The sequence below is a fragment of the Mycobacterium sp. E3247 genome, from assembly GCF_001667785.1.
GTDB lineage: Bacteria > Actinomycetota > Actinomycetes > Mycobacteriales > Mycobacteriaceae > Mycobacterium.
In genome coordinates this window covers 1-57,671 of sequence record NZ_LZJG01000348.1, presented here as the reverse complement: position 1 = coordinate 57,671, position 57,671 = coordinate 1, and the positions used below count along the sequence as shown (strand labels likewise).

The window sequence follows — 57,671 nt, the reverse complement described above, 5'->3', positions numbered from 1 at the left end:
ACTTTTGTCGTGCTGACGCTCATATTTCCTTCACGCTGGCTTAGGTAGCCAGAACCCTTTTCGTATCAACGAATCGTCACTCCCGCATCGACCTTCAACTGAGTGCCGGTGACGAAGCGGGCTTCGTCGGAGAGCAGATAGAGCACGGCGTTACTGACATCGACGGCATCGATGTAGAACGTCGGCATCGCGTTCTGGAAGATCGGCCCCAGATCTTGGCGCTCGCCGCTCAACATTTCCATCAACCTCGGTGCCTCGATACCGGTTTCGACACCGGTGGGATGGACGGTGTTCACGCGAATCGCGTGATTGGCGAGTTCGTTGGCCAACGCCATGCTCAACCCGACCACCCCGTGCTTGCTTGCGGTGTAAGGCAGATGCAATGGAGTTCCCTTGATGCCCGCCGCCGAGCTGATGTTCACCAGGCTGCCGCCACGTTCCAGCATGTGCGGGATCGACGCCAGGCAGGTGTTCCAGGTACCAATCAAGTTGACGTCCAGAACAGTTCGCCAATCCTTGTCGGTCGTTGACTCCCATGTTCCACAAGTCAAGACACCAGCGTTGGACACAGCGCCGTCGAGATGTCCGAGTCGCTCAACACCCGTTCCGACGACGTCCTGCATCAGCTGTCGATCTCGGACGTCGACGCGAGCGGCGTGAACCCGCCGGCCCAAGGCCTCCACTTCCTTCACCGTGCTCGCCAGGTCTTCGGCCGAGCTCATCGCATAGCCGATTCCATCGATCGAGCTGCAAATGTCGACGAGGATGAGGTCGGCTCCCTCCTCCGCCAGTCGAATGGCGTGACTGCGTCCCATACCGCGTGCTGCGCCGGTGACCAGAACGACCTTGCCGGTCATGCGTCCCATGAAAGTGCGCGTTTCGTCGATCGTGAGTCGGCCGCCACCAGGTTCAGCGCACGGTGAAGCCGGCGTCGATGGGCAGAGCGATGCCGGTGACGTACTGGGCCTTCTCGCTCACCAGCCACTCGACGGCGTCGGCGATGTCGTCGGGTTGCAAGATTTCGATCGGCAGGGCGTTTTGCATCGCCAGCAGTCCTGGGTCGCCGGACGCGACCATCTGCGCCATCGCGTCGTTCATCGTCATTCCGCTGACCACGCCGGTCGGGTGAATGGTGTTGACCCTGATGTTGTGCGGAGCCAAGTCCAAGGCAAGGCATTGCATGAGCCCGACGATGCCGCGTTTGGCCGCGGTGTATGCCAGAGCACCAGTCATGTGCGTGCCGGTGCCCTTGATTCCGGCTGATGAGCTGGTGATGACGATGGAGCCTCCTCGACCGCCATCGATGAGGGGTTGGCGGGCCAGGAAACAGGTGTTCCAGACGCCGGTCAAATTGGTGTTGATGATGTCGTTCCAGGTGACGATCGGGTCGTCGTCTGGGCTGTAGCGCACGATGCCGGCATTGGCGATGGCGATGTCGAGGCGACCGAAGTGGGCGAGTCCGTCGTCGAGCACGGCCTTCAAAGCTGCCTGGTCGGCGACGTCGGCGATGCCCGTCACGATCTTGGCGCCGGCGCTTTCCACCAGATCTCGGGTTTCGTCGAGATCAGCTTGAGTCGCGTTCGGATAATCCATGCCCGGCAGATCGCGACATATGTCTGCCGCGATGATGTTCACGCCGTGGCCGGCGAGCCGCACAGCATGTGCGCGGCCCTGGCCGCGGGCCGCGCCGGTGATGAACGCGACCTTGCCGGCAAGAAAGTCAGACATGATGAAACTCCTTAGGTGTCAATGCTGTACCAGGACTAATGAGGTAGCGCAGGCGAGCCGAAGCCGATGCGCGGTGCCTGATTGCAGAGCCCTGGCTGCCGTGTGAGCGCGCGCCAGATTCGTGGTGTGCACGTAGTTGGCCAACCCGAACGAGGTGTCGTTTGCCAACGGGATTGCGTCCTCGTCGCTACGGAAGGGGGACACCGACACCACCGGCGGAAAAATGTGCTCGTGCACGCCCGCGCTGGAATTCGAAGGCCTGTACCTCGGCAGTTACCGTCATGCACGTAGCTCCCTCCAGCCGTGGCGACTGGCGCCTGTAAACCAGCCGTCCGTGACTTAGTTGCCGAGTGCGTGGCGATCCAACAGCCCGTCCACCCTGACGACACTACCGGCAGACATGTCCCTTGAACGACAAATTAGGATAAAGTGTCGGTCAAGTCAAGCTTGGGTCCGAAGTCGAGGAGCGGTTGAATGGCCGGTATGGCGACACGGAGTGCTGCGGCGCGGGCCCCGGCATGGGGTGCAGATCTGCCGACGAGCGACGATCAGGCGCGCGAACGGTTGCTTGATGCCGCAGAGAAGTGTTACGCAGAACGTGGCGTGGGCCGAACGAAGATGACGCACATTGCCAACAAGGCAGGGGTACACCGCAGCACCGTTTACAGCTACTTCCCGAATCGCGACGCCGTGCTGGCCGAGTGTTTTCTGCGCGCCGTGACCGCAGTGCTCGATGCGGCGGAGTCCTGTTGGGACACAGGGGAATCGTTCGCCGACCAGCTGGTGAATAGCTGCATAGTCGGCCTCGCCGTAACGCGAGAATCGCCGACCATGCGAATGTTGACCTTCGACGATGAAATGGGGCGCACCTTTCATGCGGCTTCAGCGTCCGAGAAGTGGCAGAACCGTTTACGAGACGGACTCGGCGAGCGATTCGCCGCCGCCGCGGCAAGGGGTGAAGTTCGCGACGATGTGGCTCCAGAGACGATGGCTCACTGGGTGACTCGCATCTGCTTTAGCCTCATCGCTGAGCCTGGACCGGCCGAATACGGAGGCGACGAGGGACTGCTGCGGGCCTTTCTTCCTGGAGCGTTCTCGCCGCGGTGAAGCCGTGTCGCGTCGCCGAGGTGAACGCGGCGGTTCGATCTAGCGCCAGCCTGCTACAGAAGAACGGCGATCGGAGGCGGCTGCCCCAAACCTCAGCCGGCGGGTAGCAGTGCGACCAGTGCTGCGACGTCGCCGATGCTGCGCAGCAAGTCGTTGAGGTGGGTGCACGTCGACGTTCCGTGAAGTTCATGCCGAATGCGAAAGTGCAACTGATCCAACCTCATTCCGGCGAGGCGGGTTGCGCTGGCGACGGCGCCCGGACATTCTTGCCAGGGGAGCACCCGGGCTACCGCCTGCGAGCTCAAGATGGTCTGGGTATCGGAATCCACCACTGCCTCGACCGTGTACTCGTGGATGATGGTTTCCGTGCCGTCGGCCCGGACGTAAGTGTCGCGAAACATCGCATCGATTCCTATTTCGGCTGCTCCCCCATGGTTTCCCACGTCCAGCCTGCGGCGACGACGCATCCCGTGGATAGGGAGCGCTACCATTTCGTGCCAAGCCAGCGGGTCGTCGGGGTCCTCGAGGCCCGGCGCCGGCGGTCCGGTCACAACGGCAGGGTCTCCAGCCTCGAATGAGGTCATCAGCAGACCGCCGGTCACGAAGCCCGCGCATTGGTCGGCGACCGGGAGATAGCCCGATGTGGCGCCGTTCCCCAGCGCGCCGGACGCCGACAACGCATGCCCCGAGATCAGGGTGGCGACCGGGACATCGTCGAGCAACGTGTAGCGCAAGTCGCGTCGCTCCCTTAATTGCGGAGCCGTCTCGTCGACCGCGGCTCGGAACCCGCTCATCGCCGGGGCACCGACCAGATGCATGCACGCGACCGCGGGCTCGACGTCAATCTGCTGAACCACGCGGGCGAGCATCTCGACGGTCACTCGCGTTCGGGCTTGGGCCATCTCGACGGCAGTTCCGTCGTGCGTGGTCATGAGGTCGCGTGCCCAACCAGATAGATGCACCAGATCCAGCGAGCCCGGATCACGCGTTATGTCAATGGAACTCGTGCGCCGCACCGAACCCGGTCGCCGCGGCGGCGTGCCCGTCGTCGGCTCGTGAATACCGTGCAGGGGATGCATCCTGAAATCGGGTGCGCCCAAGTCGGTTCTGGTCATAGCGGCGTCACGAGTTCACTGTGCCGAACTTCGCCGCAGCGAGGACGCTGCAGAACTCCAGATGTTTCCGTCGGAGTCGTAGAGCCCAAAGAACTCGGCATCCGGCCGCACGCGCGCCGTCGGTCGACGGGTGAAGGCCAATTTGCTCGCCAGGATTCCCACGAAATGTCTCTCTTTTCAGTCTGGCGTGTGGCCGGCGTGGATACGTGGCCAACCTCAAGCGCTCGTCGGAGTCGTCGACCCCGACGCTGCGGTTGCCGCACGAACACGAGGCGCGAAAGTGCCCACGCTCGGGCAGTATCACCTGCCCGTCACGGTCGGCCTCGACGGGCACCGGATCGGTGCCGATATGGAAGGCAAGCGCCATGCCCGCCCTACACATCTCTCGTCGCGGGCTCCGGTCATCGCAGACTCGTCGGAGTCCACCATTGGCATCGAATCATCGGTTGGCATGGAACCTCGTCGCTGTGAATCGTCAAAGCACGTGAGCACGTTTTAGAAACCTAACGTGAAGTCGAAAGGTTTCTCAAGAGTGTGCCCATCCAGTCAGCAGCCCTGGAGGTGGCAGGGCCCGGGGAACAATCAGATAAACATTTCTCTATATCATGGTAGGCTTCTTCTCATGCGTCGTGACGCTTCGACGCGCGGCGGATTGGTGCGGCTGACACGCGCCTCGATGCGTGTCCGGCAGGAAGGAACATAGATCATGGGGTTGCTCGACGGTCGGGTTGTTTTCATCACTGGCGCGGCACGCGGTCAGGGCCGTTCGCATGCAGTCACTCTCGCAGAAGAAGGCGCCAACATCGTCGCCGTGGACATCTGCCACGACATCGACGCCGTGCCCTACAAGTTGGGCACGTGGGAAGACCTTGAAGAGACGGCACGGCTCGTCGAGAAAACGGGCCGACAGATGCACTTCCAGGCGGCCGACGTGCGGGATAAGTCGGCCCTTCAGGCCGCGTTTAACGCAGGTGTAGAGCAGTTCGGACATATCGACACGGTGCTGGCCAATGCCGGGATCATCCTCACCAACCCCGACGAGGTCGACGCCTCGGAGTCATTGCGGCTGGGCATCGACGTCATGCAGATTGGTGTCTGGAATGCCTTCCAGGTCGCGATTCCCCACATGAAGGAACGTGGCGAGGGCGGACATTTGATTGCCACTAGTTCGATGGCGGCACTGCTGGACATGACCGATGGCGGTGGAGGCTCCGACGCCTATGTGATGGCCAAGGTGGCCATTGTTGGACTCGTCCGAGCATACGCTAATTTGCTTGCCGCGCATCGAATCCGGGTTAATGCTGTGGCGCCGACGAACTGCGCGACGCCTATGGTCCTGGAAAACCCAGCGCTGTTCAAGGTGATCGAGCAGACGCCACACATGGCCACCGCGATGCAAACGGCGTTGCCGGACTTCCCGATGATCGAGCCCAGAGACGTCAGCAACGCCATCCTTTTCTTGCTGTCGGATCTCGGCCGCACATTCACCGGCAGCGTCCTCAAGGTCGACGCAGGCATGGACGTCCGCCGCTGAACAGTTGCCACCCTGGGCACGGCGTGACGCTCCGAGGCGCAATGCCTTTAGCGTTACCCGACTCACGAGACCCATGCCTTCGCCGACCAACCTCGAAGTCACGTCCGGGCACTGACGGCAACTCAGCAGCGTCCTCTGCCGTCTTCTTCAGCAACTCCCAGAACGCGTGCTCGGTCCTGACTCCGTGTTACCTCAATTGACTGCTGACAGTGGAGTGTGGCGGCCTGATCTTCGGCCTCGACTCACACCAGCGGCGTTGGCCCGAAGTCCCAGCAGTATGCGCACCGATTCTTGAACAGCGTTGTGCAGACAGTGGATAACGCCGCAAGCGAAGTTGCCCACCACCAGCTCGAAGCGCAGGCACGTCGATAACGATGTGCGTCGGCCCGACGCATTACCGGCCGGTCAAGAAATGAGCTCCTTGCCCGGTGTGCAAAGGGTGCCAATAGTTGACCACGAATCTTCACTGTCTGTAGCCCAGTATTGTCGCGACGTGCGGAGCGGTCCATCGCACCCGACGCTTCGTCGAAAATGATCTCCACCAAGCGAATCGCCACGGCACCCCGTGAACGGCTTGGTCAACTTCTGCAGCGGCATGCTGTAGGCCATCGATTCGTCCCACTCACATACCAACTACGGGTGCGAGCACCTCACCCACATCGGTGATCAGTCCCGGCGTATAGCCGTGTGACGGCAGGTTAACGACCACCCCGGAAATTCCGACGTCGATCACGTATCGCTTGATCTGCTCAGCGATGTCGTTGAGATTCCCGACGGCCACGCGAGAATTCGGCGCAAATGCTTCAGAAGCGCCGGCGGCGTCAGTAACGACGACTGTTATCAGAGCACTCGTCTCAAGGGTGACCGGATCGCGATCGTGCTCCTGGCACCGTCGCATGAGGGCTTCGACCTTGCCCGGCAGCCGGTCGAACGGAGCAATGACATTGAGATGGTCGGCGTAGCGAGCAGCCAACGCGAATGTCTTCTGCTCCCCGCTGCCGCCGATCAGAAGAGGCATGTCGTCGCGAATGCGCGGGTTGTTTAACACTGATTCAGCGTTATACCAGCGGCCTTCGAATGTGGGTCGCTCCCCACGGAGCATCGGTGGGATGATCTGCAGCGCTTCCTCGAGGCGTTCGAAACGGTCGGTGAAGGTGCCGAACTCGAAACCAAGCTGCCTATGCTCAAGTTCGAACCAGCCGGCGCCGATGCCCAAGAATCCCCGACCGCCGCTCATCACATCGAGGGTGGTCACCGACTTCGCGAGCAGCGCAGGGTTCCGGTAGGTGTTCCCGGTGACGAGCGTGCCCAACCGCACCCGCCGCGTGGTCGTGGCCAGTCCCCCGAGGGCGGTGTACACCTCCAGCATCGGGTCCTCGAGCGCACCTAGATGCGGAAGTTGGTAGAAGTGATCCATCAGCAGCACCGCATCGAAGCCAGCGGCTTCGGCCTCCTGGGCCTGCGCGACCACGGCTGGGTAGAGCTCGGAAACCGGTGCGCCGTAGGAAAAATTGGGGATCTGCAGGCCGAGCCGCAGAACGCCGCTACCACGGTGAGTGGCCGAAGACTTCGCGGCGTCAGCAGCTGACGTCAACACGACCATCAATCGGTTTCATCGGGCCGGCTCACCCAGGCACGAAGCGTCAACAACATCGGTCACTGCGACGGCGCAGGAAACGACGCCGGAGGTGCCATCGGGGACTCGATCGCCGATCAATCTTCGACAAAGCTGATGGCCCGTTCCGGACAGTTGGATACCGCCGAACGTGCCTCGGCGAGATGATCGTCGTGGACCACGCCGCCGCCGACGACATGTCCGTAGCCTTGGTCGTCATCCTCGAAGAGATGCGGAGCCAAAGAGTAGCAGAGTCCGTGGCCGGTGCAGGCGACGCCGTCGAGGTTGAGCTTCATCCCTCTGCCTTGTCGAACTCCAGGTGAAGCGATTCGAGCCCGACAGTGCCATGAGGCCAGTGCACTTTGGGTGTGGTGCCGGACTTGATCCGGTAGTGCGGAATCCGCTTGTGCCACTCCTCGTACACGATGCTCAATTCCAGTCTGGCCAGATGCGAACCCAGACAGCGGTGTGGTCCCATCCCGAAGCTGATGTGCGGGTTTTCCGGCCGGTGGAAGTCGATATCGTGCGGGTTTTCGAATACGGCTGGATCCCGGTTAACGGCGCCGAGATACGTCGACACACGTGTTTCGGCACAGAGCCGCGCCGACCCGATGTGAGCCTCGGCGGAGGTCACCCTCGGGATGAACGGGGCTGGCGGATCCAGACGAAGCAGCTCTTCCACCGCGGCGGGAATCAGAGCAGGGTCGTCGATGATCTCCTGCCGCGTGTCCGCACTCTCCGCAAGCCGCTGCATTGCACAACCCAGCGTATCCGTCACGGTGTCCAGCCCGGCGAGCACGAACAAGAAGCAGAGGCCGACGGCTTCGGCATCCGTGAGGTCGTCGGGTGGTTGTTTGGCCAATATCTGGCTCAGGACGTCATCACCGCCCTTACCGCGGCGCTGGGGAATCAGTTCAGTGAAGTACGTGTACATCTCGAGCGCCTTCATGATGCCCTCTTGAGCGGCGTCGCCGTCGGCGGCGAAACCGGCCCCCGTGAGGCCGATCACTGCGTTCTTCCACTCCCAAAACTGGTCGCGCATCTCGAGCGGCAATCCGAAGAACGTGAGGAATGCCTGGATTGGGAACACCTGAGCGACCTCGCTGACGAAATCGCAATGGCCGCACCGCGCGATCGGGTCGATGAGCGCGATGAATTGACTGCGCAGTTCGGCTTCCATCGGTTTGATGACGCGCGGACTGAAGAACGGCTGCAAGATCTGACGGTAGCGCGTCTGCGTCGGCGGGTCATAGGCGATGGGCACAAGCGGCACCGGGCTCTGCAGCATGTCGAACGCTTTGGCCGAAGAGAACGGGTCGGGGTGCTTGAGCACATCTTCCGCGCCGCGACGGGTGGTCACCGCATATCCATCGGCGACGGCGATCAGCGGGGCCACTTGGGTCGCCCGCCACGCCTGATCGCGTGCGACGTCCATGGGCAGTCCGTCCGTGTCGATCTGTGGAATTGCGTCAGCGGTCGTCATGGTCCCTCATCTGCCGTCGAAGTGTGCCGTACATCACTCTGGGTGTCTTGTAGAATCTAACTCACAGTCGAAAGTGTGACAAGGCGGCTCACTTGTGAACATCCACCAATCGCTGTGTCCGGCTTACCGTCAGTCGGGCTCAGGGCCGTGCACTGCTCAGCCGAAGAAACGTCACGCCGGCACGGTGAACGAACTATGGTCTCCACGGCGACGCGCATCAGCCAGCGCTTGGCGAATGAGTTTTCCGAGTTGGCGCTCGATCCCGCTGATGTTAGCGACGTGCAGCGCCGAGGCCGAGTCAAGCGCGTTGCGTTGAACGTGAGACTCATTGCTGTTCGGTGCCGTAACTCCGACGCATACGAAGCCGACGCCCCGCAAGCGGGCTTCGCTCATGGCGTGGCGGGTGTCGCCCGAGGCCTGGGCGCCGTCGTAGCCGTCATCGTAGGGGTGCCCGTCCGAAACGAGGATGACCACCCGCTTCATTGCTTCGGTCTGACGTTCCAAGATGGCGGTGCAATGACGAACGGCACCGCCGATCCGCGTGAAGCCCGCCGGACTCAGGTGGCCGATTCGCTCGATGGTCAAGGCCGACAGGCTTTCTCGTAGACCCTTGATCGGCATCACGTGGACCATTTCGCGGCCCCAACTGCGGAACGCGTAGAAACCAACAGGCACTCCGAGCGCATCGAGCGCGGTTGTAATGCGATAGGACATCTTGAGGTGTTGGTCGAACACCGATCCGGTTTCCCCGTCCACGCGCGCCGTCGTGTCCAGCGTCGAACTGCTGACGTCCAAAAGTACCAACGCCGCGACGCCCGGTCGCTGTCGCTTCTTCCCGATGAAGGGCAGCGGCGGAGAGCCGGATCTGCTTCGGCGCCAGTATGCTAGGTCGACGACGCCATCGGTGTGCAATTGTTCACCGAATTCGTTGCGCCCGTGTGGCGCAATCTCCAGCACGTTACGAGCGAGGCTGCGTGTAAGCGCCGTCGGTGCCCTCATTACCTCGATGCGAGCGAGTGCCGTGTGGTCACGGAAGCCATCCGGATTCCATGGCTCGAGTTCGTGCACGGTAACCCAGTCGTTGCGATACCGCTTCGAACTCTCGTCCCATTCCGGATAGCGGGCGTCGCCGCTGTAATTGCCGCCGATGAATCTGTGAGCGGCCGAGGCGATGCGGCGGCCGATGTTGACTCGGCGTCCCCCGCTGGGCCGCCTGCTCGGTTTGGCCACCGGCTTTCCGCCGCCGGCTTGGGATGCCGCATCTGCAGATTTGCCACCAGAATGCTTGAACAGACTCTGGATCAGCCTGGCCATCGGGTGGTTCGGCGTCAGCGGATTACTCAGCAGATCAAGGGACTTGGCCTCGTCGCTGTTGGTGTCGGGATCGTCCGCCTCATCGGCGTTTGAGTCATTGCGTATCTTCACGTCGCCGTCGTGCTCCCGGCCTGTACGCGCTGTCGCCGCCAATACCGCACGCGCGGGTCTGAGCTGACCGAAGAATTCGGGTGCAGGAGGAATCTGGGTTCGCGCCAATGCTATCCGCATCGACTCTTCGGCTGAACTGGTCCTGGGGATGTCCGTCAGCCCAGCCGCTAATGCTGCTACAAAGGGCGGCAATCGATCCGAGGTCAGCGAGAGCGCACGCAGACCTTCCATGGCGCAGTAGCGCGTGCACGCGCCAGACCGCCCGATGAGGTGACGCAGGACCCGCGGATCAAATGATCCGGCACCGTACATCGCGGCTTGTACGACTACTTGAGCCCGGGTCAGCGTGGTGAGTCGCCCGCCGTCGACTGCGATCGTGTTTCCCGACATATGGACGCCTTCGTCTTGCCCGGTCGTGGCCTTGACACACACCAGGCGTCCCGATACCGCACGGGCCAGCATTTGCAAGCCGGCGACGGTCGGTTGATCAGTCGATGTAGGCATCGATCAGTTCAGCGATCGACCTCGTGACCGTCGCGTCGTCGGTCAGCATGGCCGCGATCGCGCTGCGTGCCGCGCGATTGAGCGAAAGTCCGTTGGCGTGCAGCCGTGCCGCCGCGATCAAGGCCCGAGTCGACACCATCTCCGACATGCTCGGCTCGTTCAGATGTCGCACTGCTTGACCTAGTCGCACCAGTGTGGCGACGGCCTCGTCCGAGGCGCCCGACTGCTCCTTCACTATTTGGTGTTCGAGTTCCGGTGGTGCGAAGTCGAGTTCCACGGCCACAAAGCGTTGACGCGTTGAGGGCTTGAGGTCCTTGAGCAACGTCTGATATCCAGGGTTGTAGGACACGATCAGCATGAATGATTCAGGGGCATCGAGTGTTTCATTGAGTCGATCAATGAACAACTGTCGCCGATGGTCTGCAAGGGAGTGAATCACCACCGTTGCGTCGACGCGGGCTTCGACGATCTCGTCGAGATAACAGATGGCACCACCACGAACCGCCGTGGTGAGCGGTCCGTCCTGCCAGACGGTGTCCGCGCCCTCGAGCAGATAACGCCCCACCAGATCTGCGGCGAGCATGTCCTCATGGCACGACACCGTGACGAGGTCCAGTCCGAGTCGACGTGCCGCACTTTCCACCAACTTCGTCTTACCGCAGCCCGTCGGACCCTTCAGCAGCACCGGCAGACGCGCTCGCCAGGCTCCCAGCAGGATGTCCAGTTCATCCCCGACGGGATGGTAGTCGTCGACGACGCCGAGTGTGAGGTTGTGATTGTTGATCACGGGACCACGTTGGGAGGAGTGAATCGTCATACGTCCTTGCTCAGGTTAAGTAGGGCAGTTGAATCGTCGTTCGGCCGCTTAGTAGGTTTCCTCAGCCCCCGAGGTATACGTCGACCCAAGTGCGGCCGTCACCGGGGATGTCACGAGGCGAGCCGGGTTGACCACCAGTCGAAATGGGCCGTCCCGCAGCGGGATCGGGACATGGATACGGTGTTTCATGCCCGCAGATCCCATTGATCAGGTGCGACGGATAGACAGCGTGGCCGTCATTGTCGATCTGCAGGCCGATCCCGATCATCACGATGTTGTAGCTCAGGTAGCAGATGTTGGTGACTGCGGCGACCGCCAAGACCTGCAGGCCGACCTTCGCTTTGTTGGACACATTGACGCGGTCGACCCCGCGCTCGACGACGGAATGGCCACGGTCGTCTAGATAGAAGCGGAGCACCATCAGCGGCGCCCAGCCAAGTCCCCCCCACACCAGCGCCTCATAGAGGGGGAACTGGTGCGACGTGCCTTCGAAGAGGGTCAGCCAGCTCACGGTGTTCGGATAGGAGATGATGTGCCCGTAGCACAGCACGGTCTCGATGACCAAGTCGGCGAGCATCATAAAACCCAAGGACCACAGAATGATGCCCAGCTTGCCCGTCTGTGGCCAGCGCCTCATGACGACCTTGCGCAGGAAACCGCAACCGATCATGCATAGCGACGCGCTCCAGATGAACCCGATGCCGATCAGGATGGTCGGCTCGGGCATGAGGTTGCCATGAGGTGACACCCAGCCGGGCATGTCGGTCGTCCACGACCCGAAGTTCATCATCAGCGACGAGTACGAGAACTGCGGCGTGACGTAGTTCAGAATCGGATCCCATTGGATCAGCAGCAGGTAGGCGACTACGAGGATGGCGTCGAAGGTGACCCGCCGCTCCCGTATGCATCGCCTGCCGACGTAGATCAGAGTTCCGATGACGGCAATGATCGTCAGCACCTGGGCGCCGATGTTCCAGGCTAGATCCCTGCCCAGGGTCGGGTTGTTGGCGCCGATCGGCGTCGGCGTTGCTCGACCACCGAGGATCCAACTCGACGCGACGTAGATCGCCAGGGTGATGAACGCCGCACCGACCGTCGCCCAAGCGACGATCGGAACCGTGGTCCGCACCCGCGGCGTCTGCTTCAGCTTGTCAATGCCAGCACTCGCCAGCGGCCCTCTTTCCAACGTCGCCATGCGCACGCCTCCTCGTGACGAGTTCAACAATGAACCCTTACTGTGAAATGTATAACGAGTTCGGCACGCTTGGAAAGCAAAATCTAAATTGTGATCGAAACTAAGAACAGACCTCCGGCGACGCCTGCGGACACGCGGCGCGGACCCCGTCACCGAGGTAGTCGTAAAGGGACCACTATCGGAGCAATCGCTGCACCGAACTCAGTCATCCATCCGGTGAGAAACCGCGGATTCGCTCATCGCGGCTAGTCGAACGTCCGCGGTTGCGCGTTCTCGGCGCTGGGCGCGTGAGCCGCGGTGGTCAGCATCTGGTCGATGTCCTCATGCGGGATGGTGCGGTCGGGATCGAATCGGCTGCAAACGCGCTGCGCCTATGATGTCGACGCCAGATCCGGCATCAGCTGTCAGCCTCCCTGCGCTCACCGCGCGGAGTCCAGCCCGTCACCGACACCGTATTGAGGTCCAGCGTTTCTCCCAGCGTCAGCGTTCCGGCCGCGGTGGCCTTGAGCCACTCGGCCATGACCTGGTCGGGCTCGCGATCCAACTCGTATATCACAAGATATCGGTGCGCAGGCGGCGGCAAAGGAGCCGGCAAGTCTTCCTCGCGCACCTTCACCTCCGAGAGGACGTAACGCTGTGCGGCTACCACTCCGGGCAGCGCGAGCACCTCGGGCACATGGCGAGTGTCGTACCACTCGTTGAAGGCGTCGTCTTGGCCTTCAACGGGATTGGTCATCACGAGGAAGAGATTCTTGGCCATCAGCACAACCCTTGGCAGCTCCGAGGTGGACACTCACGCACTATGGCAGTCCAATGTCACAGTGTCAACGCCCACTGAAGCGCGTCAGACCAGACCGCTCGACGTAGGTGCATTCCGACAATTCAGCTTGGTGAGGGAGAAGGCATCGTGGGTGTCCTTGGCGATTAACGTAACTGCCGCGTTCATCGCGGACTCCTCAACCGCCTGCACTCGCGATGCCATCACGCCCATCGCATCGCAGCGTATTGACTGATGCCAGTTAACTGCCATACTCAGGCCCATCGAATACACCGCGTGATTTCGATCCGGTGCGCACCCTGTCGACCGATCCGAGGAAGGCTGACCATGCGGTTCAGCGTCGTCCTGCCCAACAGCGTCCACGTGGCCGCGCTCACCCAGCCGTGGGAGTGTGGCCTTGCCGGCAGCGACATCGCGCACGTCGCACGTACCGCCGAGAAATTGGGCTTCGCGCGCGTATTCATCCCGGAACACTTCGTGACACCCACATCGCAGGTAGAACTGTCGGGCAATCACTACTTCGATGCCACGACAGCGCAGGCCTACATCGCCGGCGCCACATCGACGATTTCGATCGGATCGATGGTCACGATTCTGCCGTTGCACAACCCCGTCATCGCGGCGAAGTCGACCGCGACGCTGGACTGGCTTTCCGGTGGCCGTGCGCAGGTGACGGTGGGGGTAGGCTGGCTCGAAGAAGAGTACGACGCCATCGGCGTCCCCTTCCGCAGACGCGGTCGGCTCACCGATGAATACCTCGCGGCGATGTTCGAAATGTGGCACAGCGACACGCCCGCCTATAACGGCGAATTCGTCAGATTCCGCGACATCGCGTTCGGCCCAAAGCCGATTCGCAAGCCCCACCCACCGATCTGGATGGGCGGCGACGCCGAGGCCGTGCTCCGTCGAGCCGCCCGATTCGGAGATGGCTGGGCGCCGTGGCAGACCGGCCCGAGGACTTCCCGGCCAAGCTCGATTACTTGAAGTCGCAGCCTGGCTACGATGGCCGTCCGTTCGCGCTTTTCTTCAGCTTGGCTTCGCTGAATATCGGCTTGGCGCACGAAATCAACGATGACCCCCATTCGCAATTCGGTCAGAACACTCAGCAGGTCATTGACAACTGCAACATGCTCGCCGGCCTGGGCGTCACCGACACATGGGTGAATCCTCCACCGGTGGCCGACTTCAGCGCCTATCTCGATCATCTGCACTGGGTGGCCGAAGAAGTGATGCCGAAAGCAGATTGATCAAGGTTGGCAAGCCTGGCGACATGACTATCACCACGCTGGTGGTCGCCGACGTGGTCGCGAGACGGCGTGGGCTCTCGGCCCCTGATGCCGAGTGCGCGATGCCCGCCACGGTGGGGATGAGCCTGCTGGAAAGCGCTACGAGCCAGTGGCTGGCCGGAAGCGCTCGCAGTCCTTCTCGGACTTCACGTTCCGTACCGTCGATCGCGACGTCGTGACGGCCGAGGCCAACACCTGAGGCGGGATGCGGCGCCGTGGTGCGTCGCCATCGTCGTCACAGCCGCCCTTCGACGCGAAGCGCGGGATGGACCCATTCCGGCGACCGTTTCTCCTTGAACGCCGTGAAGCCCTCTCGCGCCTCGGGCCCCAGGACGCTTTGGTACATGTTGATCCGGTCGTACAGCCCCATGTAGTTGTCGAGATTGCCCTTGACCACTGCGCGCGCCTGCGGTGCGGTTCGGCAGCATTGAGCGAGTATCTCGCGCGCGGTGGTCAGCAAATCGGCGTGAGGAACGACGCGGGAAATCATCCCCCATTCGAGCGCCTCCTCGGCCGACAGTACCCGGCCGGTGAACATCAGGTCCCGCGTGCGAACCGGTCCAATGATCCGTGCGAGCATCTGACTGTAGTAGGTATCAGCAATGCCGCGGTACAACTCCGGTACGCGAAAAGTCGCACGCTCGCTCACCACCGCCATGTCACTGCACATCGCAATCTGCAATCCGCCGCCCTGCGCCAGGCCGTTGACCGCGGATACCACCGGCTTGGGCGACTGACGCAAGGCCTCGAAAGGCGTGACGTCCATTCCCAGGGCAAAAGCCAATTCCATCCAGTTGTCCTCGGCGCGGTGCCCGAGATCGCCGCCGGGGGCGAACACGTCGCCGGTGCCCGTGATCAGCAGACCGGCCAAGTTGTCGTCTGCAGCCACTCGCGAGACTGCGTAGCGAATACCGAAGTACATCGCCGCTGTCATGGCGTTGCGCGCGTGCGGACGATCCAGTGTGACTATCGCTAGCGCACCGTCGCGCTCGAACCGCAGATACGGTGTGCCCAGCCAGTCGCCGTCCGGCGGTCGAGCCTCACCTGCGCTGATTTCCTTCGTCATGGACCGTTCTTCTGCGATTGATGACATAGGACTGCCATATTAGCAGCCGCGCAGCCTGCACATGCGCAGCAGAAGCTGCTTATTTCCAGCGATATACTGATCGGTGAATCATCATCTGACAGTCATCTGCCGCGACCCTTGGGGGTGAACTCGTGGTCGCTGTCAACGGACAGTCCCGCTGAGCCCGGAGGAGCGGCCGGCCCGGATGTACTCCATTCGAACCCATCCGGCACTCGACAATCGACAGTTCTCGGTGCTCTACCACCTGGTCATGTTGACTATTGGACAGCAGCACGCGGTCATCGAGGAGATCCCAGTGCTCAATTTGGCCAGAGCGCCCAAGATTTCGTCGACAACTGCGGATAACAGAGCGGCTGCACCCAGGGGTCCACGTATCGCCAGGACGAGCTGCTCCCCATGGGCCATGCCGAGCGACTCGACGCCTGTTTCCGTGCCTCCTTAGCGGAAGTGGACTCGTGGCCCTTGATACGGATATAACTATATGCCGGATTAGCGAAGGGTTAGGAGCTGAGCACTGCGCTGCTGCTCGAGATGGCAGTCTCGGGCCGGGTCGCCCATCCCGGATCGCATCGAAATCGTCGATCATCTGCGGCCACCGAGACCGGCAAGGTGCTGCGGCGCGAGATGTCCGAGGCCTGGGCGAAAACATCAGGAGTGCAACATGATTAGGAACAGGAGCCACCTGCAGAGCCAGTCCGCAACAGCCAGGTGACCGTCGCACCGGCCATCTCTAGCCAGGGCGGAGTCGGCGTGCTCGGGGCCAGGCGAGTGAGCTCGTATGACGATGAGTGGGCAGTGTGAGCGTATTGCGAGAACCTGGCACGGTTTACGCGGTGGCTTCACACCCAGCGACTAGTTGAGGAGCGACATGACCAACACCGGCCGCCGGCCACCACACGCGGCGCTGAAGATTCCGGCGGGTGACGTCACCATGGTCGCGGATGCCTATGGTGATCCGTCGGATCCGCCAGTGGTGTTGCTGCACGGTGGTGGCCAGACCAGGCATTCCTGGGGTTCGACCGCTGCCGATCTTGGCGCCAAGAACTGGTATGCCATCACGGTCGACCTGCGTGGGCATGGCGACAGCAGCTGGTCCCCGGACGGCTACTACGGGCTGGACCGGTTCGCCAACGATGTGACCCGGGTGGGCGACTTCCTCGGCCGCCCACCGGTCTATGTGGGTGCCTCGCTAGGCGGCAATTCCTCGTTGGCGGCGATCGGGGTCCGGCCCGATCTCGCGCTCGGCTTGGTCCTGGTGGATGTGTCGCCGTTCCTGCAACCAGCGGGGACGAGCCGGATCCGCGAATTCATGGTGTCGCACGCCGAGGCCGGCTTCGGCACGCTGGAGGAGGCCGCCGATGCCGTCGCGGCCTACGTTCCTCACCGACCGCGGCCGCGCAACCTCGACGGCCTGAAAAAGAACCTGCGCTTTCGGGACGGCCGGTGGTACTGGCATTGGGACCCTGCGTTTATGGCGTCGCCGAACGATCAGGCCGTGCAGCGCGATCAGCTCATTGACCCAGCCCGGCTGGGTGCGGCGGCGCGGGACCTGCGGCTGCCGACTCTGCTGGTGCGCGGCGGCGAGTCCGATGTGCTCAGCGTCGGCGACGCAGTGCGCTTCCTAGAGTTGGTGCCGCACGCCGAGTTCGCGTCGGTTGCCGGTGCGCACCACATGGTGGCCGGTGACGACAACGCGGTCTTCGAGAACGTGCTCGACGACTTCCTCGAGCGCCGGGTGCGCTCGCGGCTCAAGCTGTTCGACACTGCACGCTGACGAGGCGAATACGGCGAGGATGTGACGGCACTGCCTGCGACGGCGGCGACCAGCATTGGCAATCGGCCACGAATGCACTCATGGGCACCCGGCACATCGACTGGTACCTCTCCCCCGTGATCACTGCACTTCCGTCACGAGAAGCGGCCAGGGAGCGGGCCATCGAGATCGCGTACGGCTACCTCGGTCTGCGCGCCCGGACCACGCTCGCAGAGACCACTCAGCTCGGAGACGAACTGATCGGGACGGCTGAGCAATGCCAGGGACGAGGCCGCAGGAAACGGCCGGCGAGCCGATGACTGAGGTTCCTGAAGCACACGCGGGCTCAAAGAATTCCCTGTAGCCCTGTCAGGGGCTTCAAGTCATGAACGCCGCCAGTCGCGCAACTCCTGGACGATCGGCTGCCAGAGCCCTTCCGAGGTGTCATATGGCGCAGCCAGGGCAACCCGGCTCAAAACGGAACCGAATCTGTCCGTCAACGCCCGCGCCACATCCGGCGGATCGGCGACAACGGCAAAGGCGTCGAGCATCTCGTCATCGATAACCTCGCCTAATTGGCTCCAGCGATCAGCCTTGATCATGGCCCGCAGTTCATCACCGATCACTTCCCAGCCGTGGGTCTGCAGGACGGGAAGGTACGCGGGGGTGGACGCGTAGAAAGCAATGCGGCTGCGCACCGCCGCATCGGCGGCCGCCCGAGCGGCCGCGGTTTCACCCGTTACGACGAACACCGCTCCACTGATCTGAAAACCATCCAGATCGTCTCGACCCGTGGCTGCCCGGCCCTCGATAAGCGCAGGCAACGTCACGGACCTGAGGTACCGCTCGGTTGTAAAGCTGTGCAGGAGAAAGCCATCGGCGACCTCCCCCGCAACACGCGACATTTTGGGGCCAACGCCTGCCAGAAGCACCGGCGGATTGCCGTGTGGGTTGGGCCCCGGATCGAAGAACGAGGTCATGAGCGTATGTCGGTAGAACTTCCCCTCATGGTCAAGTCGCTCGCCGGTTCGCCAGCTCCCCCAGATCGCCCGGATGGCGAGGACGTAGTCGCGCATCCGGTCGGCCGGAGCTGACCAGGGCATGCAGAACCGGCGGCTGATATGAGCCTTCACTTGCGAGCCCAGCCCCAGCATGAATCGACCTCGGGAGTAGAGCTGCAAGTCGTTCGCGAGCAGCGCTGTGGTCATAGGGTTGCGAGCGAACGCGACGGCGATATTGGTGCCCAGGGCAACCGTGCTTGTGTCCTGCGCGCACATCGCCAGCAGCGGAAACGGATCGTGCTTCATCTCGGGCATCCACACTCCGCGATATCCGGCCGCTTCCGCTTTCTTCGCGGCGGTCAGGGCACCGACGTCATTCGGAGCAACCAGGTCGACGTCCATGACTCTCCTTGATCGCGGGGTGGTGTTACCGGCGGGATGCTTCCAGCGCCGCACTGGCAGATTCTAGTTGTCGACAGATTCTAGGGTGCAATGGACTCCCACCGCCTCTTGTCGCATTATCGAACTTTCGGTAGATTTTGATCCACCTAGGGAAGGAATACTCGAGATGTCGTCAGCCGATCAGGGGTTCACATGTCACCCGGGCGAGCGTTATGAGATGCCCATCGTGTTCGGGCCGACGGAGCTTCCGCAGGTATCACAGTGGGGATATCTCCGAGCGCTCGACATCACCTTCGTCACCGATCCGGTCGCGGTGCGTCCACTGGTACCGGCGGAGCTCGACCTCCCGGAGCAGCCGACGGTCGTCATCAGCAGGCGCTCATTCGACCAGGTGGACTACCTCGCAGGTCACGGCTACGAAGAGCTGTGCGTCGGTATCAGCGTGACCCACAACGGCGAGGAGGGGACGACCAGAGGGAACTTCTGGCCCGTGATGTGGGTCGACCAGATTCGGCCGGTCACCGTCGGCCGCGAGTTCACGGGTTTCGCCAAGCTGGGCGCAGACTTCAGCCCGATACGAGACGATTCCGGCGACCTATCGTGGGAAATGTCGGAGTACGGAACGGTGTTGGCGCGCGGCACAATACGCAACGCGAAGCCAGTCGACGACGTCGCGCTGGACAAGATCGCGCAGGCGGGCAGCATCGGGTACGCCTTTTGTTCTCGCTACATCCCACCTATCGTCAACAGCCCCGGTGTCGACGAGGTGACTCGTTGCCAGATGCGTTCGCAGATCACTTCCGTGCAGGTGGGTGAGGCCGAACTCGAGTTGGCCTCACCCTCGTGGAAGGATGCTCCGAACGGGGCACGCGCAATGTCAGCCTTGGCTTCTCTCCCGATACTCCAACTCCGTCGGGCCATGGTCATCGAAGGATCCTCCTCCTTCGACCGCTCGACGATCACTGCTCTGCCCCGCACGCGATCGCTGAGTAGCGCGACCACCGCTGTCGCCGCGAGCGGGCCGGCGCGTTGAAGGTCAGCCTCAGCGAGGATCAGCGAGCAGTCGAAGAACTGTTCTCCGAGTTCTTCGCAAAGACTTCGGAACCGATCGTCGTCCGGCGAGCGGAGCCGCTTGGTTTCGACTCCGAGCTGTGGTCGAAGCTGTGCGCTCTGGATGCGCCGGCGATGGGGGTCGCGGCGGAGCAAGGAGGCGGCGGAGCCACCCTGGCCGACCTCGTGGTCTTGGGCGAATGCGTTGGGAGATCGGTAGCGCCCGTTCCCATCATCGAACACACGGTAGCCTTGCGCGCCCTGCCCGAGCCGTCCGCTGAACTGCTCGCCGGGGACGAGCTTGCGACGATCGCGCTGCAGTCTGCAACCGGCGGACTCGACTGGGGCCTCATTCCCGCCGGGGCGGTCGCCCGCACCGTCGTCGGCCCGTGTGACGAGGTCACGGTAGCCGTGTCTGCCGAGCCCCCCGGAGTGGCGCCGGCAAACCACGCGTGCATGCCCGTGGCCTTTCGGACCTTCGACCACGACACCGCATCGAACCTAGGCGACAAGTCGGTGTGGTCACGTGCGCTGTCGGAGTGGCAAATACTCACCGCCGCATCGCTGGTCGGCATCGCTGCGAAGAGCCTCGACACCGGAGTGGAGTACGTAAAGTCACGCGAGCAGTTCGGCCGGCCGATCGGCACGTTCCAAGCGGTACAACACGGATTGGCCGATTTGCCGGGGCTTATCGATGGCGCCCGGCTGCTCACTTTCAAAGCGGCGTGGGCCATGGACACTTCGGATTCCACCGCGCCGAGGTCCACCGATGTCGACGACAACGAGGTCAACGATCCGACATCACTTGCTTTGATGGCCTATCTCTTCGCGACCGAAGTGGCGGCCCAGGTCACCGACCGTGTGCTGCACTACCACGGCGGGTACGGGTTTGCCAACGAGTACGACATCGGTTTGTACTACCGCCGAGCGCGCGGCTGGTCGCTCGTGCTCGGCGACCCCGCTGTTCAGTACCAGCACTTGGCAGACCGATTGTTCGGGGCAGTGTCTACCGATGACACGTCGAGAAAGCGGTAGCGGCAATGGATTTCAATCTCTCCACTGAGGCGGCGGCATTCCGTCAGGAGATCAAGGACGTCATCGCCCTCACTTACACGCCAGATCGTCGCGGTGAACACCATCGCACCGGCACATTCGCCTGCCCGGCCTTGTATCAGGAGCTCGCACGGCGAGGGCTGCTCGAACGCACCGTACCTGGGCTGGGCAAGGGTGATCCGATCGAACTCTGGATCCTCTTCAACGAGCTCGAGAAGGCGACGGTGCCCTACGACGCACTTTCTGTGATGCTGATCGTTTCCGCGATGGTTAACCGGCTAGGGTCCGAGTTCCATCGAGAACGCATCCTCTCCTCGTTGCTTTCTGCGAAATCCTATGCCTGCCTTGGCTACAGCGAGCCGGGGAGCGGAAGTGACGTGGCTTCGGTGTCGACGCGCGCGATTCGCGATGGCGACCAGTGGGTGATCAACGGATCCAAGATGTGGACGACGATGGCCCACGAAGCCGATTGGATCCTGCTTCTGACGCGCACGGACCCGACCGTGTCGAAGCACCGCGGTCTCACCATGTTCGTGCTTCCCATGAACACTCCCGGCATTTCCGTGGAACCGGTGTGGACGATCGGATCCGAGCGCACCAACGCGACGTTCTTCGACGATGTCCGCGTGGGCGATGAATGGGTCCTCGGAGGCGTTAACGAGGGTTGGGCGGCGATGGGCGTCGGGTTGTCGTTCGAGCGCGGTGTCGTCGGCGAGACGAACGGCGGTGTTGCGCTGTTGCGGCATTTTCGGCAGTGGGCCGAAGACACCGGTGCGGTGCGCGACCCCGCCATACGACAGCAGATGGCCCAGACCGCTATGGACAATGAAGTCGCGAAGCTGCTGACACAGCGGTCGGCGTGGCTGGCGGCGAGCGGTGAGTTGCCCGTAGTCGAAGGTGCGATGACCAAGCTCTTTGCGACCACGGCATATCAAAAGGCTGCCCATTGGTTCCAACAGCGCGCCGGAGCGGCGGGTCTGCTTCGGTTTGGCGAGGCTGGCGCAGCCGCGGATGGTTGGATCGAGTACGAGGGCCGCCATGCACCACTTTGCACGATCCGCGGGGGCACTACCGAGATCAACCGCAACATCGTGGCGGAGCGTCATCTTGGACTTCCGAAATGCGTCTGACTAAATTGCCTTCGACGCCTTGGCTGTTGGTCCGACGGCCCGGCCTGCAACCGAACGAGGGTAGCCATGTTTCGCCACGGTCGGCGTCCAGGCGACGGGTTGGCGAACCGGGCGCGGCCCGCGGGTTCGTCAGCGCTAGCGGGCTGGCATTCGCAGGCCCGCGTCGAGCCGCACCACTTCACCGTTGAGCATCGGGTTCTGCGTGATATGCACGACGAGCTGGCCGAATTCGCTCGGCCTTCCGAAACGTTTGGGATGGGGTATTACCCGGGTCATCGCGCCGAGTGCCTCGTCGGGCAGGACGCCGAGTAATGGCGTTTCGAAGAGTCCCGGCGCGATAGCCATCACGCGAATGGCATGACTCGCCAGATCACGGGCCAACGGCAGCGTCATCGCCGCGACGCCTCCCTTCGAGGCAGAATAGGCGACCTGGCCAATCTGCCCGTCGTAGGCGGCGATCGATGCGGTATTCACGATGACACCCCGCTCTTCGGCGTCGAGCGGGGTGGTCGTCATCCGGGCGACCGCAGACCGGATGACATTGAACGTGCCGATCAAGTTGACGCCGATCACCCTGGCGAAATCCGCCGTCGGGTGTGCGCCTTCTCTGCCGAGCACGCGACGAGAGATACCGACCCCGGCGCAATTCACGACTATCCGCAAGTCGCCGGCCGACTGCGCAAGGTCGAGTGCCGCTTCGACAGTGGATTCGTCGCATACATCCGTTGGCGCGAACAGAACGTCATCGCCGAGGTCGGCCGCAACCGCTCGACCGGCCGAAGACGGCAGATCGGCGATGACGACTGTCGCGCCACTGTCTCGCAACGCTGCGGCGGCTGCAAGCCCCAGGCCGGAAGCGGCCCCGGTGACCAACGCTACGGAATCATCCATCCGCACCGCTTACCCCTTCCCGAACAACGCCTACTTTCGACTAGCGAATAGAATACAGGCCCACCCTGCTACTTACGCTATCGTGCACGACGTCCCGATGCCGAGCGACACGGAAGCGGCTCGGACCCACCGCACGCGTCGACGACGACCGGAGAAATGCGCCGTTTCTCGTATACTCGGGCGGTGACAACGAAGAGCCGGACCAGGGTGCCATTCGCGAAGTCAGCACGAACGCGCGCACGGATCCTCGATTCCGCCGCACGGGTGTTCAGCCAGAACGGGTACGCCGGCACGCGCCTCACCGACATCGCGGAGGCCGCCGATGTCAAACAAGGCAGCCTGTACTACTACTTCGACTCGAAGGACACGCTAGTCGCAGAGATGCTGCGCGTCGGACTCGAGAAGACGCACGAACACGTCGTCTCGGCCGTCGAAGCCCTGGGCCCCGAAGCCTCGGCGACCGCGCGTCTTGGCGCCGCGATTCATGCGCACGCCGAGGCCGTGATCGAGGCCGTCGACTACACGGCAGCCAATGCACGCATCCTCGGCCAGCTTCCCGACGAGCTGCGCAAGCGTCACATCCGCGTCGACCAACGGCCCTACGGCAAGCTCTGGGACGGACTCCTCAGCGACGCGCGCGACGCTGGCGAAATTCGAGACGACCTCGACCTGCAGACCCTGAGGCTCCTCATTATGGGATCGCTGAACTGGACCGTCGAATGGCCCGACCGCGCCAAGCGATCCCCTGAAAAGGTTGCCGGCCTTCTCATCTCAGCACTGTTCGACGGGATCACCATCCGGGATCATGCGGTCCAGGTGCAGGCCGGCGCCTAGGGCCTTCGTTCGGGCCGCGCACTGCCGAGGAAGTCGGCGCGCTTCTACACAAAGTGTTCGGCGATGCTCTCGGATACGTCGGCCGCGCCGGGCGCCCCGAGGAGATCGCACCGATGATCGCGCTGCTGGGCTCGCGACTCAACTCTTTCACCACAGGGGCAGATCTCAACGTGGATGGCGGCTCGGATTTTCGATGAGTGGCACGGACTACCGCAACCTCCATTGCGGCTTGCCGGCTCCACCGCGAGTCACCTTCACGGTCTCCACGCCGTTGGCTAGCTGCGTGTAGTGCACACCATTGCGGATGGCATCGGTACGTCCGACGTCGAGTGAGTCCCAGATCGCCTTGACCGTTCCCTGCACCGCCAGGGGCTCGTTGGCCGCGATTTGGTGAGCGATCTCGTCGGCACGTGGCCAAAGCTCCTCACGCTCGGTGACCTCCGATACCAAGCCCATTTGCATGGCACGGCTGGCCGACATTCGCTCGTTTAGACCCATGAGCGCGATCCGCAGCACTTCACCCAGCGGCATCCGGGCGGCGAGCCCCACAGGCTCAAGCACGGCAGCAAGCCCGTAAGTCACATGCGGATCGAAGAACGTCGCATCGTGGGAGCTGATGATGATGTCCGCCTCATTGAGCAAATAGAACGCGCCACCCGCCGCCATTCCATGGACTGCGCAGATCACCGGCTTCCACACCTGATTAGCCTTGGGGGACAGATAACTGCTGGGATCCTCGCGGCTCCACAGATTGGGCCGTGACACCATCTCCAGCGTGTCGTCCGTGTCTACGCCCGTGCAGAAAGCGCGCTCACCAGCCGCTCGCACCACGACGGCGTGCACCTCGTCATCGAGCCGGACATGCCGCCAGACTTGCGAGAAATCCTCGCACATACGCTGATTGAAGGCGTTTAGCCGGTCGGGTCGATTGAGCGTGATGGTCGCAACATGACCGTCGAACTCGTAGAGCAGCGTTTCCAGTTCCATCATCGCCCCTTCGAAACGGTCGGCTGACCACCGGTGGCACAAGTTATGCGGTCGATATCTTGCCACCCCTGAGTTATCGAATCAGAAACAGATTCTAGCCCATCGTGAGGCTTCATTCGGGCGGCAGACCGTGACACCAAATGGTTCTCATTGCGGGTAGGCGCGAAAGGGATCCGTCATCTCGCCCGCACGTGGCCGCCCGCGGATGCCCCCTAGACTCGCTTGCCTTCCGCGGTACCCCGCGTACCCGAGGCTTACGGTCGAATGGCCATCACTTAAGCAGCCTTTCGTTATGACGCCCAGGGCATCTCGGGATCGGCGACCATCACCAGCGGCTGGTAACCACGCTTGCCCAACTCCTTGGCGATCTCGGCGTAGGTCGCGGCGGTCCACCCCGCCGGCGAACGTAACACGACACCGTCCGCGAGATCGAGGTGATGGATGTCGAAGACCAAACCGGCCAACCCACGCGCCGTACCCGCGTAGGACAGCCCGTCTCCCGTCGCATCAGTCCCGTTACGCATCCGACGGCACGCCGTGGTGTTGTCGACCTCGACACATGCGTTGACGGCCAACAAGATCGGACGAGGCAGACGTCCGCGTTGGTGCCGCACCGCGCGCTCCTCACGAACCCGCTTCTGGGCTTGCCGAAGGTCGGTGGCCGCCACGATTGTGGCCGGACGCAGGAAAATCCGGCCCCCAGAGCCGGGCAGCGAACTTCTCCGGCTCTTCGCCGAGTTCGCAATTGCGGCACGCTCGGCCTCAGAGACCATTAGCGCCACACGGAAACGACGAGCAGCATGCACGATGGTGGAGCTGTCCGCCGAACTCGCGGTTGACGAAGTCATCGGATGCGCCCTTCGACGAAGTTCAGGGCCAACGCAGCTTCGAGATCCAGTGCGCTTGCCGCATCACCTTGCTAAGGTTAGAATCTACTCGAATATAGAAAGTTTTTCAATGGCAGGCTCTCAGAGGTCAAGGACCGTAACATTTCAGGTCGCGGTGGCGCCCGGATGCTGACCGCCGGCGATCCCAGGCGCGTACACCCCACGGGCCGTGGTAGGTGTCTGCCAACGCGGCGGTGACCTACGCCGATAACCCTGTCCGGTCGGCGAGCTCACGCACCATGGCCATCCGGGCATGCGACACGACATCATGGCCGCCGGCCGAGACTTTCACCCGCGATGGATGCCACCGCGACATTCTTCACCTGCGAAGTGCCTTATCGTCAGGATCTTTGAACCGTAGAGCAGTGCAATTATCCCTTGCAGGACGGGCACTTTCGCTTGTCTACACCCCCCGGGCACCTACACCGATCCAGGAAAATTCGAGTGAGCAGGACCGCGTCCGCTGGTTTGAATGGTCGTGGGCCCTTCCTTTGAGAATGGATAGGGCGGTGGTGCAACACGACTCGCGGTCACACCACCGCCCCACCGCGTCCTTTTCTCGCGCTGGCAGGCGCGGCTGGGTCAGCGCCCGAGATAAACGTCGACCCAAGTCCGTCCGTTGCCCGGCACGTCGCTCGGCGATGCCGGCTTGCCGCCCGTAGGTATCGACATACCGGTCCCCGGAGTGGTGCACTTGTTCTGCGGGCCGCACAGCGAGTTGGTCAGGTGCGACGGGTAGACCGCCGAGGCATCATTGTCGTTTTGCAGGCTGATGCCGATCATGACGATGTTGTAGCTCACGTAGCAGATGTTGGTCACCGCGCCCAGCGCGAGAATCTGCAGGAGGACCTTCGTCTTGTAGGACACGTTGAGGCGATCAACGCCGCGCTCCACGACCGAGTGACCACGGTCGTCCAGGTAGAACCGGAGCACCATGAGGGGCGCCCACCCGAGCCCTCCCCATACGAGCGCTTCGTAGATTGGGAACTGATGAGATGTCCCCTGCCACAACGTCAGCCAACCCACGGTGTTGAAGTAGGCGATGTTGTGACCGAAGCACAGAACGCTCTCGATGAGGATGTCCATGACAGCCATGAAGCCGACCGACCACAGGATGATGCCGAGCTTGCCGGTCTCCGGCCACCGCCTCATGACGACTTTGCGCAGGAATCCGCACCCGAGCATGCACAGCGCTGCACTCCACATGAACCCGATGCCGATCGCGGCGGTCGGCTCAGGCATCAGGTTGGCCCCCGGCGACACCCAGCCCGGCACGTCGGTCGTCCACGAGCCGAAGTTGATCATCAACGAGGTGTAGGAGAACGTCGGCACCACGTAGTTGAGCACCGGATCCCATTGGACGAGCATCACATAGGCGATCATGAGCATCAGATCGAAAGTGACGCGCCGTTCCCTGATGCATCTGCGGATCACGAAGAAGAGCGCGATGCCGACGGCGACGAGGGCTGCCACCTGGGCGCCGATATTGAACGCGATCTCGCCGCTCGTCGGCTCGTCCTTGCCGAGCGGGGTGGGTGTGGCGCGACCGCCGAAGATCCAACTCGCCGCAATATATGCCGCAAGCACCATGAATAAAGCGCCGATCGTCGCCCACACAAGGATGGGGGTTGACGTCCGCACCCGCGGCGCTTTCTTGAGTCTGTCCATGCCGCTGAGCTGCGGCTCGACATCCAATGTGGTCACGAGCACCTCCCTGTGATTAGTTAAACAAATAACTCTGAATGTGAAATGTAACGCAGACGCAAACCGATTGGAAGCCAGAATCGAAGCGTGAACCGAAAAGCAGCAGGCATCTGCGGACTGCGCTGGCCCGATCTCGGGCACGTCGCCGGCCCGAGGGCGGCGCGCAGGACGCGCGCGGGCGCAACCTGATTGAAAAAGACACCGCCAGCGGCTTGCGGCTGTGTGCGGGCATGTTCGCCGAACGTGTTGACGCGGGCGAGCCAATTCGCAAGAGCTGCGGATCCCGGCGGCGTTCGACGCGGTCTCGGATAAGTCAAGTTGCTCCGCGTCAACAACGGCCAATCGAGTGGCGACGCTGTCGTCCCTCCGCTTGCCTCACCACCTAGCTACAGCTAGAATCTACTCGTCTATAGAAAATGGCAATGGCAGGCTCCCCGAGGTCGAGGATCGTAACAATGCAGGTCGCTGTCCAGCACGAGCTCATCGAGCGCTTCCGCAAGCTCGCTGAGGCGAAGTCCACACAACTGAGCGATGGCCCGCGGACGTTGCCCGCCGGCGAGTACACATCGAGCGAACAGCTGGAGCAGGAACGCGAAATCCTGTTCAGGCGTCACCCGGTGGTGGTAGCGCTCACTGCAGACGTTCCGCATTCCGGGGCCGTCTTGGCGACGCATATCGATGGTGTGCCGCTGCTGGTGACTCGCGCCAAAGACGGGCGCGCCAGGGTATTCATCAATGCGTGCCGGCATCGGGGTGCGCCGGTCGTCGAGCCCGACTGCCGTAGAACGGGTGCGCGAAATCTGAGCTGCCCGTTCCATGCGTGGTTGTACGCGCTGGACGGCAAGCTGATGCGCAGACCGATAGCCCAGGATTACTTCAACGGTGAGTCGTCCAATCTGACGGAGGTCTCCTCCGACGAGGCGCACGGTCTGATTCTGGCTCGGCTCGACGGAGGCCCTGTGGACGCCAATGCCTACCTGGGGCGGTTGAGCGAGGATCTGGACAGTTTTGGGCTGGCCAACTTCCATCACGTGGAGACACGCAAGGCAATTCAAGACTCCAACTGGAAGATGATCGTCGACACCTTCCTCGAGACATATCACGTCTTTTCGCTGCACAACTCTTCGATCTCGCGGCTCTACCACTCGCACCCCCAGCTGTTCGACGCCTTCGATCAGCACTGCCGCAGCATCGGCGTCCGAAAATCGATTGATGACATCGGCGAGGACCGGAGCACCTGGCAGTTTCCCCCGCATGCCACGATTCACTACGTCGTCTTTCCCAATACTCTCGTCGTGCATCAGCTCGACCATTTCGAGGTATGGCGGATCTTCCCTCACGACACGCCGGGCAGCTCGGTGGTGGAAACGAGCATCTATGCACCGGAACCGCCCAATGACGACACGATCAAGAAGTGGATTCTCAATCTCGACATCCTGATGCAAGTCACCGGTCAGGAAGACTTTCCGATGTGTAAGAAGATCCAGTCGGGGTTGAACAGCGGTAGTGTCGATTCGCTGGTGTTCGGCCAGAACGAACTGGGGTTGATCCATTTCCACGAACAGATTGCCGAAGCCTTGTGCAAAGTGAATTCTGGTTCGAGCCGCTGACGCCCGTCAGCTTCTTGCGTCGCGCCGCCACCATCTACGGCGACAACACGGCCGTCGTCGACGGTGAACGCACGTTCAGCTATCGCGAGCTGCTCGACCGCAGTACGCGGCTGGCCGGGGCGCTCATCGACCTCGCCGGCGGAAAAGCTGTGGCGATTCTTGCGCCGAACAGCCACGCGTTGCTCGAAGCGCACTACGGCGTGCCGTGGTCCGGCTCACCTTTGCTCACGCTCAACATCCGGCTGTCTGCGCCTGAGCTCGCCTGGATCATCGACCATGCGGAAGCGGCCGTCCTCATCTACGACAGTTCACTGTCGACACTGGCCCACGCGGTATCGGACATCGCCGACTCGCGGATGAAACTGGTGTGTTGCGGCGGGGAGAATGACGAATACGAACAGCTGCTCGCCGAGGCGGAGCCTCGAATCCAGCCGATCACGGACGAGAACGCCTTGCTCTCGCTCAACTACACCAGTGGCACAACCGGCAAGCCCAAGGGCGTCATGTATCACCACCGCGGGGCATACCTGCAGTCTGTCGCGATGGCCACGCAGATGCACCTGGAGAACAACTCGAAGATGTTGTGGACATTGCCGATGTTCCACTGCCATGGGTGGTGCTTCACATGGGCCGTCACCGCTGCGGGCGGGGCCCACATCTGCTTGCGATCGGTCGATCACACCGAAATTTGGCGCCTGATCGACGACGAGGGGGTCACTCATCTCAATGGCGCGCCCGTGGTCCTGAACTCGATCGCGTACGGCGATGCGGCCCATGGGCTCGTCCCTCCGCGCAATCTACTCATCGGTACCGGTGGAGCACCCCCGACGCCCACCATCCTGGCGCGACTCGCAGCGCTCAACATGGACATCGTGCACCTTTACGGTCTCACCGAAACCTATGGGCCGGTCGTCATCTGCGAGTGGCAGCGATCGTGGGATTCATACGACGCACCGCGGCGCGCGCGACTCAAAGCCCGGCAGGGGGTGTGCAACATCGTCTCGCAACCCGTCCGGGTCCTTGATGCGAATGGTGATGACGTACCGAAGGACGGGCGAACCATGGGCGAGGTCGCCATCCGCGGAAACAATGTGATGGCGGGCTATTTCAAAGACCCCGGGGCAACTGAAGCTGCCGTGCCCGACGGGTGGTTCCGCACCGGAGATCTCGGCGTACTCCACGAAGACGGTTATCTCGAACTTCGCGATCGCAGCAAGGACATCATCATATCCGGCGGCGAGAACATCTCCTCGATCGAAGTGGAAAACGCGATCGCCTCGCACGAGTCGGTGCTCGAGGTCGCCGTCGTCGCAGTGCCCGACGATCGTTGGGGCGAAGTTCCGGTTGCACACATCACCCTGCATCCGGGAGCAACCGCGGACCAGGCCGACATCGAAAGACACGTCCGAGAGCAACTCGGTGGGTTCAAGGTGCCCAAGCGAATAGTGTTCGAGGCGCTGCCGAAGACTGGCACCGGCAAGGTGCAGAAATTCGCACTGCGAGAACAGTGGCGTCAGAAGCTGCAGTCGCCTGATTTAACAGTCTAATTGGCTACCGGCACCGGCGGGCTCGTCACCGGCGCCATGTGCTGTGCCGCCACGATCGAAAAGTAGGGAGCGTCCATGCCCAACGACCTCATCTCACGGCGCGACGTCGAATTCTTGCTCTACGAGTGGCTGGGTGTGGACGAGCTGCCGAAGCGTGAGCGCTACTCCGACCACAGCAGGGAGACATTCGACGGGGTCCTCGACCTCTGCGAGCAACTCGCCGAGAAGTACTTCGCACCGCACAACAAGCTCAATGACACCAGGGAACCGACCTTTGATGGACGTCACGTCCACGTCAACCCCGAGGTGAAGCGAGCGCTCGATGCATTCGCGGCCGCCGACCTCATCGGCATGAGCATGGATTACGAACTCGGCGGCGCGCAGTTACCGGTCACCGTGGCAAACGCTGGCTTCGCCTGGTTTCACGCCGCCAATGTCAGTACCGCAGCCTATCTAATGCTCACCATGGCCAATGCGAACTTGCTGGCCACATATGGGAGCACGCGTGACCATGAGCTCTTCGTCAAACCTATGCTCGCCGGCCGGTTTTCGGGCACCATGTGTCTGTCCGAGCCGCAAGCTGGGTCGTCGCTCGCCGACGTCAGCACCCGCGCCGAACCCACCGATGATGGCCACTACCGACTTTTCGGCAGCAAGATGTGGATCTCTGGCGGTGAGCACGAGATGACCGAGAACATCGTGCATCTGGTCCTCGCGCGCATCGCCGGGTCGCCGGCGGGGGTGAAAGGGCTTTCCTTGTTCATCGTGCCCAAGTTCCTGGTCGACGACGATGCCGCGATCGGAGAACGAAACGACGTCTCCCTTGGTGGACTCAATCACAAGATGGGATACCGCGGCACAACGAACACCGTCTTGAACTTCGGCGAGGGTGCCCATCGCCCGTGGGGTTCAGCAGGTGCGGTGGGGTACCTGGTTGGCCGACCCAACGCCGGTATCTCATACATGTTCCACATGATGAACGAGGCGCGGCTTGGCGTCGGCATCGGCGCCGTTGCACTGGGTTACACAGGCTACCTCAAGTCCGTGCGATACGCGAGTGAGCGGTTGCAGGGCCGCGTTCCGGGGCGCAAATCCGCGCAGGACCGGCCAGTGCCGATCATCGAGCATGCCGACGTCCGGCGAATGCTGCTAGCTCAAAAGGCCTATGTCGAAGGCGCTTTGGCCCTCGCGCTGTATTGCGGATACTTGATCGACACCCGTGCCAGCCGTGCGGACAACAAAGAGGCTGAAGAAGCGGAGCTGCTCCTGGACGTGCTGACTCCGATTGCCAAGAGCTGGCCCTCGCAATGGTGCGTAGCGGCCAACGATCTCGCGATCCAGGTACACGGAGGTTACGGATATACCCGCGACTACGACGTGGAGCAGCACTACCGCGATAACCGCTTGAATCCGATCCATGAGGGCACACACGGCATTCAGAGCCTCGACCTGCTCGGCCGCAAAGTGACTCAGCACGACGGCGCAAGCCTGGCCTTGGTGTCCGACCGTATCGGTAAGGCGATTGACGGTGCGACCGCGCTGGGCGGGGAGCTCGGGCACCTCGCCGATCAGCTGGCTCAGCGGTGGGTCCGTCTCGTCGAAATAACGACGAAACTGGTCGGCGAATCCGATCGCGAACTGGCGCTGGCCAACAGCGCGATCTATCTCGAGGCGTTCGGCCATTTGGTGATTGCGTGGATGTGGCTCGAGCTGTTGATCACCAGCGCGCCGAAGAACACTGACTTTCACGCTGGCAAGGTGCAGGCCGGCAGGTTCTTCTTCCGTTACGAACTGCCCCGCGTCGATCCCCAGCTCAATCTGCTCGAAACCCTCGACAGCACGACCGTCGACATGAAGGCGGAATGGTTTTAAAACGCGTCCGGTCGACATTTCGCCGGCGAAAGCTGGCCTGGGCGCGCGTCACCGGTATGAGGGCACTCGCTCCTGGGTCATTCGACGGCGCGCGACGCTGAGACGGGCCGGTAGGCGGGCTCGATCGCCACGCCGAACGAGCGCGCCGCGAAGGCCAGCATGTGGTAGTGCCCAACCACCATCGGCACCTCGATCAGCTGCTCCTGGTCGTAGTGCGCCGCCAGAATCGACCATGTCGACGCCGAGATCTCGCACTCATCATGGAGTTCGTCGGCGCTTCTCACCAGCGCCGACTCCAGTTCCGTCCAGCCCTCGGCGTCGCCACCGGCGCGGACCCGGTTGACCTCCTCGGAGGTCAACCCGGCGTCCGCGGCAAACACCAGGTGATGCGCCCATTCGTAGGCGGCCCCGCAGCGATCGGCGGTCCGCAGGATCAGCAATTCCCGGTCACGGGCCGACAACTTCCCGCTGAGCAGGCCACCGCACAGCGGCAGCCAGCGGCGGAACAGCCGCTGGTGTCGCACCAGGGTGGTGAACAGGTTGAGGTCACGACCCGGGCCGACTTTATCGAGCAGCTCGTTCGTCGCGTTATCGCGCTCGTCGACCGGGAGGGGCGCTATGCGGACTTCGGAGCGGTCTTCCCCTGTCGAGGCGACGCCCTCAGGCATGCGCCGGGACGGCAACGGGCGGGAACGCACGCTCGGGGTCGATGCTCTTCAACCGGGGCAAGACCTTCTCTGCGAACAATTCCTGATTGGCCGTACCGATTTCGGGGCTCATTCCCGCGAAGGAAAGTACCGCCGTCATCCCGACGCCGTCGATGCGACGAACATGGTCGGTCAACTGTTCCACCACCTCGTCCGGCGTGCCATAGACCTGCAGTTCGGCGAGGAATTTCACGAAGTTATCCGCCCCGTGCTTTTCGATGTTGGCGGCGAACTTGCCGTAGTACTCGTACCCGGGGACCTTCGATAGGCCGGGATTGCTGAACTCGTACCAATCGAACGTCGATTTCGCGTACCGATAGTGGTATTGCTCGTGCAGCTCTTGTGCCGCAGCTGAGGACTCGTGCACGATCACAAAGGACATGAGCAGTGGTTTAGGCGGCTCGTAACCGTTTAACTCGACGAACCGATCGTGGTACGTCTTGACGTCGGCAACCGTGACGTCCCAGGGCTTTTGGGCGATCACCATGATGCCCGCACCGAGTTCAGCAACGATGTCCATCGATTCCGGCGACACCGAGGATGCGTAGGTGCGGTTGCGCAGCGGAGCCAGCGGCTGGGGTCGAAGTTGCACGGGCGCCTGCTTCCAGAGTTCACCGTCCGACTCGATGATTCCGGTGTCGAAGGCGTTGAGGATGCCTTGTGCATACTCCTGGAAGCGCTGGCGCGACTCCCCCATGTTCAGCCGGAAGCCCTCGAATTCGTGGCGGCCGAGGCCCCGACCGATGCCGAACAACAGACGACCGTTCGAGAGGTGGTCGAGCACCGAGAGCTCCTCAGCGACCCGCAGCGGCTCATGCCACGGAAGCACCACGACTGAGGATCCCAGCCGGACGTGTTTAGTCTTGGCGGCCAGATACGTCAACAGCTGCAACGTGTTTGGTGACACGTCGTAGCCGCCGAAGTGATGCTCGGCGATCCAAAACGACTCGAAGCCCAGCGGCTCTGCCTGTTCTGCAAGCGCTATCTCGTGCTTGTAAAGCGCCGAGTCGGAACGATCCTCGTCGGGATTCTGAAAGAACACACTCTTGCCAACATGCATGTGCTTGACCTATCTGAAGACCGAATAACAGTTAGATTCTACCACAAATTCGAAAGTAGGGAACGCAATATGGCGCATGTCGCATGCCGATCGCCCATCGTTTAGCGCGCGTTCCACACGGGTGGACGCTTCTCGGCGAAAGCACGCGGCCCTTCCTTCGCGTCCTCGCTGGCAAGGAGCAGCTCACCCTCGCGTGCGACTCTGGCCCACTTCGGCTCCTCGGCCTCGATGATGCGGTCATCAGCTCCGTAAGCAAGGCGCTTGCTGGCCTGCACCGCCAGCGGCGCGTTCACGGCGATCTGCTCGGCGAGCTGCAGCGCAGTCTCCACCACCGTGCCGTCGGGCACGACCCTGTTCACTAATCCCCAACGTGCCGCCTCGGCAGCCGAAATCGGGCTGCCCGTATACAAGAGTTCGAGTGCGACCTTGCGCGGCAGTTGCTCGACGATACGGAAGACGCCACCCGCACCCGCAATCAAACCGCGCTTCACCTCCGGCAGGCCGAATACGGCGCGCTCCTCCGCCACGACCAGGTCGCTCGCAAGCGCCAGCTCTGTGCCGCCACCGAGTGCTGAACCGTTGACGGCGGCGATGACCGGCTTGTCGATGAAGTGATGGACGAGTCCGGCAAGACCCCATTCTGGATGGTTAGGGTGCAGCACGCTTTCGCCACGAGACAACGCCTTGAGGTCGGCGCCTGCGCAGAACGACTTGTCACCGGCACCGGTCACGACGACCGCCCAGACTGCCGGATCCTGCTGCGCCGCCTCGAGCGCATCACCAACGGCTGTACTTACCGCTTCGTTCACCGCATTGCGGGCGTCGGGTCTGTTGATGGTGATCACGAGGACCCGTCCGGACCTCCGGACGAGCGCCGCATTCGTGGTCACGGCCTCCGACGTTGTCACACCAGCTCCACGATGGTCGCGTTGGCCTGCCCGCCACCTTCGCACATCGATTGCAGCCCATATCTAATGTTGTTCGCCCTCATGTGATGGATCATGGTCGTCAGCAGGCGGGCACCGGAGCCCCCGAGGGGATGGCCGAGCGCGATCGCGCCGCCGTTCGGGTTCAACAGCTTCTCGTCCGCGCCGATCTCGAGCTGCCATGCCATCGGCACCGGTGCAAACGCCTCGTTGATCTCGAACACCCCGATGTCGCGAACGTTAAGTCCAGACTTGCGCAGCGCCTTCTGGGTGGCCGGAATAGGTGCGGTGAGCATCAGGACCGGATCGGCGCCCGCGAGCACGGCGGTGTGCACGCGCGCGATCGGCGTGCAGCCGAGCTCCTGGGCCTTCTCTCCCGACATGACCAGCAGCGCCGCCGACCCATCGGAGATTTGGGAGGCGTTGCCAGCGTGGATGACGCCGTCCTCCTTGAAGGCCGGCTTGAGACCAGCGAGCGTTTCTACCGATGTTCCGCGCCGAATACCTTCATCGGCTGTCACGACGGAACCGTCGGCGCGTCGAATGGGCACAATCTGGTCATCGAAAGCGTGCGAATCCTGTGCGGCCGCGGCCTTCTGGTGGGATTGAGCGGAGAACTCGTCGAGTTGTGTTCGGCTCAGTCCCCAACGCTCGGCGACCAGCTCCGCTCCCACACCTTGATTTGGGATTCCGTAGCGTGCTTGAAACCGCTCGGGGAAAGGGCCGGCACCGAATTCGGCCGCAGAACCGATGGTCACCTGGGACATCGACTCCACTCCCCCGGCGACCACGACGTCGTACTGCCCGGCGATCACGCCGGCCGCGGCGAAGTGCAAACTCTGCTGACTCGATCCGCATTGCCGATCGACCGTCACGCCGGTGACCGTGTCCGGCCATCCGGCAGTCAGCGCCGCGGTGCGTGCGATGTCACTGGACTGTTCGCCGATCTGGCCAACACAACCCCAGATCACGTCGTCGACAACGGCGGGATCGACGCCGGCTCGGTCCACCAGCGCGGCGAGTACTTGGGCGGAGAGCTCCGCGGGGTGGACGTCGGCCAGTCGACCGTTGCGCTTACCGACGGGCGATCGAACAGCCTCTACGATGTATGCGTCGACCATGAAATGTGTTCCCTTCTTGCTTTGCGTTGAGGACGCGCCGATTCGATATTTCTGCGAACGCCATTGCGTCACAGTTGCTTTGAGTGGGGCCAGTGCCCGAGAGCACTGGCAACTCGACGTGACAGGGAGTCAGAACTTATAGGCGCCCGACAGGAGATACTTGGCGATGGTGCGCCGCTGAACTTCTGGCGGACCCTCGCTGATTCTCGACACGCGTGTCGTGTGCCAGCCATGGATCATCGCCGCTTCGTTGCTCAGGCCGATCCCGCCCAGGATCTGCATTGACCGGTCGTACACGCGGTACATCGCCTCGGCGACGAGCGCGTGGCTCATCGCGGACTCAAATCGTGCCTGATCCCCAGCGTCGTGCTTACGCGCCACATCGAGCGACGCCAAACGCGAGGTGTAAATGTCAATGCAGTTGTCGGCAAGCATGTTTTGGATCGACTGATGCTCACTCAGGGTCTTGCCGAATGTCTTGCGTACCTTCGCATAGTCGACCGCCTTATCGTTCGCCCACCGGCCCAGACCGATCAGCCGCGCGAGCTTCGTCATCTTCAGCAGGCCAGAGCCCTCCATCGCGACGCGGAAGCCCTCGCCAACTTCACCGAGCCGGTACTCATCCGGGATGCGGACGTCGTTGAAGGTGAGAATTGCTTCTTCGCCGCCGATTTCGTCGAACACCTTGACGATTGAGTACAAGTCGTATCCCGGAACATCGGTGGGCACGTAGAAGCCCGTCAACCCTCCCTTTCGCGCCGCAAAGCGCTCGCGGTCGGTGATGGCGAACGTGATCAAGAAGTCAGCGGTCGGCGCCCACGAGGCCCATTGCTTGGTGCCGTTGAGCACCCAGTGGCCTCCGTCACGGACAGCGGTGGTGGTCATCATCCAGGCGTCGGAGCCTGCGTCGGGCTCCGACATCGCAAATGATCCCTGTACCTCGCCGCGCAGGAGCTTGGGCACCAGATCAGCCTTAAGAGCGTCGGATGCGTAGGTCCACAACGCCGTCGGACCTGTGCTCGCGTGTGCGAGGACCTGGAAGGCCAGCTGCGTCTGGGGTGAGCCATACCGGTGACAGAGAGCCTCGAATACTTCGAAGTACAGTTCGGCACTCAGCCCGCCGCCGCCGAGTTCGGTAGGGCAGAACATCGTGTAGAAGCCGGCCTCGGCCGAAGCCATTCGCGCAGCCCTACGGGCCTGAACTACCTCGTCGGCGATGCGCCCGTCCTCGCGCCAGTACAGCCGCGGATCGTGCAGAGCCGCCTCGATGGGTTGCTGAATTTTCGCGACTTCTCTGTCGATGAAGGCGAATAGCGCGTCGCACACCTCCTTGGCGCCCGGAGCGGCGGATTCGATGTCGTGATTTGTTGCGACGGCCACCTAATCACTCCCTTGGAACCTCGGTCTGGCCCATTTCGGACCAGACCGAGGCAAGTCGCTAATTCTGAAGACAGGCTTCTACGTCGATGTGATACAGGCGGGCCGCATTTTCGTAGAAGATCTTGCGGCACGCGTCCATGGGTAATTCGTTGAGCGTCTCGTCGACCACTTCCCGCGGAGACATCGCGGTCGAGGCGGGCCCGGGAGACAGGCTCGTCGGATGGGGGAAGTCCGTCTCGAACATCAGGTTGTCGGCGTACGCCGCGCCCATGTAGCGCACGGTTTCGCGTTCGAACCAGTAAGTGGTGTAGATCTGCTTGCGGAAGTAGTGGCTGGGAAGTTCGCGGTCCGGATGAGCCTTCGCAGCACCGGAGTTCTTCCAGTTCCAGTCGGCGCTCTCGATCAGATAGGGGATCCACCCGAAGCCGCTTTCGACATTGACAAAGTTCAGGCCGGGGTATTTGTGGCACACTCCGGACAGCAACAGCTCGGACACGTTCTCGCACAGACCCATCAAGGACATTGTGGTCTCCTGCGCGTAGTCGGCCGGGCCCTGCACGTCCTTGATCATGCGAACCCAGTCCTCTTCGGTCTGAGATTGATATCCGACATGGAAGTTAACGGAGAGCTGACGTTCCTCGGCCGCCTTCAGGATCGGGGCCCAATGGTCTTCCCGCAGGCGCGGCAGGCCCAACTTGTAGGGCTTGGCTATGAAGTTGATTCCGCGGTGCCCATTGTCGTGGCACCGGTTCATCTCCTTCACCGCCTCGTCCAGGTCCCAGAAGGGCAGCGTCGTAAGGCAAACGAACCGTTCCGGAGCCACAGAAGCGAACTCGGTCAGGAAGTCGTTGTAGGCGCGGATGCAATCCAAGACGAGTTCGGGCTCGTTGTAGCCCATGAAGGCGTCCATGGAAAACGCCAGTAGGTTGGGGTACGGAACCTCGGCAGCGATCTTCATCGCGTCCATCCGCTTCACCCGCTCCTTGGCATCGAACGCGGCGGGGTCCGCCGTCTCCGCGGACGGCGGATGCTTTGGCGGATACTCGTGCCACCCGGCCATCGCATAGCCGGACACCCCGGACAGTCGGCGCCCCCCGATGATCCAGATGTCTTCGCCCCGGCGCTCGTCGAAGACCACCTTGGGAGCGAGCTCGCTCCACTTCGAAGGCAGCCGCGACGTCCACAGATCGGGCGGCTCGCTCAGATGTGTATCGGTATCGATGATCGGCATCACTGGGGTGCTCAATTGAGCAACCTCCTTTTCAGGCACGGCCAACTGCAGCAGCCAGATGACTTTCTACTATATAGTCGAAACTAGCATTTCGTTAGGACGGAACGCAACAAGCATCCGACGCCGTCGATCACGTCCGCGCAGCCTCGCTTCAGGGTCCGCGGCCGCGGGTGGCGGCCTACTGCCACCGCGTGCATTCGAGCGGCTGCCGGAGCCCGGTAAGCGACGCATGACGACCGAACACGCCAGCGCCGCTATTCTACCTTGTGCTAGATTCTGTTGCCGTACCGAATCTTGCCCGAAGGCTGCCGTGACTGCTTCGTCGTTCGACCACGCACTGCTGCGAGATGTATTCGCCTGTCACCCCACGGGAATCGTGTTCATCGGCGCCATGGTCGATTCCGCTCCGTGCGGAATGGCCCTCAGTACGTTTACGCCCGTATCGCTTGCCCCGCCCCTGGTTTCGGTGTGCGTGCAGAACAGTTCGTCGACCTGGCCTCGCCTTCGCACGTGCGGCCGCCTTGGCATCAGCGTGCTGAGCCACGGTCACAGCGGCGCCGTCCCGTCACTGTCAGCGAAGACGGGCGGCCGCTTCTCCGGCGTCACGGTCGTCTCATCTCCGAGCGGCGCCGTTTTCCTTGGCGGGTGCAGTGTGTGGATCGAGGCCAGTCTTTACCAGGCCGTCGAGGCCGGGGATCACAGCATCGTCATATTGCAGATCACCGACATCACCCGGCATGACGATGTACAACCAATCGTTTTCTATCGCAGCCGGTGCCATGCGCTGGCCGTCGTCGAAGCGTGAACCACCATCAAATCCGCCGTTCGGCATCATCAGGAAGGAACATTCATGGCAGGAGTGCAGGATCGGGTCATCGTCGTCACCGGAGCCGGGGGCGGCTTGGGACGCGAGTATGCATTGACGCTCGCGCGAGAGGGTGCCAGCGTTGTGGTCAATGATCTCGGCGGGGCACGCGACGGCAGCGGCGCCGGGCAGAACATGGCCGACGATGTGGTCGAGGAGATCCTGGACGCCGGCGGGCGCGCAGTGGCCAACTACGACAGCGTGGCCGAGCCAGCGGGTGCCGAAAACATCATCAAGACCGCGCTCGATGAATTCGGCAAGATCGACGGCGTCGTCAGCAACGCGGGCATTTTGCGTGACGGCACCTTCCACAAGATGACGTTCGACAACTGGGACGCCGTGCAGAAGGTGCATCTCTACGGCGGGTACAACGTCATCCGCGCCGCGTGGCCGCACTTTCGCGAGCAGCACTTCGGCCGCGTGGTCGTCGCCACCTCGACCAGCGGGCTGTTCGGCAACTTCGGCCAGGCCAACTACGGCGCGGCCAAACTGGGACTTGTCGGGCTGATCAATACGCTTGCGCAGGAGGGCGCAAAATACGACATCATGGCCAACGCCGTGGCGCCCATCGCCGCGACGCGCATGACGCAGGACATCATGACACCGGAGGTCTTCGAGCGCTTGACACCCGAGTATGTCGCGCCCGTGGTGGGCTACCTGATGACGGAGGAGAACTCCGACAGCGCTTCGGTGTTCATCGTGGGCGGCGGCAAGGTGCAGCGCGCCGTGTTGTTCCAGACCGACGGCGTGACCTTCACCGGGGCGGCGCCGAGCATCGACGATGTTGCGGCGAAGTGGGACGAGATCACTGACGTCTCAGCCGCCAAGCTGGCCACCTTCGACGTCGACGCGCTCTAGATGCACGCCCGAGAGGGCCGCCACGGGTACGACGCGGCGGCCCTCTCGGGCGTTACGCCTCGTAGCCGTCGGTGCCTGCCCGCGCTATCACGACCCGACCGATGACCGAGCGCGCCGACATCCTCAGCAGGAACTCGACCAAGGTCGCCACGTCTTCGGCCGGGATCATTTCCTCGGGCGCGATGCGGCCACGTACCCACTCCGACATGTCGGTGTCGACGTAGGCAGGCGCGATCGCGGTAGCAGATATGCCGGTGCCCGACTCTTCGGCGTTCAGCGTGTCCACCAGCGAGGCAATCGCGGCCTTCGAGGCGCCGTACGCAGCCAGTTGGGCCTCGGCGTAGATGGCGGTGATCGAGGAAAGCACGATGATCTTGGCCCCCTCAGACGGATGCCGAGCGACCGCCGCGCGGAGCATCGGCAAGGCTTCCTGGATCAGGACGAAGGGGTTCCGGAAGTTGACCGCGATGGTCTTGTCGAGTCGCTTCAGCGGGTAGTCGGCGATCAACCCTGCCGTACCGACGCCGGCATTGAGTATCAATGCCGACATGTCGCCGTATTCGTCACGGTGCCGCCGGATCAGACCGACCGGGGCATCCGGATCAGCGATGTCCGCGGCGACGGAAAGTACTGCAGGCGCGCCTAATTCGCGGAGTTCGTCGCGCACCGCCACCAGGGCTTCTTCGTTGCGAGCGGTGATGGTAAGCGCCATGTTCCGCTCGGCCAGGCGCCGTGCGATAGCCAATCCGATCCCGCGAGAGGCGCCGGTGATGAGGGCAGAACGCGCATGCGTGCCGTCGGCCATCACGCTCGACTCGGGGACGTCTCGAACGCGGCGTCGATCTTTCGGAATCGGCGCGCGATCGGCTCGCGGCACTCCTCGTGAGTGAACAAGTACAGCTCGTTGGAACCGATTGCGTCGACGACGATCTTCGCGGCGTCGTGGGGCGACACGATGCGGCCCGCAAATCCAGGGTCGTCGAAGTCAACATCGGAGGCGGCATTCGGACCGCCGAGGTGAGCCGGGCGATTGCGATGCGAGTGCTCGATGTTCGTCCCGACCTTCATCGGGCAGAGCACGCTGACCTTTACCAGCGATTCGCGCAGTTCACGATGCAGCGTCTCGGCGAGCGCCACAACACCGTACTTGGTGACCGAGTAGGGACCCAGTCCTGCATTGGCGACGAGGCCCGCGAACGATGCCGTGAAGATGATGTGCGCACTCCGGGCGGCCCGCACGATCGATGGGAGAAACACCTCGACACCATGAATGGGACCCCAGAGATTGACGCCGATCATCCACTCCCAGTCCTCGTGCGTTGCGTCGACCAGCGGCCCCGTGGCTCCCACGCCGGCGTTGAGGAACAAGATGTCGACGGGGCCGAAGTGCTGACTTGTGCGCGCTGCAAGGCTCTCGACGTCCGCACGCTTGGAGACGTCAGTACGGACTGGCAACACCTCGGTGCCGGCAGGCAGTTCCGCTGCAGCTGAGTTCAAAGCCGCCTGTTCGATGTCGGCCAGCACGAGCTTGCAACCCCGATCCGCCAGCCTTCGTGCCGTAGCCAAACCGATCCCGCTGGCGCCGCCGGTGATGACGGCGACTTTGCCCCTCAATGATTCACTCGAGCCCATGTGCTGACACCGTCCTTTGCTGGCACCGTGCGTGAACGCTGGGCGATCGGTATCGCGAGACACGCATCGAGAGATCGGTCGTGACCATACTTTCTATATATCAGTAGATTCTAGCTTAGGCTGGTGCGTAGTGACAACGAACTCTCAGGCGAGCGACACTACCGAGACCGTGTTCTTCTGTGCGTCGCTGGGTGGGATGCCGAAAGAGTGGGCGCTGAGACATGTTCAGACGATCGGCACGAAGCTCGCTTCCTTGCTGAAAGACTAAGCGGCGCCCAGACCGCGCAGCACGAAACCCAGCAGATAGTCGACCTCGTCGGTGACGTCTGTCATCGACTTCTGGTGAAACCGGTCGAGAAGTGCGGCCTCGAAAGCCGCCCGAATCGACCGAGCATCCACCTCCGGACTGCACGCGGTGAAGATTCCTTCTGCTTTGCCTCGGTGAAGTATGGCGGCGATCGATGCCTGATCGGCCGCCATCCCGATTTCGAGTTCGCGCGCATAACCTGGAGTGCGCCGCAGTTCCTCGGAGTAGAAAATCGCCACCCTCTTGCGCTTGCGCGGATTCGACACCAGCTCGAACATGTGCGTCATCCACGACCGCAGGGCCTCCACCGGGGTTTCCGCGCGCGCCACTACCTCGCGCAGTTGCTCCTGCACCGCCTTGCGATCCCTCCGAAACATCTCCAACAGAAGATCGTGTTTGGTGCTGAAGTTCCGGTAGAAGGCCCGCGTGCCGAGACCGGCTTCATCGAGTATCTCGGTGATCGATGTCAGCGACTCGCCACTGCGATCCAAGCACCGGTAGGCAGCGTCGATGATGTGCTGTCGCTCCGATGAGCGACTGATCGTCCGAGTCTCAGCCACAATGGATTACACCGGCGTCCTGCCATTTCGCGATTGTTGCGTCATCGTAGCCGAACACCCGCAGCACCGCGACCGTGTGCCGCACGGCCAGACGTCCGCCGGGCGCCCTGATCTCCGACCGACTCGGCCCGACCAGCGACGAAAACCGCAGGGGCGCCTCGAGCATCAAACCCTCTGCCCCGCGGTCCGCCAGGAACTGCTTGCAGAACGCGCCGGGCAGCGTGGTGGACAGGTCGACGACGCGGATGCCAGCCAGCGGTGTCGTCGGTTCGGGGGCGGCAAGGGCGTCGGAGGTCGAGGGCATTCGACGCGACTCCTGCGAAAGGTCGGTTTTCGGCACTGCATCGCATTCCGAGCCAATGTACGTGCCTTGTGTCGCACAATAACCTGCCAGCGCTGGGGATTCAATCCGTCGATCGGTGGAATCGCCGTTGACATGTGACACCCAGCCTCCTAGCCTAGTGAAAAATGGTTTTTCAAAAGCCAGTACCCGGTTGGAGGCAGGCATGACCAAGATCTGGACGAATTCTGGTGATTCACACTTTCTGGAACCCGACGATCTCTGGCAATCCCGGCTGCCGAAGCGGTTGGCCGAGTTGTGTCCGCGGTCGGAGAAGGATCCCGACGGTGAGTACGAGACGGTTTACGTCGACGGTCAGATCTTTCGGCGGAAGCTGCCGTCGTCGGCGATGGTGGCCTTCGTTGAGTTGGCCTCGAAGCCGCAGGGCCTGCGAGATGCCCGGGCGCGGCTCGGCGACTTGGATCAGGAGGGCGTGTGGGGTGAGGTGATCTTTCCGTCGCTGGGCATGTGGGCCTCATCGTTCCGGACGCCGGAGCTGCTGAAGGCGTGCATGCGCGCGAGCAATGAGTGGGCGCTTGAGGAGATCTGTGCGGTGTCACCGCGCTATGTGGTCACAGCGCAGGTCTCGACGCTGGTGGTGGACGACGCGGTGGAGGAACTGCAGTGGGCGGCCGGCAAGGGGTTCAAGGCGGTGTTCCTGCCGACGTCGCCGCACCCGAGCGCACCGGACTGGCACCGCGACGACTGGGAGCCCTTGTGGGCGGCGGCCGAGGAGGCCGGCATGGTGCTCGCGTTCCATATCGGCACCGATCCGGTGCCCGTGGAGGCCGGCAACAGTGTGACCGGCGGCGCGGGTCAGGTATATCGCGGCCCGGGTGGGGCCATCATGAACTACGCCGAGACGACATTCTCCGGGCAGCGGGCCACCATGAAGCTGGTGGCTTGCGGTGCACTGGACCGGCATCCGAACTTGAAGGTGTTGATCTCTGAGGGCGGCGCGACGTGGGTTCCGTTTTTGGGTGACCGTCTGCTGGAGGGGTATCGCCAGCACCATATGGCGGTGCGGCCCAAGCTGAGCCGCAGCCCGAAGGAGATCCTCTACAGCCAGGTCTACGCGTCGTTCCAGCACGACGAGACCGCGGTGGCGGCCTTCGACCACATGGGGTATCGCAACGTGATGTTCGGCAGCGACTATCCGCACATGGAGGGCACGTTCGGCCACACCCAGGACACGCTTAAGACGCTGTTCGACGGGGTCAGCGACGATACACGGCTGCGCATCACCCAGGGCGCGTTCTTCGAGCTGTTCCCCGACGTCCCGCCCGTACCAGCCGAAAGCATCTGAACTGGTGGGCAATTCGGATGGTCTGCGTGACGTCGCCATCGTCGGAATTGGCGCGACGCCCTACTACAAGCGGGGCGGGTCGTTGCCGAAGACCGTAACCGAACTCGCCGGTGAGGCGATCCTCGCCGCCTGTGAGGATGCCGGGCTATCGGTGCGCGACATCGACGGTTTTGCCTATTACTCGGGTGCCAGCGCCGGGTACGCCGAGAAGATGGACACCGGCGATTTCGTGGAAACCCTCGGCATACCGGAGGTCCGGTTCACCGCGGCGCTGACCTCGGGCGGCGGTGGTTCGGCCGGGGCGATCGGGCTGGCGCGTGCGGCGATTGTCGCCGGCGATGCTTCTGTGGTCGTCACTGTGATGGCGTTGCAGCAGTCCAAACAGCGTCTGGGAGCGGTATTCTCGGCGATGGAGCCCGACGCGATCAACTCGTTCCTGCAGCCGTCGGGGCTGTTCGGTCCGGGTCAGCTGATGTCGGTGTTGGCGCGTCGGCATATGCATCTCTACGGCACGCGGCGCGAGGCTTTCGCCGAGATCGCGATCTCGACGCGGGCCAATGCGCTGAACCGGCCCAAGGCGATTCACCGGGAACCACTGACGCTCGAAGACTATTTCAACGCGCGGATGATCGCAGAACCGTTGTGCCTCTACGACTTCTGCCAGGAGACTGACGGTGCCGTCGCGGTGATCACGACGAGCGCCGACCGTGCCCGCGATCTGCGCCAACCACCGGTCCCAGTGGTCGCCGCCGCCCATGGTGGAGTCAAGCAGTGGGGTCGCGCGTTCGCGTGGATGGGTATGCCCGATGAGTACTTCGCTTCCTCGGGTAACAAGCCGATCGCCGAGCGGCTCTACCGGCAGGCCGGGATCAGCGCCGCCGACATCGACGTGGCGCTGCTCTACGACCACTTCACCCCGATGGTGCTGATGCAACTCGAGGACTACGGATTCTGCGAGAAGGGGGAGGGCGGCGCGTTCGTGGAGAGCGGGGCGATTCGCTACGACGGCGGCTCGATCCCGCTCAACCCACACGGCGGTCAACTATCGGAGGCCTACATCGTTGGCATGACCCATATCATGGAAGGAGTCGAGCAGATGCGCGGCACCGCCATCAACCAGGTGACCGACGCCGAACTCGCGTTGATCACCGGGGGGCCGGCCAGTCTGCCGGTCAGCGGGCTGATCCTGGGGCGCGCCGCATGAGCGCGCCCCCCGCCACACTGGCGACAACCCTTCCCGGCGAGCACATCCGGATCGCGGTCAACAAACACACCGAACCGTTTTGGCAGGCAGCCAAAGAGCAACGTCTTGTCGCCCCGCAGTGCGCCGACTGCGGATCCTTCCGGCTGCCGCCCACACCGTTCTGCCCGGAATGCCAGTCCACGGCCGTCAACTGGGTTCAGCTGAGTGGCGATGCGACCGTCTACAGCTTCGCGGTTGTGCACGGCATTCCCGGCATGCCCGAATTGACGTTGGTACCAGCGGTCGTCGACCTGCCCGACGCACCGGGTGCGCGACTGGTGAGCAACGTCGTCGACATCGCGCCGACCGATTTGACGATCGGAATGGCGCTGCGCGTGGACTTTTCGCCCATCGCCGATGGCTGGATGCTTCCAATTTTCCGGCCGTACAACGGAGCCACTGGTGGCTGACGACGACAGCGCCCTGCACGAGAAACCGCTCGAATTTTTCGCCAGCATCGCCAACACCGGCGGCGACTGTGACGGGCAGGCGATCCTGCCCGACAACGGGCGCTTCCGTGCCTGGTGCTCGTGCGGCAACTGGAGCGTCGAGGTCGACGACTCCGAAGACGGTTTGAGATTGGCACGCATCCACACCGGCAGCCCGCCGCACTGAGGTCAGAGGAGAAAACTCGTGGGGAATCTCGAAGGCAGAGTCGCCTTCATCACCGGCGCGGCTCGAGGGCAAGGTCGCGCGCACGCCGTCCGCCTGGCCAGTGAAGGCGCCGACATCATCGGGCTGGACATCTGCGCCGACATCGACTCCATGGACTATCCCAACGCGACCCCCGCTGACCTCGAAGAGACAGTCAAGCTCGTTGAGGATCGTGGCCGACGAATTGTGGCCCGCCAAGCCGACGTTCGCGACGCCGACGCCGTCAACGCTGTTGTCCGCGAAGGTGTCGCCGAATTCGGGCGCCTGGACATCGTGGTGGCCAACGCCGGAATCGTGCGACTCAGTGAAGGCTCGAAGCGACGCGAGATCTTCCGCGACATCATCGACGTGAACTTGGTCGGTGTGTGGAACACCGTCGAGGCGGCGATCCCCGCTCTGATCGACGGCGGCCGCGGCGGATCGATCGTGATCACCAGCTCGAGCGCTGGTTTGAAGGCCACCGGCACCGACCGTGCAGGTGGCCAGGCCTACGCCGCCGCCAAACGCGGTCTCGTAGCTTTGATGCAGGTGTGGGCCAACCACCTTGGGCCACAATCAATCCGAGTCAACACCATCCACCCAACCGGGGTGGCTACCGGCATGGTGATGAACGAGACAATGGCCAAGCTATTCGAAGCCAACGACGCGGCGCTGACCGCCATGCAGAACGTCCTTCCGATACAGATCCTGCAACCCGAAGATGTCGCGGAAGCTGTCGCATGGCTGGTTTCCGACGCGGCCAAATTCATCACAGGCACCGCTTGGCCCCTCGACGCCGGCTTCGCGGTTCGGTAACACACAACGGGAGAGCCAATGATTACGTCGACACTTGCAACGCCGCGCCCGGAAGTCTCGCTGAGGATCGGCGGCGAAAAACGGCATACCGCGTCTGGAGGCACCTACCAACACATCAACCCGTGCGATGGGACACCCGACGCCGAGATCCCCATGGCAGGCGCCGCCGAGATCGACGAGGCTGTCGAGGCCGCCCACGGCGCGTTTCTTGGTTGGCGGCAGACCAATCCGGCCGAGCGCAGGCGTATTCTGATGCGCTTTGCAGACCTGATCGAGCAAAATACCGACGACTTCACCCGCCTCGGTACCTTTGACAACGGCACGCCGTCGGGGTTGGTGGGCGGGCTCGTCGCGATGTCGGTCGAGTGGACGCGTTACTACGCGGGTTGGGCCGACAAGATCAGCAGTGACATCGCGTCCTCGTTCCGAACCCACGGTGAGTTCAGCTATACACTCAGTCAGCCTTACGGGGTGATCGGCGTGATCATCACCTGGAACGGCCCCCTCATCTCCTTGGCGATGAAAGTGCCTGCGGCACTTGCCGCGGGCAACACCGTGGTGATCAAGCCGTCCGAGCTCACCCCTTTCAGCGCCAATCTGTACGCGGATCTCGCTGCAGAGGCCGGTATTCCCGCCGGCGTCATCAACGTGGTTCCCGGATCCGCTGAAGCCGGGGCGAGGCTGGTCGCCCATCCGCTCGTCAAGAAAGTCACCTTTACCGGCGGCCCGGATACGGCGCGCAAGATCCTCTCGACCTGTGCCGAGCAGATCAAGCCGGCAGTCATGGAGCTCGGCGGCAAATCCGGCAACATCATCTTCGAGGACGCTGATCTTGACCTCGCCTGCGGCTACGGAACGATGATGTCGGTGGGCTTGATGAGCGGCCAGGGCTGCGCCCTTCCGACCCGAATGATCGTGGCAAGACCGCTCTATGACGACGTCATCGCGCGAGTCTCGGCGATCGCGTCGATGATCAAAGTGGGTGACCCGTTCGATCTGGACACCCTGAGCGGTCCTGTCGTGAATGAAGCAGCACTGGAGCGGATCGTGGGCATGATCGACCGCGCCAAACAGGACGGCGCACGATTGATCACGGGCGGTGAGCGCATCGGCGGTGACCTCGCGGACGGATACTTCCTGCAGCCCACGGTGTTCGCAGACGTCGACCCCAATTCCGAACTGGCGCAAAAAGAGGTCTTCGGACCGGTGCTGTCGATCATGCCGTTCGACACCGAAGACGAAGCCATCGAGATCGCGAACAGCACCCCCTACGGGCTGTCCGGGTGCCTGTTCACGAACAATCTCAAACGCGCCCACCGTGTCGTTGAAGCGCTCGAGACTGGAGAAGTCCTGATCAACGGCGCCATTAACCTGGGGGTGCACCGACCCTTCGGGGGTATCGGCATCAGCGGGATGGGCAGGGAAGGCGGTCGGCAAGGGCTGGACGAGTTCCTGTGGACCAAGAGCGTGAGCATCGCCTAACTAGCCCAAGCATGAGCGAAGACGACTTAGGCACGCCACGTTTCGGCCTGCACCCGTTGCATGGAATTCACGAGCCGACCCAAGGGACGCCGCGACTACTGCCTGGCTCAGTGCGGCGAACCAGCTCCATCGATATGACGCGCAAAACCGGCTCCATAGATCCGGTCTACTTGTCGGGCCGAGCACGCGACGTCAAGACGGCGTGCGACGGCACCACGACGGAGGTGGGCCACGCCCGCCTGGAAGCGACGGTCGAGACGTTCGCTCGGGTCGTTCAGCACCTCGAGGTCGAACCGATCGTTGCCAACATGAATCTCAGTGGGGCGCCGGCGATGAGCGGCTTTCGCGCTGCGGTTGACAAGGCCGCGCCCGATCTGCGGCGACGCCGCGACTTGCGCTATACGTTGCTCGATGATGTCCCCGTCGCCACACTCATCTCCGGTCATGCGCTGTCAGCGTCGGGAGTGCTCGGAGTCGCAGCGAAGTCAGGTTATCTGCCGATCGCCGACCGGTGCGCCGGCTTCGTCACCGGCGGTCTGCTGATGACCTCGTTCGAGGGCGGTGACCCCGCCGTCGTGACCGGCCCGCCGGCCCCTGCGCTCGAGGACCCGGCCGATCCACTCGCCTGGCACGCCATGGCCCCGCTGCCTGTTCACGGCATGCGACGACGGCGCCGACTTGACGTTCAACCCTGCTCGGATAGTTCAAAGGTGTCGATCAGTGCGATGTTTCGCGACAGCTATGTCCGCGCCGACAGCACCGAGACCATCATCCACGAATACACGCTCGATGCATCGGTAGATGCAGACACGGGGGTCATACTGCACTCGCAGGCGATACCCAGAGTTCTGCCTTGGCAGGAATGTCCAGGCGCCGTTGCGAGCGCAACTCGCATCACCGGAATGAGGCTGGACGAGCTGCACTTCCGGGTCCGCCAGGAGCTGGCCGGCACGTCGACGTGCACGCACCTGAACGATCTGCTGCGCAGCGTCGCCGATACCGCGGCGCTGATCCCGCTGCTGAGCACCCCCTGAGAACAACCGGCGAATGGACCATCAATGCCCCTACCTTGAATTTCGACGTCTCCGACGTCATCGGCAGCGAACCGCTCACACAAGCGGCGTGAGCCTTCCTCCCGGCCCAACCACTGGAGGCACCGGCGATCCTGGCACGTCTGGCGGGAGGGTTGTACGACAAGCACTACTGACACATGGAGATTCCCGGTCACACCCAACGTTCAATGGTGAAGTGCCGGTGTAGTTTCTGCGAGACTTGGCGTCCGTGTAGCGGTTCGGGTCGTCGCCGAACTCACCGAGCAGCCACTGATCCACTAGATTGTCGCCAGGCGTCCTCGTGCCCGATAGTGGTTGCACCACAAGATAAGTCGAAGACGGTCCGCCAACAGGTCCCCGACAGCGATGTCTTCGACGTGCGCACCCTCGCCGCGCATCTGGGTTGGGTCGATGGCGCTGCCTCGGGCGCCGGAGAGGCTCGCTAGTAATAGCTTGACAGTTCATCAAATGTTTTGACATTTAACCGTTTCGGGTGTCATCCTGGCGTTACACAGGTCACACCATGCGTCTTTCCCCATGAGGAGCGTTTATGGCAGCAGTAACTCCGGTACCGGGCCGGCCGCCCCTCGCTGATTTGCTGGTTGTCGATATGTCCACCACCCTGGCGGGCGCATACACCTCGCAGTTCCTCGCCGATTGCGGCGCCAACGTGATCCTGGTTGAACCGCCCGACGGCAGCTCCCTCCGACAGCTCCCGGGATGGCCCGCGCTGCTACGCGGCAGACGTTCGGTCACCCTCGATGTCCACGAACCTGACGACCGTCAACGACTCTGGCAGCTGCTAGAAAACGCCGATGTGCTCGTGACGACCGCGCGGCCGGCGGACGGGAGCCGCCTCGGACTCACGCCCGAATTGGTGACACAGCGCTGCCCCAGACTTGTGCACGCGTCGATTACCGGGTGGGGGTCGAAAGGCCCGTGGCGAAACTACAAGGGCTGGGAAGCGTTGGTCCTGGCCAAGATCGGCATCATGCACGAGAAGCGTGGCGTCACCCCACGAAGCGGGCCTGCCTACGTCTCGGCCCCCTATGCGTCTTGGGGCGCGGCCCACGCCGCCGTGCAAGGAATCCTGGCAGCATTGATCGAGCGGGATTCGAGCGGTCGCGGTCAAGTCGTCGAATCCAATCTCGTAACGGGCGTGGGGGCGAACGATACCTGGAACTGGTTCCACGAATTAGTGCTCGACCGGTATCCGGGCGCCTTCGAACCAGCGGGCGCGGTGTACGACGAACAGAGCCGCCCGCTGATCCCCCTGGTGTATTCGGTCTTGGCGGCCCCCACCAAAGACGGTCGCTGGTTGCAGTTCGCCCAGGTATCGCCGCGATTGATGCATGCCTGGCTAACAGAGCTCGACTTGTTGACCGAACTTGCGAACCCAAAATGGGAGGGTTTTCCCACGCTACCCACGCAAGAACTGCGCACGGAATTCTGGGACCTGATGATCGAGCGGGTCAGGGCGCGCACTCTCGCGGAATGGCAGCAGGCATTCGATGCAAACGAAAATCTAAGTGCCGAGATTTTCCGCACACCCAGCGAGTCACTGAACCATCCCCAGACTCTTCATCAAGGCCGAGCTGTGACTGTGGACGACCCCGAGCTTGGCCCGGTGCACCAGCCGTCGACGTTGATCCACTCCGATGGCCAGCCACTCGCGGCGTTGCGTCCAGCTCCGGGCGTAGGACAGCACAATGCGTCGGTGTGGGGGTTGCGCCGGGAGCCGCCCAACCTCCCTGCGGCCGGTGAGGTCGCTGCGGGACTTCCTCTACATGGGACGACGATCCTCGAATTCGGTTCGATGTTCGCCGGGCCCTACGGCGCCACGCTGCTCACCGACCTCGGTGCGCGGGTAATCAAAGTCGAACCGCTCGACGGCGACAACATCCGAAACATGCTTCCGTTCCCGGAGGCTGGTGGTGCAAAGGTGCTGCAAGGCAAGGAAAGCTGCGCGGTCGACTTCACCAAACCAGAGGGGCTCAGCCTGATATACGAGCTGGTAAAGCGTTGCGACATCGTCGTTCAGTGCTTCCGCGGGCAAGCAGCTGAACGAGCCAAGATCGACGAAGCTACGCTCAAGGCGATAAACCCCGATTTGGTAGTCCTGAGCACCTCCGGCTACGGCCTCGATGGGCCATTCGGACATCGACCCGCGTACGCACCGTCCATCGCCGCGGCGTCCGGTCTGGCCGTTCTCGACAGCGGCGACGCAATGCACCCGCCGACCGACTTGGATGACCTGCACCGCACGGCCGCCACGCTGTTCTCCGGCGGAACGATTTCTGCGGTGCAGGCCGACGGTATCGCCGCGCTGGGTGTCGCCTCCGCGTTGCTCGCGTGCCTTTACGCGAAGCGGCGCGGCATCGATATGCACCACACCGAAACCACCATGCTGGGCACGGTTCAGAACGCCCTCATCTGGTCGAACGTCAGCTATCGCGACCAGCCGCCGGTGCCGACAGCCGACGCGGAGTTCCTCGGCCTCACGGCCCTCTACCGGCTGTACCGCGCCGCCGACGGTTGGGTGTTTCTCGCCGCTCCCCTGGCGCGAGAATGGGAACCTTTCGCGAAGGCTATGCAGGCCTACGTCGACCTGCTGGGCGACGAGCGCTTCGTCGATACCGCATCACGGGCACGCAACGACGATGTCTTGGCACGCGTCTTGGAACAGGTCTTCCTGACGAAGACCAAACTCGAGTGGGAGTACGAGCTGACCGCACAGGACGTCGGATGCGTCGAAGTCGCCGACCGCAATTCGGGCATCGTCCTGCAAAGCGACACGTGCCGCGATGCTGGGTATTCGGTGGAAGCTGACAGTCCCATCTTCGACAAACATCTTCGGCTGGCACCGCTTTACCGGTTCTCCCGGTCGTTGACAAAGGCCAGCGGAGGCTGCACCGTGGGTCAGCACACGACCGCAATTCTGAGCGAGATCGGCATCGACGACAACCAGATCGCTGATCTGCGGTCGCGAGGGATCATCGCATGCGGTTAAAGGTGTCGACGGGCTTGTTGCGTTGCCGTGTGTGGCGCCAAGCCGGCGACATCGGCCACGATGGTGGCTCACGCTCCGCCAGCGCAGCAACGAAGACACCAATCGTTTTCTGCGGCAGTACTTCCCGGACAACACCACCCTGAACGCGTATACCGTCGAGCGTCCACTCGCAGTCGAGTACAAGATCAATCAGCCCACGCTGGCCTGTCGGTGGTGATCACTTGTCCCTGTTCTACGACAGATTCTCTGCGCAATTAGCTAAGCTAGTTGACCTCTCCGCGATATAGGCATCTCAAATCTCGCTTAGGGCAGCAGCTCTCGCGCACTCGGTTTCTGCCCACCTGAGAAAAGGACGACGGACAGATTCGGCGCCGCGCCGATGGCACTCACGCTCACCAGCGCTATTGATAGTTTTCTAGTAAATGGTAGATTCTAACTCTCGGACGGTTATCGCGATAACGCAAGGAGGCGTTGTATGGCTGCGGTCGAAGTTGAACCGTCGCGTGGGTGGTCCGTTGCCGCCAAGACGAAGAGGGCGCCGCGGGTCCGCACCATCCCCCCGATCGTTGTGTGGGCGACAGTCGGTGCGACGTTTGTCGGCCTGGCGATCTATGTCGCGGCGAGCTGGATCCTGGGGGGGCGCGCCACACCGACACCGATCGGTGACCACAACCCCGACTTGGGTAACGACCTCAAATTCTGCATTGCGTTCCAGGTATTCACGGTGATCACGGTCGTCGGCACCCTGGTTTACGTAGGACGTCAGTGTATTCGCGAAAGGCGCTTGACGTTTGACGCCATCCTTATCATCGCCTATCTGCTGCTAATCCAATGGGATCCGATCCTCAACTACATCCTGCCGCAGTTCTCATACTCGTCGTTGATGGTGAACTTTGGCTCGTGGACAACCGACATGCCCGGGTGGGTGTCCCCGCGTGGCAACCTCATGCCCGAGCCCACCATCCTCATCGGGGTCGGCTTCATCTGGAGCGCTGCGCTGTGCATGATCGGGTGCGCGTTCCTGCGCAAATTTGTGATGAGGCGGTGGCCACAGACCGGCAAGCTGGGCGTTATTGCGTGGTCGATTGCCTTCATGGCAGTCATGGATCTCAACGAGGTGGCCCTCACCAGTTTGCACGTCATTGCATATCCAGACACCGTCGGCTGGTTGACGCTGTTGAAGGGCACGACCCATCAGTTCCCTCTTTACGAACCGATCGTGTGGGGCGCCCTTGGCTGGGCGCCGTTGATGGTGCTGCGGTTCTACCGCGATGATCGCGGTCAGTCGGTGGTCGAGCGGGGCGTGGAGCGGCTCAATGTATCCAGCAAGACCAAGGCCGCCCTGCAGATCCTGGCCGTCGCCGCCGTGACCAACATCGGGTACTTCGCCTACAACATCGTGTTCATTTGGATTGGCCTGCAAAACGATAACGACAACTGGGAGATGTACCCCTCCCATCTGAGAAATGGGATGTGCGGTCAGGGAACGCCTTATCTCTGCCCGGACCCGGCGCATGGGCGGCCGATACCGACCGGCGGTCAGCCAGGTTCGCCGAACGACATTCCTGGCGACGGCAGCACGTGGGTCGATCTCTACCTAGGCCGATAGCGCCATCGGGTAGAGGGCTACTCCAGCCCTTGGGCAGTCATCGAAGGGGAATAGGACCTCGCGGACGAGTCCAGGATTGCTTCTATGCAAACAACAACGAATCGGTCAACGGCTCCTACGTCGTCGGTTGATAAACATCCTGCCGGAGACGAGCTCGGGGCAGTGCTCGGCGCCTGGCGTCCCGGTTACCTGGGCTGACTAAGCGGCCGACCACTTCCGCGATCATGCGGCGCTCGAAGCTGTCGACCTGACCGGGTCGCCGACGGAGTTGACCGTGGCTTGGCGCGGGCGGCCCTTGAGGTGGGCCGCCACGGTCGTCGCGCTACGGAGATGCCTTTCCAGGTTCTCACCGAGCGCGAGTAAACCGCCAACGTCGCCATCGCGAGCACAACTCCTTCTCGAGCTGGACCAAGACCTTCACCGATCTGCGGCTGTGTGCGGCGATCGTGGACCGTTTGACGTTCGCCAGCAACATCATTGAGACCGGCACCGAGTCCTACCGACTAGCGAACGCCCGCGCGGTGCGGGATAAGGCGTGGCAGCAGAATGGTTCGCAGGGTTCGATCAGTTCGGTGGTGAATCCGTTCGGGTGCAGCACCGTAATGGTCAGTGCAACGAAGGAGCGAAGCGGCTCATGTCAGGGCGAAGGCCTATGTATGTCGAGTCCTGATCCGGGATTAGCTCGTCGGGTCCTTCCGGGGTCTGGGAGCGGCGCACTCACAGTCTGGTTCGGAAGGCGAGAGACCCGCCTACCTGTCTGCGTGGTTATATGCGGGATTGCGGCCGGCGATCGCGGCAAGGATGTCCCCTGGATCGATTCCCCACCGCTGCGGGGCGCGGGGGCTCCACGCCAGCGAAAGGACGTAGGGCGGCGGTGGTTCGCCGAACGGGCGCACCGCGAACGCTGGGTCGTCGAATACCCGCCACGGCCCGCCGGCCTCTAGGCTCAGCGACGGAATCACGGTGCGATGAGTGCGGATCCGGCTTGCCATCGCGGCCACGTCGAGGCTGTCAATGCGGTCGAACCGCGTCACGCTGTGGCAGACCATGAAGTCGTGCAGGTTGTTGAGCACCGAGGGGAACGGCGTATCGGGCGGCAGTGTCACTTCACGTCGGGCGAGGTCCCCCCAGTCGATGTGGTCACGCGCGGCGAGCGGGTCGTCGCCGCGCATGACGAGCACGTAGTCGAAAACGGCCACCTGCTGGTACGGCAGCCCGGCGCAGTCGGACGTCGGGTTCACCAATGCGAAATCCAGCGTGCCGGCCGCAAGCCGGCGCGGCAGCTGGTCCGGTTCAACGAGTTGAACCTCGACATTCGACGTTGTTAGGTCGCGCAGGGCATCCACCGTGCGGTCTAAGACCGTCGGTGGCGAAAGATGAAATGCGCCAACCGTTATCGCGAGCGCTTCGTACCCTAACGATCGCGCGTAGTCGCCCAGCGAGTCAGCATGACGCACGACTTCAGCAGCTCGTTCGCAAAGCGCTAAACCCGCGGCCGTCAGGCGCACGTCATGGTGTTCGCGAATGAACAAGTCCACCCCGAGTTCGGTCTCCAGCGCCCGCACGGCGCGGCTGACCGGTGCCGGGGTCAGATGCAAACGCTGGGCTGCCCGGCCGAAGTGCTGCTCTTCAGCGACCGCGACAAAACAACGCAGGTGGCGCAGTTCCATGGCGCCAGTTTGACACTCGACACTCGTCGCGCGCTGCGGTTTACGCAACGTTGGGATGCACAAAACGCACTGGACATCGGTGGCTGCGGTTTGAACAATTTGTGCCATGCCAACGCCATTGACATTCGAAGTGACGGCCAGTATCGAGACCGGTGAGCGGCTGACCCAGACGGCATGGGCCTTCCTGCCGCCGCGGCCGGCTGGTGCGGTCGCGGCGCTCTTGTGTCTGGCCGGCGGGCTCTACGACAAGCGCTATTGGCACATGCAGATTGACGGGCACCCCGGCTACAGCTTCGGAGAGCACCTGGCCGCCGCTGGCTATATCGTCCTCGCCCTGGACCACCTCGCCGTCGGCGAGAGCACTGACCCAATCGCATCCGGCCAGCTAGGGCTGGAGTTGCTGGCTGCCGGCGACGCGGAGGTGGCCCGGCAGGTCCGTGAAGGCCTGCGCAATGGCGATCTCATCGACGGCGTTTCGCCGCTGGCCGGCCCTCTGGTCGGTGTAGGCCACTCAATGGGCGCATGCCTGACCACGATGGTGCAGGCCAACACCGGTATCTACGACGCGGTGGTGTTGCTCGGGTACGGGGTACAAGTCACCAACATTTACCAAGAAACAACAGATGCCGCCGATCTCGAAAGCCGGGTCCAGCAATCAATGTCGCTGGCTTGCCAGCTCTCGGGTGCCAGTCCGCAGGACAGCCACATGACCGTTCCGCGGTCATATCTTGAGGGCCTGTTCTATGCCGGAGAGGTACCACAGCAGGTGATCGACGCCGACACCGCCGCGCAAAGTCGGGTGCCGGTGCGCGCGGGCGCCGAGGTCGCCACGCCGGGATTCGTCGAGCGCTACGCGCCACAGGTGAATGTTCCAGTGTTCCTAGGATTCGGCGCAGCGATTGACGTGTCGCCCAATTCGTACGCCGAACCTGCCAACTATACGGGCTCTGCTGACGTGACACTGCACCTCGTGCCGAAGTCAGGTCACTGCCACAACTTCGCCAGCCACCGTTACGAGCTGTGGGATCGCATCGCCGCGTGGGTTCCGACGGTGACTTGACGATCTGCTCATGCCGCCGACCGCCGGCCGACATAAGTGTGCTGCTGGAAGAAAGCGCCGATACAAACAGAGTCCTCCCGCGGGACCTTCTCGCGCATCGAGGAATCGCACGCCGCGCCCGCCATATCGAGCAGTTCGGCCTTGCCCGTGGTACGGCGTCCGTCGGGCCGACTGCGACGATGGCGGGTGCGTCCGGATCTAGGAGCGATCCCTCAAGCACGAGCATCCTCGGATAGGAGCGTCGTCGATCGCCGCGTCGGATGCGCCGTAGCCGGTCCCGTCGGCGTCTTCGGAGGTCTTCGCATTCGCTGTTTCGGCTGCGTCGACTATTATCTGTGTCTCCTCCAATTATGTTGACACGAATCAAAAGTCATGAGTTACCACTCTCGAACCAGACCAACCTGGGTC

General features: G+C 62.7%; 52 protein-coding genes and 4 pseudogenes (1 of these 56 running past the window's edge). 26 read left to right on the top strand and 30 right to left on the bottom strand.

The window, feature by feature from the left end; all coding sequences use genetic code 11:
* The 4 genes in view from A9X04_RS19250 to A9X04_RS29875 are tightly spaced (at most 43 nt apart) and all read right to left on the bottom strand, a layout consistent with a single transcriptional unit that may run on beyond the window.
* Positions 1–23, bottom strand: partial view of a carboxymuconolactone decarboxylase family protein gene (locus A9X04_RS19250; RefSeq protein ID WP_067923884.1) — the 5' end (the start) only. The gene continues 826 nt to the left of window position 1, outside the view; only the first 23 of its 849 coding nucleotides appear in the window; it begins with the start codon at positions 21–23; the stop codon falls past the left edge of the window.
* A gap of 42 nt (positions 24–65) precedes the next feature.
* On the bottom strand, positions 66–866 hold the full coding sequence (locus A9X04_RS19245; protein WP_067923881.1) for a mycofactocin-coupled SDR family oxidoreductase: 801 nt from the start codon (positions 864–866) through the stop codon (positions 66–68).
* A gap of 43 nt (positions 867–909) precedes the next feature.
* Positions 910–1,728 carry a mycofactocin-coupled SDR family oxidoreductase gene (locus A9X04_RS19240; protein ID WP_067923878.1) on the bottom strand — a complete coding sequence of 273 codons (819 nt, stop codon included), beginning with the start codon at positions 1,726–1,728 and terminating at the stop codon, positions 910–912.
* Positions 1,729–1,746: 18 nt separating this feature from the next.
* Positions 1,747–2,001 carry an aldehyde dehydrogenase family protein gene (locus A9X04_RS29875; protein WP_082962737.1) on the bottom strand — a complete coding sequence of 85 codons (255 nt, stop codon included), beginning with the start codon at positions 1,999–2,001 and terminating at the stop codon, positions 1,747–1,749.
* A gap of 201 nt (positions 2,002–2,202) precedes the next feature.
* Between A9X04_RS29875 and A9X04_RS19235 the strand changes: the two genes are divergently transcribed.
* Entirely contained in the window at positions 2,203–2,835 is a 633-nt protein-coding gene (locus A9X04_RS19235; protein ID WP_067923876.1) for a TetR/AcrR family transcriptional regulator, read from the top strand.
* Positions 2,836–2,927: 92 nt separating this feature from the next.
* Here the strand turns inward: A9X04_RS19235 and A9X04_RS19230 are convergent, their stop codons facing one another.
* Positions 2,928–3,950, bottom strand: a complete 1,023-nt coding sequence (locus tag A9X04_RS19230) for a DUF2889 domain-containing protein (protein WP_197509238.1) — start codon at positions 3,948–3,950, stop codon at positions 2,928–2,930.
* A gap of 706 nt (positions 3,951–4,656) precedes the next feature.
* Here A9X04_RS19230 and A9X04_RS19225 point away from each other — a divergent pair.
* Complete coding sequence (locus tag A9X04_RS19225; RefSeq protein ID WP_067923873.1) at positions 4,657–5,484, top strand: mycofactocin-coupled SDR family oxidoreductase; 828 nt, start codon at positions 4,657–4,659, stop codon at positions 5,482–5,484.
* Positions 5,485–6,106: 622 nt separating this feature from the next.
* Here the strand turns inward: A9X04_RS19225 and A9X04_RS19220 are convergent.
* The 8 genes and pseudogenes from A9X04_RS19220 to A9X04_RS19190 form a co-directional block, all read right to left on the bottom strand.
* The gene (locus A9X04_RS19220) at positions 6,107–7,087 is read right to left on the bottom strand and encodes an LLM class F420-dependent oxidoreductase (protein WP_082975109.1); all 981 of its coding nucleotides are present in this window, start codon (positions 7,085–7,087) and stop codon (positions 6,107–6,109) included.
* Positions 7,088–7,197: 110 nt separating this feature from the next.
* Entirely contained in the window at positions 7,198–7,395 is a 198-nt protein-coding gene (locus A9X04_RS19215) for a ferredoxin (protein WP_067923870.1), read from the bottom strand.
* Positions 7,392–8,582 (bottom strand): cytochrome P450, encoded by a 1,191-nt coding sequence (locus A9X04_RS19210; RefSeq protein ID WP_067923867.1) that lies wholly within the window; start codon positions 8,580–8,582, stop codon positions 7,392–7,394. Before A9X04_RS19210 ends, A9X04_RS19215 begins: the two co-directional genes overlap by 4 nt.
* A 171-nt stretch (positions 8,583–8,753) precedes the next feature.
* Positions 8,754–10,469 (bottom strand): VWA domain-containing protein, encoded by a 1,716-nt coding sequence (locus A9X04_RS19205; RefSeq protein WP_369807570.1) that lies wholly within the window; start codon positions 10,467–10,469, stop codon positions 8,754–8,756.
* Positions 10,470–10,494: 25 nt separating this feature from the next.
* Complete coding sequence (locus tag A9X04_RS19200) at positions 10,495–11,295, bottom strand: CbbQ/NirQ/NorQ/GpvN family protein (RefSeq protein WP_067923969.1); 801 nt, start codon at positions 11,293–11,295, stop codon at positions 10,495–10,497.
* Between the two features lie 94 nt (positions 11,296–11,389).
* Positions 11,390–12,676 carry a spirocyclase AveC family protein gene (locus A9X04_RS19195; protein WP_156764424.1) on the bottom strand — a complete coding sequence of 429 codons (1,287 nt, stop codon included), beginning with the start codon at positions 12,674–12,676 and terminating at the stop codon, positions 11,390–11,392.
* Positions 12,677–12,768: 92 nt separating this feature from the next.
* A pseudogene (locus A9X04_RS32380) lies at positions 12,769–12,870 on the bottom strand (nitroreductase family protein); the annotation flags it as partial.
* 50 nt (positions 12,871–12,920) lie between these two features.
* Positions 12,921–13,283 carry a DUF4286 family protein gene (locus A9X04_RS19190; RefSeq protein WP_067923967.1) on the bottom strand — a complete coding sequence of 121 codons (363 nt, stop codon included), beginning with the start codon at positions 13,281–13,283 and terminating at the stop codon, positions 12,921–12,923.
* 345 nt (positions 13,284–13,628) lie between these two features.
* Between A9X04_RS19190 and A9X04_RS19180 the strand changes: the two are divergent.
* Positions 13,629–14,548 (top strand): annotated as a pseudogene (locus tag A9X04_RS19180) (TIGR03619 family F420-dependent LLM class oxidoreductase).
* A 274-nt stretch (positions 14,549–14,822) separates the two neighbouring features.
* Here A9X04_RS19180 and A9X04_RS19175 read toward each other — a convergent pair.
* On the bottom strand, positions 14,823–15,653 hold the full coding sequence (locus tag A9X04_RS19175; RefSeq protein WP_197509236.1) for an enoyl-CoA hydratase/isomerase family protein: 831 nt from the start codon (positions 15,651–15,653) through the stop codon (positions 14,823–14,825).
* Between the two features lie 889 nt (positions 15,654–16,542).
* Between A9X04_RS19175 and A9X04_RS19170 the strand changes: the two genes are divergently transcribed.
* Together A9X04_RS19170 and A9X04_RS19165 are read left to right on the top strand one after the other, a co-directional pair.
* A complete protein-coding gene (locus tag A9X04_RS19170; RefSeq protein WP_067923854.1) occupies positions 16,543–17,448 on the top strand; it encodes an alpha/beta fold hydrolase in 906 nt (301 codons plus the stop codon).
* A gap of 80 nt (positions 17,449–17,528) precedes the next feature.
* Positions 17,529–17,747 (top strand): hypothetical protein, encoded by a 219-nt coding sequence (locus tag A9X04_RS19165; RefSeq protein WP_067923852.1) that lies wholly within the window; start codon positions 17,529–17,531, stop codon positions 17,745–17,747.
* A 63-nt stretch (positions 17,748–17,810) separates the two neighbouring features.
* On the opposite strand, the gene A9X04_RS19160 is transcribed toward A9X04_RS19165, so the two are convergent.
* Positions 17,811–18,830: a TIGR03617 family F420-dependent LLM class oxidoreductase gene (locus A9X04_RS19160; protein ID WP_067923849.1), complete on the bottom strand. Its 1,020-nt coding sequence runs from the start codon at positions 18,828–18,830 to the stop codon at positions 17,811–17,813.
* A 166-nt stretch (positions 18,831–18,996) separates the two neighbouring features.
* Between A9X04_RS19160 and A9X04_RS19155 the strand changes: the two genes are divergently transcribed.
* Genes A9X04_RS19155 through A9X04_RS19145 form a run of 3 tightly spaced genes read left to right on the top strand, consistent with a single transcriptional unit; the run spans position 18,997 to position 22,063 of the window.
* Positions 18,997–19,863, top strand: a complete 867-nt coding sequence (locus A9X04_RS19155; RefSeq protein ID WP_067923846.1) for an acetoacetate decarboxylase family protein — start codon at positions 18,997–18,999, stop codon at positions 19,861–19,863.
* A complete protein-coding gene (locus A9X04_RS19150; protein WP_067923843.1) occupies positions 19,860–20,915 on the top strand; it encodes an acyl-CoA dehydrogenase family protein in 1,056 nt (351 codons plus the stop codon). Before A9X04_RS19155 ends, A9X04_RS19150 begins: the two co-directional genes overlap by 4 nt.
* Positions 20,916–20,920: 5 nt before the next feature.
* A complete protein-coding gene (locus A9X04_RS19145; protein ID WP_067923840.1) occupies positions 20,921–22,063 on the top strand; it encodes an acyl-CoA dehydrogenase family protein in 1,143 nt (380 codons plus the stop codon).
* A gap of 135 nt (positions 22,064–22,198) precedes the next feature.
* Here A9X04_RS19145 and A9X04_RS19140 read toward each other — a convergent pair whose 3' ends face one another.
* Positions 22,199–22,960, bottom strand: a complete 762-nt coding sequence (locus tag A9X04_RS19140) for an SDR family NAD(P)-dependent oxidoreductase (RefSeq protein ID WP_067923837.1) — start codon at positions 22,958–22,960, stop codon at positions 22,199–22,201.
* 177 nt (positions 22,961–23,137) lie between these two features.
* On the opposite strand from A9X04_RS19140, the gene A9X04_RS19135 reads away from it, so the two are divergent.
* Positions 23,138–23,788, top strand: a complete 651-nt coding sequence (locus A9X04_RS19135; protein ID WP_067923963.1) for a TetR/AcrR family transcriptional regulator — start codon at positions 23,138–23,140, stop codon at positions 23,786–23,788.
* A 77-nt stretch (positions 23,789–23,865) separates the two neighbouring features.
* A pseudogene (locus tag A9X04_RS30535) lies at positions 23,866–23,985 on the top strand (SDR family oxidoreductase); the annotation flags it as partial.
* Between the two features lie 10 nt (positions 23,986–23,995).
* Here A9X04_RS30535 and A9X04_RS19130 read toward each other — a convergent pair.
* The 3 genes from A9X04_RS19130 to A9X04_RS19120 all read right to left on the bottom strand — a co-directional run bounded on the left by A9X04_RS19130 (position 23,996) and on the right by A9X04_RS19120 (position 27,507).
* On the bottom strand, positions 23,996–24,775 hold the full coding sequence (locus A9X04_RS19130) for an enoyl-CoA hydratase/isomerase family protein (protein WP_156764427.1): 780 nt from the start codon (positions 24,773–24,775) through the stop codon (positions 23,996–23,998).
* Positions 24,776–25,065: 290 nt separating this feature from the next.
* Positions 25,066–25,443 carry a hypothetical protein gene (locus tag A9X04_RS19125; RefSeq protein WP_067923834.1) on the bottom strand — a complete coding sequence of 126 codons (378 nt, stop codon included), beginning with the start codon at positions 25,441–25,443 and terminating at the stop codon, positions 25,066–25,068.
* Positions 25,444–26,244: 801 nt separating this feature from the next.
* Positions 26,245–27,507, bottom strand: coding sequence for a spirocyclase AveC family protein (locus tag A9X04_RS19120; RefSeq protein WP_156764422.1), 1,263 nt, complete (start codon positions 27,505–27,507; stop codon positions 26,245–26,247).
* Positions 27,508–27,821: 314 nt separating this feature from the next.
* On the opposite strand from A9X04_RS19120, the gene A9X04_RS19115 reads away from it, so the two are divergent.
* From A9X04_RS19115 to A9X04_RS19105, 3 genes are all read left to right on the top strand, one after another.
* Positions 27,822–28,976: an aromatic ring-hydroxylating dioxygenase subunit alpha gene (locus A9X04_RS19115; protein ID WP_067923830.1), complete on the top strand. Its 1,155-nt coding sequence runs from the start codon at positions 27,822–27,824 to the stop codon at positions 28,974–28,976.
* A complete protein-coding gene (locus A9X04_RS19110) occupies positions 28,946–30,523 on the top strand; it encodes an AMP-binding protein (RefSeq protein ID WP_067923827.1) in 1,578 nt (525 codons plus the stop codon). Before A9X04_RS19115 ends, A9X04_RS19110 begins: the two co-directional genes overlap by 31 nt.
* Positions 30,524–30,598: 75 nt before the next feature.
* Complete coding sequence (locus A9X04_RS19105; RefSeq protein ID WP_067923824.1) at positions 30,599–32,395, top strand: acyl-CoA dehydrogenase; 1,797 nt, start codon at positions 30,599–30,601, stop codon at positions 32,393–32,395.
* Between the two features lie 77 nt (positions 32,396–32,472).
* Here A9X04_RS19105 and A9X04_RS19100 read toward each other — a convergent pair whose 3' ends face one another.
* The 6 genes from A9X04_RS19100 to A9X04_RS19075 form a co-directional block, all read right to left on the bottom strand.
* Positions 32,473–33,063, bottom strand: coding sequence for a carboxymuconolactone decarboxylase family protein (locus A9X04_RS19100; protein ID WP_067923958.1), 591 nt, complete (start codon positions 33,061–33,063; stop codon positions 32,473–32,475).
* Positions 33,056–34,162, bottom strand: coding sequence for an LLM class flavin-dependent oxidoreductase (locus tag A9X04_RS19095; RefSeq protein WP_067923822.1), 1,107 nt, complete (start codon positions 34,160–34,162; stop codon positions 33,056–33,058). The genes A9X04_RS19100 and A9X04_RS19095 overlap by 8 nt, the downstream gene beginning before the upstream one ends.
* A gap of 101 nt (positions 34,163–34,263) precedes the next feature.
* Complete coding sequence (locus A9X04_RS19090) at positions 34,264–35,052, bottom strand: crotonase/enoyl-CoA hydratase family protein (RefSeq protein ID WP_082975110.1); 789 nt, start codon at positions 35,050–35,052, stop codon at positions 34,264–34,266.
* 14 nt (positions 35,053–35,066) lie between these two features.
* Positions 35,067–36,209, bottom strand: a complete 1,143-nt coding sequence (locus tag A9X04_RS19085) for a thiolase family protein (RefSeq protein ID WP_067923818.1) — start codon at positions 36,207–36,209, stop codon at positions 35,067–35,069.
* Positions 36,210–36,338: 129 nt separating this feature from the next.
* Entirely contained in the window at positions 36,339–37,589 is a 1,251-nt protein-coding gene (locus tag A9X04_RS19080; RefSeq protein ID WP_082975104.1) for an acyl-CoA dehydrogenase family protein, read from the bottom strand.
* A gap of 58 nt (positions 37,590–37,647) precedes the next feature.
* A complete protein-coding gene (locus tag A9X04_RS19075) occupies positions 37,648–38,859 on the bottom strand; it encodes an amidohydrolase family protein (RefSeq protein ID WP_231985764.1) in 1,212 nt (403 codons plus the stop codon).
* 271 nt (positions 38,860–39,130) lie between these two features.
* On the opposite strand from A9X04_RS19075, the gene A9X04_RS19070 reads away from it, so the two are divergent.
* Positions 39,131–39,625 (top strand): flavin reductase family protein, encoded by a 495-nt coding sequence (locus tag A9X04_RS19070; RefSeq protein ID WP_067923812.1) that lies wholly within the window; start codon positions 39,131–39,133, stop codon positions 39,623–39,625.
* 45 nt (positions 39,626–39,670) lie between these two features.
* Positions 39,671–40,543, top strand: coding sequence for an SDR family oxidoreductase (locus tag A9X04_RS19065; protein WP_067923810.1), 873 nt, complete (start codon positions 39,671–39,673; stop codon positions 40,541–40,543).
* 52 nt (positions 40,544–40,595) lie between these two features.
* On the opposite strand, the gene A9X04_RS19060 is transcribed toward A9X04_RS19065, so the two are convergent.
* The 4 genes from A9X04_RS19060 to A9X04_RS31610 form a co-directional block, all read right to left on the bottom strand.
* Complete coding sequence (locus A9X04_RS19060) at positions 40,596–41,348, bottom strand: SDR family oxidoreductase (protein ID WP_067923807.1); 753 nt, start codon at positions 41,346–41,348, stop codon at positions 40,596–40,598.
* Positions 41,348–42,175, bottom strand: a complete 828-nt coding sequence (locus A9X04_RS19055; protein ID WP_067923805.1) for an SDR family NAD(P)-dependent oxidoreductase — start codon at positions 42,173–42,175, stop codon at positions 41,348–41,350. Before A9X04_RS19055 ends, A9X04_RS19060 begins: the two co-directional genes overlap by 1 nt.
* Before the next feature lie 264 nt (positions 42,176–42,439).
* Positions 42,440–43,042, bottom strand: coding sequence for a TetR/AcrR family transcriptional regulator (locus tag A9X04_RS19050; RefSeq protein ID WP_067923802.1), 603 nt, complete (start codon positions 43,040–43,042; stop codon positions 42,440–42,442).
* The gene (locus tag A9X04_RS31610; RefSeq protein WP_067923799.1) at positions 43,035–43,346 is read right to left on the bottom strand and encodes a CoA transferase; all 312 of its coding nucleotides are present in this window, start codon (positions 43,344–43,346) and stop codon (positions 43,035–43,037) included. Before A9X04_RS31610 ends, A9X04_RS19050 begins: the two co-directional genes overlap by 8 nt.
* Before the next feature lie 202 nt (positions 43,347–43,548).
* On the opposite strand from A9X04_RS31610, the gene A9X04_RS19040 reads away from it, so the two are divergent.
* The 10 genes and pseudogenes from A9X04_RS19040 to A9X04_RS31000 all read left to right on the top strand — a co-directional run.
* Positions 43,549–44,688 carry an amidohydrolase family protein gene (locus A9X04_RS19040; protein WP_067923797.1) on the top strand — a complete coding sequence of 380 codons (1,140 nt, stop codon included), beginning with the start codon at positions 43,549–43,551 and terminating at the stop codon, positions 44,686–44,688.
* A gap of 4 nt (positions 44,689–44,692) precedes the next feature.
* A complete protein-coding gene (locus A9X04_RS19035; protein ID WP_067923794.1) occupies positions 44,693–45,892 on the top strand; it encodes a thiolase in 1,200 nt (399 codons plus the stop codon).
* The gene (locus tag A9X04_RS19030) at positions 45,889–46,341 is read left to right on the top strand and encodes a Zn-ribbon domain-containing OB-fold protein (RefSeq protein ID WP_067923791.1); all 453 of its coding nucleotides are present in this window, start codon (positions 45,889–45,891) and stop codon (positions 46,339–46,341) included. Before A9X04_RS19035 ends, A9X04_RS19030 begins: the two co-directional genes overlap by 4 nt.
* Positions 46,334–46,546, top strand: a complete 213-nt coding sequence (locus A9X04_RS19025) for a hypothetical protein (protein ID WP_369807551.1) — start codon at positions 46,334–46,336, stop codon at positions 46,544–46,546. Before A9X04_RS19030 ends, A9X04_RS19025 begins: the two co-directional genes overlap by 8 nt.
* A gap of 18 nt (positions 46,547–46,564) precedes the next feature.
* The gene (locus tag A9X04_RS19020) at positions 46,565–47,380 is read left to right on the top strand and encodes a mycofactocin-coupled SDR family oxidoreductase (RefSeq protein WP_067923786.1); all 816 of its coding nucleotides are present in this window, start codon (positions 46,565–46,567) and stop codon (positions 47,378–47,380) included.
* Between the two features lie 21 nt (positions 47,381–47,401).
* Positions 47,402–48,862: an aldehyde dehydrogenase gene (locus A9X04_RS19015; protein WP_067923952.1), complete on the top strand. Its 1,461-nt coding sequence runs from the start codon at positions 47,402–47,404 to the stop codon at positions 48,860–48,862.
* Positions 48,863–48,873: 11 nt separating this feature from the next.
* Complete coding sequence (locus A9X04_RS19010; RefSeq protein WP_197509235.1) at positions 48,874–49,896, top strand: DUF2889 domain-containing protein; 1,023 nt, start codon at positions 48,874–48,876, stop codon at positions 49,894–49,896.
* Between the two features lie 568 nt (positions 49,897–50,464).
* The gene (locus A9X04_RS19005) at positions 50,465–52,924 is read left to right on the top strand and encodes a CaiB/BaiF CoA-transferase family protein (protein ID WP_067923780.1); all 2,460 of its coding nucleotides are present in this window, start codon (positions 50,465–50,467) and stop codon (positions 52,922–52,924) included.
* 475 nt (positions 52,925–53,399) lie between these two features.
* A complete protein-coding gene (locus A9X04_RS18995; RefSeq protein WP_082962371.1) occupies positions 53,400–54,533 on the top strand; it encodes a spirocyclase AveC family protein in 1,134 nt (377 codons plus the stop codon).
* A gap of 315 nt (positions 54,534–54,848) precedes the next feature.
* Positions 54,849–55,060 (top strand): annotated as a pseudogene (locus A9X04_RS31000) (ATP-binding protein); the annotation flags it as partial.
* Positions 55,061–55,282: 222 nt separating this feature from the next.
* On the opposite strand, the gene A9X04_RS18990 reads toward A9X04_RS31000, so the two are convergent.
* Positions 55,283–56,203 carry a LysR family transcriptional regulator gene (locus tag A9X04_RS18990; RefSeq protein ID WP_067923771.1) on the bottom strand — a complete coding sequence of 307 codons (921 nt, stop codon included), beginning with the start codon at positions 56,201–56,203 and terminating at the stop codon, positions 55,283–55,285.
* Positions 56,204–56,309: 106 nt separating this feature from the next.
* Here A9X04_RS18990 and A9X04_RS18985 point away from each other — a divergent pair, with 106 nt between their 5' ends.
* Entirely contained in the window at positions 56,310–57,263 is a 954-nt protein-coding gene (locus tag A9X04_RS18985; RefSeq protein ID WP_067923768.1) for an alpha/beta hydrolase, read from the top strand.
* Positions 57,264–57,671: the final 408 nt, after the last annotated feature.

Bases quoted from the DNA above. Each gene is read 5' to 3' on its own strand.
- A9X04_RS19215 (WP_067923870.1), bottom strand. From the start codon at position 7,395: ATGAAGCTCAACCTCGACGGCGTCGCCTGCACCGGCCACGGACTCTGC.
- A9X04_RS19130 (WP_156764427.1), bottom strand. From the start codon at position 24,775: ATGGAACTGGAAACGCTGCTCTACGAGTTCGACGGTCATGTTGCGACC.
- A9X04_RS19040 (WP_067923797.1), top strand. From the start codon at position 43,549: ATGACCAAGATCTGGACGAATTCTGGTGATTCACACTTTCTGGAACCC.
- A9X04_RS19030 (WP_067923791.1), top strand. From the start codon at position 45,889: ATGAGCGCGCCCCCCGCCACACTGGCGACAACCCTTCCCGGCGAGCAC.
- A9X04_RS19095 (WP_067923822.1), bottom strand. From the start codon at position 34,162: ATGCATGTTGGCAAGAGTGTGTTCTTTCAGAATCCCGACGAGGATCGT.
- A9X04_RS19225 (WP_067923873.1), top strand. From the start codon at position 4,657: ATGGGGTTGCTCGACGGTCGGGTTGTTTTCATCACTGGCGCGGCACGC.
- A9X04_RS19100 (WP_067923958.1), bottom strand. From the start codon at position 33,063: ATGCCTGAGGGCGTCGCCTCGACAGGGGAAGACCGCTCCGAAGTCCGC.
- A9X04_RS19175 (WP_197509236.1), bottom strand. From the start codon at position 15,653: ATGACGAAGGAAATCAGCGCAGGTGAGGCTCGACCGCCGGACGGCGAC.
- A9X04_RS19085 (WP_067923818.1), bottom strand. From the start codon at position 36,209: ATGGTCGACGCATACATCGTAGAGGCTGTTCGATCGCCCGTCGGTAAG.
- A9X04_RS19160 (WP_067923849.1), bottom strand. From the start codon at position 18,830: ATGGACGTCGACCTGGTTGCTCCGAATGACGTCGGTGCCCTGACCGCC.
- A9X04_RS19010 (WP_197509235.1), top strand. From the start codon at position 48,874: ATGAGCGAAGACGACTTAGGCACGCCACGTTTCGGCCTGCACCCGTTG.
- A9X04_RS19055 (WP_067923805.1), bottom strand. From the start codon at position 42,175: ATGGGCTCGAGTGAATCATTGAGGGGCAAAGTCGCCGTCATCACCGGC.
- A9X04_RS19240 (WP_067923878.1), bottom strand. From the start codon at position 1,728: ATGTCTGACTTTCTTGCCGGCAAGGTCGCGTTCATCACCGGCGCGGCC.
- A9X04_RS19230 (WP_197509238.1), bottom strand. From the start codon at position 3,950: ATGACCAGAACCGACTTGGGCGCACCCGATTTCAGGATGCATCCCCTG.
- A9X04_RS18995 (WP_082962371.1), top strand. From the start codon at position 53,400: ATGGCTGCGGTCGAAGTTGAACCGTCGCGTGGGTGGTCCGTTGCCGCC.
- A9X04_RS19235 (WP_067923876.1), top strand. From the start codon at position 2,203: ATGGCCGGTATGGCGACACGGAGTGCTGCGGCGCGGGCCCCGGCATGG.
- A9X04_RS18990 (WP_067923771.1), bottom strand. From the start codon at position 56,203: ATGGAACTGCGCCACCTGCGTTGTTTTGTCGCGGTCGCTGAAGAGCAG.
- A9X04_RS19190 (WP_067923967.1), bottom strand. From the start codon at position 13,283: ATGGCCAAGAATCTCTTCCTCGTGATGACCAATCCCGTTGAAGGCCAA.
- A9X04_RS19210 (WP_067923867.1), bottom strand. From the start codon at position 8,582: ATGACGACCGCTGACGCAATTCCACAGATCGACACGGACGGACTGCCC.
- A9X04_RS31610 (WP_067923799.1), bottom strand. From the start codon at position 43,346: ATGCCCTCGACCTCCGACGCCCTTGCCGCCCCCGAACCGACGACACCG.
- A9X04_RS19065 (WP_067923810.1), top strand. From the start codon at position 39,671: ATGGCAGGAGTGCAGGATCGGGTCATCGTCGTCACCGGAGCCGGGGGC.
- A9X04_RS19060 (WP_067923807.1), bottom strand. From the start codon at position 41,348: ATGGCCGACGGCACGCATGCGCGTTCTGCCCTCATCACCGGCGCCTCT.
- A9X04_RS19245 (WP_067923881.1), bottom strand. From the start codon at position 866: ATGGGACGCATGACCGGCAAGGTCGTTCTGGTCACCGGCGCAGCACGC.
- A9X04_RS18985 (WP_067923768.1), top strand. From the start codon at position 56,310: ATGCCAACGCCATTGACATTCGAAGTGACGGCCAGTATCGAGACCGGT.
- A9X04_RS19170 (WP_067923854.1), top strand. From the start codon at position 16,543: ATGACCAACACCGGCCGCCGGCCACCACACGCGGCGCTGAAGATTCCG.
- A9X04_RS19105 (WP_067923824.1), top strand. From the start codon at position 30,599: ATGCCCAACGACCTCATCTCACGGCGCGACGTCGAATTCTTGCTCTAC.
- A9X04_RS19165 (WP_067923852.1), top strand. From the start codon at position 17,529: ATGGGCACCCGGCACATCGACTGGTACCTCTCCCCCGTGATCACTGCA.
- A9X04_RS19115 (WP_067923830.1), top strand. From the start codon at position 27,822: ATGCAGGTCGCTGTCCAGCACGAGCTCATCGAGCGCTTCCGCAAGCTC.
- A9X04_RS19005 (WP_067923780.1), top strand. From the start codon at position 50,465: ATGGCAGCAGTAACTCCGGTACCGGGCCGGCCGCCCCTCGCTGATTTG.
- A9X04_RS19205 (WP_369807570.1), bottom strand. From the start codon at position 10,469: ATGCTGGCCCGTGCGGTATCGGGACGCCTGGTGTGTGTCAAGGCCACG.
- A9X04_RS19145 (WP_067923840.1), top strand. From the start codon at position 20,921: ATGGATTTCAATCTCTCCACTGAGGCGGCGGCATTCCGTCAGGAGATC.
- A9X04_RS19155 (WP_067923846.1), top strand. From the start codon at position 18,997: ATGTCGTCAGCCGATCAGGGGTTCACATGTCACCCGGGCGAGCGTTAT.
- A9X04_RS19220 (WP_082975109.1), bottom strand. From the start codon at position 7,087: ATGGTCGTGTTGACGTCAGCTGCTGACGCCGCGAAGTCTTCGGCCACT.